We start from the raw sequence: 55862 nt of genomic DNA on the forward strand, positions 1-55862 counted from the left end.
GTGTGCGAGAGTCAGCTCCACCACGACCTAAACGTGGTGAAGCGTCCCGGTCGGACCTACGAGTACCGCTACCTACGGTGCAAACTTCGCTGCTCTCCGCAGATCCCGGCTGCCGAGCTGGAAGAGATGGCCGAGGATGCGTTTCTTTACGAACTAGGCGATCTCGAAGTCCGAGAGCGAGTTTGGGTGCCCGGCGACAGCAACCAAGAGGCGCTGGCCGAGGCTTTGCGAGCGGTAGACGAGCTGTCAGCCGCAGCCGGTAGGGCGACGTCGGCCACGATGCGCCGACGCCTCCAGCGTCAGCTAGACGCTCTCGACGCTCGGATAGCTGAGCTGGAAGCCCAGCCGGCCCGCGAGGCGCACTGGGAGTGGGTGCCTACGGGAGGCACCTACGGGGACGCCTGGAGGGCTGCCAAGGGTGACACAGAGGCCCGCCGAGCCCTACTCCAACGGTCGGGTATCACGTTCGCTGCCCGGAACATCGGTGGCCGGGGGAGTAAGGCCCGAGAGTTCCATATTCGCGTGCCAGAGGCGATTCGGACGGCGCCGGGGGAGCCGGCGAAAACCTGACGGATCGGCTTCCACGTCGTCCAACGGTAGCCATCATCTCGGCCTCGAACTTGTCGTAGGCGATGACCTTGGAGGCCCAGACGAAACGAGGCCCGGTGGGATTCCACCCACCAGGCCCCGCCTCTTGATGTTCAGCTAGCCGTAGCTAGACGCCCTGCGGCGAGAGCACCTGGACTGAGGCTCGGCCCCGGCCCGCGTAGCCGCCGTAGTCGACCACGATGTACCAGTGCCCGTAGTCGGGCACCTGCAACACAGCCGGCGACCGCTCGTAGTGCCCGCCCCAGCAGCGGTGCGATGCTCCGCGCTGGTAGTAGCCGAGGTTCGTGCGGTCCAACAGCCGAACGTTGGCCGCGTTACCCTCCAGCGTGACCCGGACAATCGAACCACGGTCCAGATACCCGAGATCGAACTTCAAATACTCCATTTCCATACCTCCGCGGAAGGGGGTTTGGAAACACGAGCCCGCCCTTTAAGGCCCTCCTAGGAGCCTCGCAGTTGTCGAAGGTGTACCGTCCTACAAGCATTCCCCAATGCAGAGTAGGGCGGTAAACCCTCGGCTGGCGGACTCTGTCCTCGTCGAGGGCTTCCGTCCTTCCAGGCGGCAACACTACCCCTGGGGTACGACAAGGCGACGGAACACAACAACTTGTGTTTTCGGCGTGTCGCGGGTCGATCGAGATCTCCGTGGTGTATTGCAGCGCGCTGTGTAGACCGCTTTCGTGCGATAGCGCACGCTACAGAATCCCTAGATCCCCGAGACCTTGGTTGATCTCTCTGATCCACTCCAGCGCTTTGAACGCCGGGTCCTGCGGCTCGCGGTAGCCGATCGTGATGTCCCAGCCTTTAGAGCCGTCTTGGTCCCAGCCGTAGCCGATCTTCTTGACCCGCTCCGCGAACACGATGAACGGGATCGGGAACTCCAAGACCGTTGTGCCGACCAGGTTTCCGAGCCAGAAGTGGCCGTAGCCGGGTTCTCCAACCAGGTACGGCGCGGCGTCGGACACCTTGATGGTGTGCGAGATCCGCGGGCGCGTAGCCCAGATCTGGGCGCGGACAGCCATGATCGCGGACAGCGTGAACGCTTTCGATACGCCGTCGACCCACTTCTCGAAGAGGTGGAAGTCGCCCAGCGAGGTCGGAGTGGTCTCCAGCCCCGGAAGCGGAAGCGTCCCGCCGTCTGCGGCAGCCCGCAGCGTGGGGATCTCCATGAACGCCAAAAACACGTCCTTGTAGAGGATCTGCGCGATGGCGTCCATCACGCCGCCCAGCGGCGGCAGGTCTATGGCAGTACCTATCCCACCTGTCGGCGCCAGCGCCGTGTTAATCAGCGACGTCAGGAAGTCCCCGGCCATGTTCACACCTGCCGAGATGCCCTCGTTGACGCCGGGCATCGACCCTCCGCCGGTCACGAAGGAGGTGTCCTCGGCCTCGGTGTAGGTGAACTCCGACGACTCGATCCCGGTGTAGAGACCGTCCTCGAAGATCACGTGCGGGTAGCCGGGGCTGGTGCCGAGGTACTCGGGGCGGTAGTACTGCTCGGGAGACGTTGGGTCCCCGGTGAATACGTCGATCCCCTCGGTTACCCCGTCGTCGGCTATCTGCACCGCCGCCCGGATGAACCCGGTCAGCAGCGAGCCGCCGAAGGTGGTGTTCGTGCCCCAGTTGCCGTTGTCGACGATGTCCCAGACCAGGCAGCCCTCCCGCAGCGGGATGGCTTGCGCGATGGTCTCGGTGATCGAGTTGTCCAGCTCCCCAGCGAGATCTGAGAACGGATGCGGGTCGCCTTGCGACGGCAGGTAGCGCCGACACACGACGGTGAGCTGTGCGTCCTCCAGGACCTTCTTGGCCACGTCGAACCACGACTTGAACCTGGAGAAGACGATCACCAGGTTCGAGTTGTCGGCCAGCAGCGGGAACGGTTTGACGATGTTCCGCCACGTCGCCGGGTTGAACGACAGCGGCATCCACTCGTTGATGTCGAGCGGGTTGTCCGGCAGCGTCCAGAGAGACGTCTCCAATCGGAGGATGTTGACGAACAGCGTCAAGAGGAGACACCACTTGGCCGGGCCGAAGATGACCCAGAGCTTGGGGAATTGGAGTTCCGGCCGGAGGAACGGGTTGGCCCAGCACAAGATGTGCTTCGCCTGCTCGAAGTCGTGTTTGAACGTGACTTCGAGGTAGCGGTCGCCGCCTTTGGCCTTGACGATCTTGTAGTTGACCATGAAGCCGGACCATCGAGAGCCCTGCTTGTCGATCGTGATGTGGACGTTCCGCTTGGCCCGGCCCTGGAATTTCATCACCCACCGAGCCATGTAGTGGCTCAGCGAAAGCCTCAGAGTGGCTGTGCCGGTGTCGTTCTCGATCCACTCGTAGTCGATCGAGCGCCAGCCGGCGACCTCGCCGCGGCGGTTGTAGTCGCCGTCGTAGAGCTGAACCAGCGGAGGGGCGATGCGGAGCTGCTCCAGCTTGTCGTCGCGCTCCAAGACGTCGCGCCAGAGGCGCTCGTGCTCGTCGAGCCGGGACGTGTCGTACGGCGGGTTGAGCTTGGGAGGCTTCCAATCCAGCGGCAGCGGGGAGTTACCCGAGGGAGCCCCGTCGTCGGGTTCCGCCGCTATCACCGAGTCGTAGAGGGCTTGTGACTCTTCGAGAGTCGCGAGGCCGGGCTCAGCCAAAGTTGTTGTCATAAGTGTCTTTCGGGCATGAGAAAGCCCCCCGGCTCTGATGGCCGAGGGGCTGTGCGGTCTTTGGTGGCGGGCCTAGACGGTGAGCGGCGAGTTCTCTTGCTGCCACCTGGCGTACAGGCGGTGGTATTCGGGGTCGTCTTGCGGCGTGGGCGGCGGCGGGGTCCAGGTTCCCGCTAGCCGTTGGCGAAGAATGGTCTCGATCTGCGCCGGGGTCGCCGCCGATGAGCGGCGACACCTCGGCCTGCGCCGCCTGGTGGGCGGCATACCGCTGCCTCTCGGCATCAGTCCTCCTCTAGTGAGGCTTCAAAGTTGAGTCGCGCTAGTAGCTGGCTGAGAAGCGCTCTGGCAAAACGCACTTCGCTAATCAGCGGGTGGATCGTCAACTGTCGTGCGGAGCCGAGCACAGTCGTCGGCTGGCCGGCCATCTCCTTCTCCAGCCGGTCGATCAAGTCGGCGGTCTTCGCGGCGTCGAACAGGATGCGCCGCTTATGCGGCTCGGCATCTAGGTCGAACTCGGCCACGACCGACTGCCACAGCTTGCGGCCTTGGTAGCCGAGGCCGTGCGGCATCTTGGGGGCCATCTGCATCTCCTTTGCCCCCTTGTTTTCGGGGTGAAATGAGCCCTGAGCAGGGCATCTCGTAAAAATCCAGGTTCCGAACCGCGCGCAGCAGGGCAGACGCATTACGGACCGGTCGAACACGCCCCCGGAGGGGTGCTCCCCCTGGGGGCTCAGCGGACCTGCCCAGCAGCAGGGCTGCACCTGTGTGCCTGACCCACCCGGCATGCGTGCCCGCGCCCGTGCGGCGCAGTGTGCGCCGCACCCAGCAGCTCAGGGGACGAGCGCCTAGCCGCGCTGTGCCCGTGCGGCAGCGGGCCGCACAGCGCCACACACGGCGGGCGTGTAGACAGATGCACGCCGAAGCGTGTGCTTAGTCGGCGAAGGGGTCGAACGTGACCCCGGTGTCGGCCGGCGGTGCGGTTGTTGTCGGAGTAGCGCGGTTCAGACCCAGCGGGTTGTCCCAGTCGTACTCGCTTTGCGGCTCGTCCTCCTGAGCCGAGGTGCCGATAGGCGCCGAGGCGAAGGGATCGGTTGTGCGATGCGAAGCAGAGCAGTCCCCTAGAGCCGAGCTGCCGCTCGGCAGCGAGGCGACAGGAGCATCGCTGGATGCGATGCGATGCGAAGTACACGAGATGCGATCCGAAAAGTGAGCATCGAAGTGTGGAGTCGAGTCGATAGACGAGACGTTGTGTGGATCAGAGGACGAGACAGATTCTCCGAAGACATCTGGCTCGGACTCCCTTTGTGGGTCGCCCTCCCCGATGCTGTGCATCTGGTGCACAGCTTCTCTTTCACTCCTAGAGGGAGTGCACTTCTCGTGCACTCCTCCCTTCACTTCTATGTTGTGCACTGGGTGCACAGGTAGGTGTGCACTGGGTGCACAGGGTGCTGTGTACTGAGTGCACAGGGTCTCCATCTCATCGGCTGTCCACGGTGCGTTTGTCATCCGCAGATGCCAGCGTTCCCACGCTGGTTTGGTGGGCACCTTCCCGTCCTTCGGTGGGCCGTAGTGAACCTCCCGCATCAGCCAGCCGCGCTCTTGCAGCTCGGCTATCGCGTTCGTTGCGGTCCTGCGGTTGATACCGAGTGCCTCAGCTACAGAAACCGTCGACTGGTGCCGTCCCTCGGCGTGCGACCAAACTTCCAAGGCCGTTGCTTTGGCCATCGCGGACAGCTTGTCGTCTCGGACGAGTCCCATCGGTATCGCTGCGTTCAACTGTTCTCTCACATTCCCGTGGTGCTTGACCAAATTGCGGCTGGGCATCAGCCGCAGCAGCTCTGTCCGATCGGGCAGTTTTCAAGAGGCTCGCCGCTACGTGGACACTGCCCCTCGACGCGCTTCGCAGCGTCGGACGCTATCTGGCAGTGGCATTCCCGGCACTCTCTGCGAGTTTCCAGCTCGGCTCGTAGAGTCGCTAGTTCGTGTCGTAGGCCGGCGTTGGACTCGCGGAGTCGGTCTGCTTCGGCACGGGCTCCGCGCCTCTGGTGGCGGTACTTTGCGGCCTCTTTGCGAAGCTCTGCGATGTGCGCGATGAGAGCGGGGTCGAGTCTGGTGATATCCAGCATGTTGTTTCCTATCGTGTTGTGGGCGACCTCTAGCCGCCCGGCTTTCCTGTTGTCGTGCTTAGGTTTTCAGTTGCCGCGCTTAATGGCCCGCCACTGCTCTCTGGTGAAGCCGACAGACAAGGCGGCGTTGTACAGCCGCTTCCGGTGGTCGAAGTACTCCGTTAGCGCGTCATTCAGCGCGACGGCAGCGGCCCAGATGTCCGTATCGCCGGTGGCCCTGCATACACGCATGGCCTCCTTCATCTGCTCTTCGATGAAATCGCATAGGTGGCCGCACGCCTGCCGGTCATCCTGGCCGCGGACCGTGCGGTTGCAGCCCTCGCGGATGCACATCCGCTTGCGGCCTCGTCGGCTAGGTCGTCGTGGTGCTTCGTCGTTCAAGTCTCAATCTCTCCTTTCAGCAGCAGAAACCCCGACCCTGTTGGGGGTCGGGGTCCTGCCTTCAGCGGGCTATTCAGTTGTCCCCGTGGGGGTTACATCAGGCGTGGTCGAACAGGCGAACCACGCCGGCCGGGTTGGTGACACCGAAGTCGACTCGGGCCACACCCCTGACGGCAGTGCCGTCCGACTGGAACGCGGCGTCCTTGGATGCGATGACCGTCGTTCCCTGCCTGCGCACGGTGAACAGCTGAGTCGCGTCGACGATCCACGCTGCGGTCAGAGCGTCAACGCTCCGCGAGACGTAGACGGGGACACCGCCGATGGTGAATCCGGCGTAGCCTGCGCGCCGGCTCTCATCGGACAGCGGCTGGTCCTGGACGAGATACGAGTTCGCCCCGGTTTGCGTCTTGATCTGACGCCAAGCCAATTCCACGGTCGGGTTGATGACGACCGCGGTCGGGTTGGCCCCGTTGTCCTTCGCGAGCTTGATCCCTTGCAGCACATGGTCAAACGTCGCGGATGCAACGGCGATGTCCACGTAGCTGTAGACGGTGACGCCCATCGGGAGCTGCGGTCCCTTGGTGATCGCGCTCAGCGAGAAGAACGCGTCATCGACCTTCTTGCTGATCGACCGACCGATTGAGTTGCCGATCAGGTTCGCGATCGCCGGCTGAGTGTCCGCGACGGACTCGTTAGAGACCACCGTGTAGGCCTTCACGGCCTTCGGAGTCACAACCAACTCGTCGGTCTCCGGGTCGTCCTCGGTGATGATGTCCAGCTCGCTGTACCACCCCGAAGCCACATCCCCGGTCAGCAGCGGAATGCGAATGCTTTCCGTGGTGATGGGGAGCGGGGTGGCCACAGCGGGGTTGAACGCGATCGAGTTCGACTCGATCACGATGTCGACCAGCTTGCCGTAAGACTCCGGAGTGAACGCCTGTTGGAGAGCGGCGTTAGTTACTGACATGTGTGTTTCTCCTCGAAACGGAAATGACCCCAACCCTTTTGGCTGGAGCCGGGATTTCGAAGACGGGCCACAGACCCGTTTCTATCGAGCCGCCACAGACGGCTGAGGCGCTCCGAGAGTTCGGAGCGCTGCGAGCCTCGGGAGCCGCCACAGACGGCGTCCCTTAAGCCCGAAGATCACGTAGGGCTACCGGCCCTGCAGGAGATTCGCGAACGTCGGTTGCCTCGGCGCCGGGCCTCCGTGGCCCTGCGACCTGTCCACGGCGGGCTGTGCGGGGTTCCGCGCTAGCCCGGGCCGCGACTCGATCAGCGCGGCGACCGCTTCGGCCACAGCTGCCTCGTCAACATCCCCAGCCTCGGTCAGAAGATCGGCCAGGCTGTGTTCTCCGAGCGACAGCAGGTCTCCCGGCTGAGCAAGGTCGGATGCCAGTCTCTCGACCTCTCGAAGCTGCATCGCTTCGATCCGAGCCTGAGCCGCTGAGAGAGCTTCTCGCGCTTCGTTCCGCTCGACGCGGTACCGGGCCTCCCGAGGGCCTTTTGGTTCGTCCTGAGCCGTCTCAGCCTCGGGAACAACGTCACTCTGTACGACCGCCCCCGTCTCTTGAATCGGAAGCTGAACATCGTCGGTGGTCTCCTGTGTCGCTGCGGTCATGCTGCGTTGCCTCTCTTGCGGTTCCGGCTCTCGTAAAGCGCTCGGCGTAGTTCCATCGGGTCGGTGTCTTCGGGCAGGCCAAGCCTTTTGGCGTTGGCCGCACGTTTGCCGGGGTCCAACGGCCACGGCGTGCCGCCGTTGGCGATGCAGGCGGCTTCCCAGTGCTGGCCGGATTCCTCCCACCAGACCTCGAACGGCTTACTCACTTGGAGGCCTCTGACCAGGTCGCCATGCGGACCGGCCACTCCACGCCGGCCGACGCGATCAACGCGTCAACGTCGTCTTTCGGCTCGGGAGGTTGCAGCGCTGCGGCTACCTCGGGCGATACGGCGATGGTGTCGACGTGTCTGACGATGACGTCATGGCCGCCGAAGCCCCCTCGTAGCAGTTCTAGAAACTCGTCCATCTGTTCTCTTCTCTCGAAATGGAAGAGCCCCGGTCGTGGTGACCAGGGCTCGGGTGTGCGGGATGGCTATGTCGCCATCCCTAGCGCCGCCTCGATGGCGGCGAGCTTGTGGCGTGCCTCGCGGCACTTCAGCGAGTAGCGCGATTGGGCTTCGCTTCGGCAGTCCAGGCACCGACCGTTACGACGGCGGTGCTCCGAGTGCCGGGTGCATCGGTGTGCAGGCATGTTTGTGTTCACTCTTCCGAGCGCCGCTGACGCTCGTTTGTCGGTGCGCCGGCCACAGACCGGCGAGTCGGATCAAGTGATCCTTTGAAGTCAAAAGAGAGAGCCCCCGGCCTGCTGTCCGAGGACAGGCCAGGGGCTACCCGGTGGAACTGGGGAAGTCTGGGAGCGGACGGGAGAGAGGACCGTCCGCCTCCGTAGGGTCCGAACGGACCCGTGGCGGCGCTCTGCCGAAGTCGCGTAGGCGAGCAGCACGCCAAGCCTTGGAGGGCTTTACCCTCCCATGTGTATATGCGCGTTCGTTTTCGGTGCCCGAACGCTGAAACCCCCTATTTGTGACGAGAGTCACTATCTGGGGTTCCGATCTCTCTATCCCCTCCCATATGTATATGGGCGTTCGTTTTCGACCACCGAACGCTGATACCCCCTATTTGTGACGCATCTCACATAATGTCTCTGTGCGTCCCTCGTACGCGAAAAGCCCGGAGCCACAACAGCTCCGGGCTTTTCGTAGCGAGCCGCTAGCGGGCTCTCTTTGCCTTAGCCCACGCAGCCCGTATGACTTTGGTGATGTCGTAGTCGTTCGACAGCAGCCGCCACTGCGGACCCGCGTAGAACAAGACCCGGATCGGGTAGTCGGGGTTGTACGCGCCCGGTGGTTGTTCCCACTCGTCCAGCAGTTGCAGGCCGAACTCGCGGACGTAAGCCTGAGCACGCTGCCATGAGTCGTCGCTGTCCATAGACAGCGGGCCGCGCTCCACCCACAGGTGCGTGCCGCCGACGTCGCCCACGACGTGGATCTGGTCTATCGGGTTGTCTTCCAGCACCGCGGCCATCCGCATCCCGGCTTGGTCATACTCCACTGTTGTTGCCTCTCAGTCGTTCTCGTCGGTAGGCATCCCCGGCCCGCGAGGGCCGACGACGTAGTTGGAGCACGGAGCGAGCCAACCGCCCCATGTGCCCGTCGACGGGCAGTAGTACACCTTCGACGGGTCGCAGAGGCGGACGTCGTTGTATCCACACGGGTCGGCTTGGGCCGGAGCAGCGGCGATAAGCGCGGCCCCGATCGCCAGTCCGGCGACGATGAGCGGGCGCATCACGCGGCGTCCCAGATCGTCAGCTCGGCCCCGCCGAACACCATCACGCCAGCATCACGGAGTGTCCGAGACGCAACGGGGACCATGCCGCTTGTGAAGTCATCCACGCGGTTGTGGCGCGGGTTGCCCTTGCGTGCTCCGCTGCTGACGTAGGTGAAGGTGACACGGGCACCTGTGGCCCGGTCGGTCACCCACCCGGCGAAGAGCCAGTGCGGCTCGCAGATCGCCAGCTCTAGTCCGATGCCACGGAGGGTTCCGGGCTTTGCGTCTCCGCGTGGCGGATAGCCGGCAGCGTCCAGCGCTTCCCAAGCCGCCGTCTGGGCGAACTGCATAATTTCCTCGGTGTGTTCGATCGTCGTCATGGTTGCCTCTCTCTGTTGGGTAGTTCGTGACCCGCGAGGAGTAAAACAGCAGCCTGAACACAACACACGGTAACCGGAAAATATTTGCTCGGCTATCGGCGGCGAAGGCCGAAGCGCGTCGGTTGACTCTGTCTGTTCAGTAAGAATTGTGGTCACTGCCGCCGCAGCCTGGCATACTCGCTAAATTGCCAGGCGTATAACGCTTGCCCGTCGCTCGGGGTGAGCGCAATTAGCAGGAAGTCCCATGAAAGACGCGCTAACACTGCGATTCAGCGGAGCGGACGCTTACACCGCGCTGGTCCGGTGACCATGTTTACCCGCTCCACGCGGGCGAACTCGTCGTCGAAGAGCGAGCCCACAGATAGCGCGGCGTCGACGCAGAAACGGCCTCCCTCGTGGTCGCTGCGCAATTGGCCGGTGCGCTGGAAAGTCGTCGCGATTGTCGCGCTGCCATTGGTGCTGGCAATGGTTTTCGGGGGATTTCGCATTGCGGGCGCGTTGAGCGACGCGCATCGACTGCGGTTGGCGGCCGACCGCGCCGAGATGGTTCCGGCCATTACCAAATACATGTCGGCGCTCGACGTCGCATTGCTGGCGACCTCAACCGGAGGCGACGCCGATGGGGCGAAGAAGAACTACAACGCCCGCAAGAGTGAGCTCGAATCCCGGTTGCACGGAACCGACGTGGCCCCCGATGTGGCCGCCGGCGTCGAGGCCATGCTGGACGGCGGGCAGTCGCTGCTGGACAACGTCGCGTCGAACACCCTCGGCCTGCGCCCCCGGGTGACGACCTACGCGCCCATCCTGTTGACCGCGGAGAACGCGATCGACGGGTCGGTGCGGGTCGACAACGAGCAGATCCGGGCCCAGGCGCAGGGACTCAGCCGGGCGATCGGCGCCCGCGGCCAGATGATGATGCAGCAGGTGCTGATCGCTCGTGGCGCTGATCTGCCCGAGCCCGAGCTGCGGACGTCGATGATCACCCTGGCCGGTACCGAGCCGTCGACCCTGTTCGGGATGGCCGAGGTGCTGGGTGTCGGCTCCCCGGAGGCCAAGACGCTGCAGCAGCAGATGGTGATCCGGATGGGCCTGATGTCCGATCCGGCGCAAAAGCTGGTGAACAACCCCGCGTTGCTGCGCTCGGTGCAGACCACCGACGGGATCGCCGCCCAGATCATCAAGGACATCACCGAAAAGGTCACTAAGGCCGTCGAGGGCCAGGCCCACGACCGCCGGAACGCCGCAATCCGGGACACCGTGTTGGTGGTGTCCGCGATCGCCGCGGCGCTCATCCTCGTGTTGCTGGTCGCGCGCTCCCTGATCCGGCCGTTGCGGGTGCTGCGCGACGGGGCGTTGAAGGTGGCGCACGAAGACCTCGAGCGCGAGATCGCCAGGGTGCGGGCCGGTGACGAGTCGCCGCCCGAGCCGCTGCCGGTGCACACCACCGAGGAAATCGGCCAGGTCGCGCACGCGGTCGACGAATTACACACGCAGGCATTGCTTTTGGCGGGTGACGAGGCCCGGCTGCGGCATCTGGTCAACGACATGTTCAAGACCATGTCGCGGCGCAACCGGTCGCTGGTCGACCAGCAGCTCTCGCTGATCGACCGGCTCGAGCGCAACGAAGAAGATCCCGAGCGGCTCGACAGCCTGTTTCGTCTCGATCACCTGGCCGCTCGGATGCGTCGCAACGGCGCGAACCTGCTGGTGTTGGCGGGCGCGCAGAGCGCGCGCGGGGATCAGCGCACGCCCGTGCCGCTGTCGTCGGTCATCCACGCGGCCGTGTCGGAGGTCGAGGACTATCGCCGGGTCGAGACGTCGATGGTGCCCGATTGCACGATCTCCGGAGCGGCCTCCGGCGACATCGTCCACCTGCTTGCCGAGCTGATCGACAACGCGCTGCGCTACTCGCCCCCCGCGTCGCCGGTGCGGGTCTCAGCCGGATTCCGCAGCGACGGGGCGGTGCTGCTGCAGATCACCGACGTCGGGCTGGGTATGACCGACGGTGACCGCCGGATCGCCAACATGCGCCTGCGCGCCGGCGGAGAGGTCAGCCCCGACAGCGCCCGCCACATGGGCCTTTTCGTGGTCGGCCGGCTCGCCGACCGGCACAGCGTCCGGGTTCGGCTGCGCGGTTCGTCGCTGGAAGAGGCGCGGTCGGGCACGACGGCCGAGGTCTATCTCCCGTCGACGGTGCTGACCAGCGCCGACACGGGCCCGGCGGCGCCGCGTGAGCCAGAACCCACAGCCGTGGTGGCGCCCGAGCCGGCGGACGTACCGGACTACGTGGCCGACCTCGCGCCCGAGGAAGACACCGCCGACCGCAACGGCTCCGAGTCGTCGATCAGCCTGCTGCCCCGGCGCCGGCCCGGCAGCAGCGGCATCACCGGCGTGCCCGCCGCGCCGGAAGAGGTCGTCGAGGCCGCTCCGGAACAGCCTGTCGCACAGCCGGTTTCGAACACCTCGTCGTTCTTCGGCTCACGGGTGCGATACAGCCGGGAGAGCAAAAAGCGACCCGAACCCGAGTCGCCCGCGCCCGTGGCGGAGCAGGAACTACCCGACGTCGACGACGTCTGGGCCGCCGAGGTGCCGGCACCGGCCGAGTCGCCCGACGACGATCTGATCTACAAGCAGATGCTCTCCGAATGGCTGGTCGACCCGCGCGAGCTGGCACACAGCCCGGACTTGGACTGGCAGTCGGTGTGGGACCACGGCTGGACGGCGGCCGCCGAAGCCGAGGACGCGCCGGTGCAAACCCACACCGAACACGGCCTGCCGGTGCGCGACCCCGGCGCGCGGCTGATCCCCGGCGGCGGCGAGCCGAACGGAAATGCCCACCACCGTGCCGACGACAACGGCACCACCAACGGCGGCAAGCACACCCCCGCCCATCAGCTGCGCGACCCGGAGGCCGTCCGCGCCTCGATGACCAGCCATTTCGGCGGCGTCCGCGCCGGACGCTCGCATGCCCGTGACGACGACCAAGGATCCGATCGCGAATGACCTCTGCCCATGGAGACAATTCCCTCGACTGGCTGGTGTCGAACTTTGCCCGCGAAGTCCCCGGCGTCTCACACGCGATCCTGGTGTCGGTCGACGGGCTGCTGATCGCGGCCAGCGAGCGGCTGCCGAAGGAACGGGCCGACCAGCTCGCGGCGGTGTCGTCGGGTCTGGCCAGCCTCGCCAGCGGCGCCGCGCAGCTATTCGAGGGCGGCCAGGTGTTGCAGTCGGTAGTGGAGATGCAGAACGGCTACCTGCTGCTGATGCAAGTCGGCGACGGGTCGCATCTGGCGACGCTGGCGGCGACGTCGTGTGACATCGGCCAGATCGGCTACGAGATGGCGGTGCTCGTCGAACGAGTGGGCAACGTCGTGCAATCGACCCGTCGTGCCGGATTGCACTCCTGAGCTGACATGGACAACCGCGAGCCCTCTCCAAGTGAGCCGCCGCCTGAGGCGAGCCTGGTCCGGCCGTACACGCTGACGGCGGGCCGGACGAAGGCCAACATCGACATCCCACTGGAAGCGCCGGTGCAGGCCTTGCGGTCGGCGATGTTCCACCGGTGGCCGCTCAACGACGTACGGGGCAGAATTGTGCAACTGTGCGTCAAGAGCCCGTCGGTTGCCGAAATCTCGGCTCGTCTGGATTTGCCGCTGGGCGTCACGCGCGTGTTGGTCGGCGATTTGGTGACTTCGGGCTACCTTCGAGTTAATCGGACGTTGACCGAACGCTCGACCCGTGACGAACGCCGCGAACTGATAGGAAGGACGCTCCGTGGCCTACGAGCGCTCTGATGCGGGGGCCGCCGCCCCCCCGCATAAGTCGCGCGATACCGCGTCCACAAAGATCGTCATTGCCGGTGGATTCGGCGCTGGCAAGACGACATTTGTCGGCGCGGTGTCGGAGATCATGCCACTGCGTACCGAGGCGATGGTCACCGACGCCTCCGCCGGCGTCGACATGATCGAAGCCACCCCGAACAAGCAGACCACCACGGTCGCAATGGACTTCGGCAGGATCACCCTCGGCGAGGATCTGGTGCTCTATCTATTCGGGACGCCGGGGCAGCGCCGATTCTGGTTCATGTGGGACGACCTGGTGCGCGGTGCGATCGGCGCGGTGATCCTGGTGGATTGCCGGCGGTTGCAAGACTGCTTCGCCGCCGTCGACTTCTTCGAGCATCGCAACCTGCCGTTCCTGATCGCGGTCAACGAATTCGACGGCACACCAAGGTATCCTGCGGCTGAGGTGCGCAAAGCGCTGACGTTGCCGGCGCACGTCCCGGTGATCAACGTCGATGCCCGCGACCGCCGGTCGGCGACCGATGCGTTGATCGCGGTCAGCGAATACGCGCTGGCGAGTTTGTCGCCGACCGCGTAATGGATTGGACTGATTGCGAATTCGTCCGCCGCGATTTCAGTTCTCAGGGACCGGGCCGCGACGACGATCTCAGTCGGCTGCACACCGAGCGGGTGGTGTTCACCGAATGCGATTTCAGCGGGGTGAACCTCGCCGAGTCCGAGCATCTAGGATCGGCGTTCCGAAATTGCACGTTCAATCTGACTACGTTGTGGCACAGCACCTTTCGTCAGTGCAGCATGCTGGGCTCGGTGTTCGTGCGGTGTCGATTCCGGCCGTTGACCCTCGACGAGGTGGACTTCACCTTGACGGTGCTCGGCGGAAACGACTTGCGCGGCATCGACTTCAGCGGCTGCCGGCTGCGCGAGGCGAATCTGGTGGAGGCTGACCTGCGCAAGACCGTGTTGCGCGGCGCGGACCTGTCCGGGGCCCGCACCACCGGAACCCGCTTGGACGAGGCCGATCTGCGCGGGGCGATCGTCGACCCGTCGTTGTGGACGACCGCGTCGCTGACGCGGGCGCGTATCGGCGTCGAGCAGGCACTGGCCTACGCCGCGGCCCACGGGTTGCGCCTGGACGGCGCTAGCGCTTGAGCCGGATGCTCCACCGCACGTAGCCGGCGTAGAACACCGACAGCACGGCCAGCATCGCCATGTCCAACAGGTAGATGTGCTTGGAGTGCTGCCAGATCGGGTCGTTGGTCGGAATCTGCTTGACCTTGACCAGGTTTGGGAAGTCGATCGACGACGCCCCGGCGGCGTAACCCCACCGCGCCGGCGTCACCCACGACAGCTGATTGAGACCCGCTCGCCCGGTCACCGGGATCATTCCGCCGGCCAGCACCAACTGCAAGATGATCGATCCCGCCAGCAGCTGCATGATCTGTTCATTCGACTGGGCGATCGCCGAAAGGACCAGTCCGAGAGTGGCCGAGGCAATACAGGTTGCGGCAACCGTGACGAATAGCGAGAACGTGGCGTTGCCGAAGAAGGGCGGATGCGCGGTGGGCGCGCCCTTGCCGATTCGGACGATGACGACGGCGATCGCCGCCTGAACGGTCGCGAAAACATAGAAGACGGCGAGTTTGGCCAGCAGGTAGGCGGCGGTGGACAAGCCGACCGCCTGTTCTCGCTTGAAGATCGGACGCTCGCCGATCAGGTCGCGAATGGTCAGCGACGTCCCCATCAGGACGGCTCCGAAGTTGAGCAGCACCATGATGTACTGCGGCTGGGTGGGCGCCAGACCTAACGGGTCGGCGGGCCCGAGTCCCGGATGGGGTCCCTTCACAGTCAGCGCCACCACACCGGTGAGGAACGGCAGTATCGCCAAGAACACCGAATAGCCGCGGTCGGAGATGACCAGCCGGACCTGGCGACGCGCGATGGTGGAGAGTTGGCGCAGCAGGTCGGTGTGCACGGCCTCGCCGAGATCGGCCGGGGATCCCACGGCGGGCGCCTCGGATTCTCGCCTGCCGCCCCGTTCCAGGAAGCGACGGTTCGCCTCGTCCGGGTCGGCGCCCACGTTGGCGAAGATGTCGGCCCAGTTGGTGGTGCCCAATACCTCGCCGACCTGGCTGGGCGGCCCGTTGAAGGCGGTCTTGCCGCCGGGGGCCATCAGCAGGATCTGGTCGCAGACGTCGAGGTAGGACACCGAGTGCGTGACCACCAGCACCACGCGGCCCGCGTCGGCGAGCTGGCGCAGCATCAACATCACCTGACGGTCCAGCGCTGGGTCCAGACCCGACGTGGGCTCGTCGAGGAGCAGCAGCGACGGCTGGGTGAGCAGTTCGAGCGCCACCGACGCGCGTTTGCGTTGGCCGCCGGAGAGCTTGTCGACCCGGGTGTCGGCGTGCTTGGTCAGGTCCAGTTCCTCGAGCACCTGCGCGACGACCTGGGCGCGTTCCTCTTTGCTGGTGTCCGGCGGCAGCCGCAGCTCGGCGGCGTAGCCCAACGCCTGGTTCACGGTGAGCTGGCGGTGGACCACGTCGTCCTGCGGCACCATCCCGATCCGGCTGCGCATCGTGGCGTACTCGGCGTGGATGTTGTGGCCCTCGAACGTCACCGTTCCGGAGCTGGGCTTGGTGTAGCCGGCAATCAGGCGAGACAGCGTGGTCTTACCCGCGCCGGACCCGCCGATGATCGCGGTCAGCGTGCCTGGGCGGGCCGTCAGCGAAATGCCGTCCAGCAGTTCCTTGCCGTCGATGCGGAAGTGGACACCGTTGACTTCGAGTCCACCGGTGCGGGTTGCGGCTTCGGTACGACGGACCAAGTTGCCGTCGGTGTAGACGAGGTCGATGTTGCCGATCGTCACCACGTCACCCTCGCTGAGCACCGCCGAGCCGACGCGCACGCCGTTGACGAAAGTGCCGTTGATGCTGTTGGCGTCGCGGATCTCGGCACCGAGCGGCGAGTCGACCAGGAACGCGTGATGCCGCGACGCCAGCACGTCCTGGATCACGATGTCGTTGTCGTTGGCGCGGCCGATCGTCAACGACCCGGCAGGCTTATTCGGCGTCGACGAGCCGGGCAGGATCGCCTGGATCATCTTGGTGGCGAGGTTGCCGACTTCGGGCGGCTTGCTCATCACCGGCGGCGCCATGCGGGTGTCCTGCTGGACGATCTGCGGCCCGGCAGGAACGGGTTGCCGGGGTGGGGGCGGCGGCTGCGACGGGCCCGAGGGGTAGGCCGGCGGCCGCGGCGGCGGGTACGTCGGTTGCGGATACGGCCGCGGTCCCTGGCCGGGACCCGGTGGAGGCCCCAACGGCCTTGCTCCCGACGGTGGGCGAGGCGGTTGTTGCGCCGGGCGCGCGGGAGCGCCGGCACGGGCGATCGGCATCGACGTCGTCTGAGGGGGCCGGCCGGCGAGACCGTCGTCGCGTGCGATCCCGAAACTCAGCTGCGGCCCGTCGGGGTTGCCGATGCTGATCGTCTGCCCGTCGTACAGGTCGATCACCGGCACCCGCCGTCCGTTGGCGTACGTGCCGTTCAGCGAGCCGTTGTCGATGGCCCGCCAGCGCCCCTGCTCAAAGCGCAGCAGCAGATGCGCCCGGGAGATCAGCGGATGGGTGATGCGCATGTCCGCGCGCAGATCGCGCCCAACCACGATGTCGTGGCCTGCGGCGAAAGTACGTTGGGATCCGTCGTAGCGGACTGTCAGCGCGGGCGGTGCGGCGTGACTCATCGGCCCAACATTAGCGGGATGGCTCACTGCACCGACTGTATCGGTTGCCGTTCAATCGCTCCCGATCGACACGTTGTCCAGCCGATCAGTGCGCCAGCGCGTCGGGGGCGCCCGTCACCACGCAACGGGTTCGGGTGTAGATCGTCGGCATGCACCGGTTGCAGTGCGTGCAGGCGGAACGCACGCCGGCGCCGTCGCGGGCGATCCGGTTGATCAGGTCCGGTTCGGCCAGCAGCGCGCGGCCCATGGCGACGAACTGAAAGCCTTCCGCCATGGCCAGATCCATCGTCTCGCGGTTGGTGATGCCGCCCAGCAGGATCAGCGGGATCGTCAGCTCGGCGCGGAACTGCTTGGCCTCGCGCAGCAGGTATGCCTCGCGGTAGGGGTATTCGCGCAGGAATTTCGTGCCGGTCATCCGCATGCCCCAGCGCAGCGGCGGCTTGAAAGCGTCGGCGAATTCCTTGAGCGGGGCGTCACCGCGGAACAGGTACATCGGGTTGACCAGCGAGCTGCCTGCGGTCAGTTCGATCGCATCCAACGCCCCGTCGTCCTGCAACCACTTGGCAGTGGTGATGGCCTCGTCGACCGAGATGCCACCGCGCACGCCGTCGGACATGTTGAGCTTCGCGGTCACCGCGATCTGATCGCCGACGGCGCGCTTGACCGCGAGCACCATCCCGCGCGCGACCTTGGCCCGGTTCTCCAGCGATCCGCCGAACTCGTCGTTGCGGCGGTTGATCAGCGGGCTGAGAAACGAACTCGCCAGATAGTTGTGGCCCAAATGCACTTCAACGGCGTCGAATCCGGCCTCCACGGCCAGCTTGGCCGCATTCGCGTGGTCGGCGATCACCGTGTCGATGTCGTCGCGGCTGGCCTTCTTGGCGAACCGCATACCGATCGGGTTGAAGAACCGCACGGGCGCCAAGGCGGCGGCCTTGTTGGACCGGGCGTTGGCGACTGGGCCGGCGTGTCCGATCTGTGCGCTGACCGCCGCGCCTTCGGCATGGATCGCCTCGGTCAGCTTGTGGAAGCCGGGGATGGCTTCGGGGCGCATCCAGATGCCGTTGCCTTCGGTGCGGCCGCCCTGGGAGACCGCGCAGTAGGCCACTGTGGTCATGCCGACCCCGCCGGCGGCCGGCAGTCGGTGGTATTCGATGAGGTCGTCGCTGACCAGCGCGCCGGGTGTGCGGGCCTCGAAGGTCGCGGATTTGATGATGCGGTTGCGCAGCGTGATGGGTCCGAGCTTTGCCGGTGCCAGCACGTCCGGGGCTTCGGACATGGGCAGGACACTACCCGGCAGCGTCGGCGCGCATGCCAGACTGGAGCACGTGGCGGCAATCACGTTGGACGGCAAAATCACCCGTGACGAAATCTTCGTCGACCTCAAGCAGCGGGTCGCGGCGCTGACCGCGGCGGGGAAGACGCCCGGCCTCGGCACCGTCCTGGTGGGCGACGACCCGGGGTCGCAGGCCTACGTCCGCGGCAAGCACGCCGACTGCGCCAAGGTGGGCATCACCTCGCTGCGCCGCGACCTACCGGCCGACATCACCCAGGCCAAGCTCAACGAGACCATCGACGAACTCAACGCCAACCCGGAGTGCACCGGCTACATCGTCCAGTTGCCGCTACCCAAGCACCTGGACGAGAACGCGGCGTTGGAGCGCATCGATCCGGCCAAGGACGCCGACGGACTGCATCCGACGAACCTCGGTCGGCTGGTGCTGATGGACCCCGCTCCATTGCCGTGTACCCCGCGCGGCATCGTGCACCTGCTGCGGCGCTTCGACGTCGAGATCGCCGGCGCGCACGTGGTGGTGATCGGGCGCGGGGTGACGGTCGGTCGACCGCTCGGCCTGTTGCTGACCCGGCGGTCAGAGAACGCGACGGTAACGTTGTGCCACACCGGAACTCGTGACCTCGCGGCGCTGACGAAGCAGGCCGACATCATCGTCGCCGGAGTCGGTGTGCCGCACATGCTGACAGCCGACATGGTGCGCCCCGGTGCCGCCGTGATCGACGTCGGCGTGAGCCGGGTCGACGACAAGCTCACCGGCGACGTGCATCCCGACGTCTGGGAGGTCGCGGGCCACGTATCGCCGAACCCCGGTGGCGTAGGCCCGTTGACGCGCGCGTTCCTGTTGACCAACGTCGTCGAGTTGGCCGAAGGCCGCTGAACATGCGGTGGCTGCGGCCGCAATGGCCGATCGTCGGGGTGGTGCTGATCTTCGTCGTGGCATTCACCTTGGCGGCGGCCAACTTCTGGCGCCGCGGCTCGCTGCTGATCGGGATCGGGGTCGGCGTGGCCGCGGTGCTGCGGCTGGCGTTGACGGACGACCGTGCAGGCCTATTGGTGGTGCGCAGCAAGGCAATCGACTTCACCATGATGGCTTCGGTCGCGGCGGCGATGGTCTACATCGCGTGGACGATCGACCCGCTGGGCACGCGTTAGACGCCCGGAACGCCGATTACGCCGTTGCCGCCCATCAGGTTTGCCATCTGCTCGGGGCAATAGGTCCGGATCGCGATGGTGGTGAAAAGCCGGGCCGCCTGCGGCGACATGCCCCGGTGCGCGACGCCCGACGCGGCGGCGGCGAAGTTGCCGCCCGGTGCAGCGAGCATCGGGCAGATGGACTGACCGACGGCCATCGCGTTGCCGGGTTCGCCGTATTCGACGCCGGCGTGGCTCAGTGCGTCGATGAAGTTGTCGTCGTTGGGATCTGCTCGGACCGGTGTGGAGAGCAAGGTGGCTACGGTGATCAGACATGCGACGCCGATTAGCGCGCGCACCGTCAACGGCTGATTCCTGAGCAACAAGATCCCCATAGCCAGGAACTTTCGCTCACGGCCGTCACGTCCAGAACACGGCGCGGTAAAGTTTCGCACACGTTTGGGGCGACACGCGGTGATGCGCGTGGTGTCGCGGCGTGTCTTGGGTTCGCGTGCACGACAATTCGAGCATGACGGGTGAGATCTCACGTCAGACGTTTCTGCGTGGCGCCGTAGGGGCGTTCGCTGCGGGTGCCTTTGCCGATCCGGTACGCGCCCTGGCGGCACCTGTGGCTTCCGGCTGGGATGGGCTGGCTATCGGGGGACAGGTCATTCAGCCTGAATCCCCGCAATTCGGTTCGGCCAAAGCGGTTTTCAACACCAACTTCAACGGGTTGGCGCCGGCGGCGGTGGTCGTTCCGACGTCGGTGGCCGACGTGCAGAAGGCGATGGCGTTTGCCGCCACCAACAATGTGAAGGTCGCTCCCCGCGGCGGCGGGCATTCGTATGTGGGTGCTTCGACCGCGAACGGCGCGATGGTGCTCGATCTGCGTCAACTGCCTGGCGGCATCGACTATGACCCCGCTAGTGGTTTGATCACAGTTCCGCCCGCGACGAGTCTGTATGCGATGCACCAGGTGCTGGCGGCGGCGGGCCGGGGGATTCCGACGGGAACGTGCCCGTCGGTCGGCGCCGCGGGCCATGCGTTGGGTGGTGGATTGGGTGCGCATTCCCGGCACGCCGGCCTGATGTCGGACGCGCTGCGATCCGGCACGGTGGTGTTGCCGGGCGGTCAAGCGGTCACCGCATCGGCTGATTCTCAGCCCGACCTGTTTTGGGGACTGCGCGGCGGCGGGGGCGGAAACTTCGGCGTAACAACATCGTTGACGTTTGCGACGTTCCCGGCCACCGAGGTCGACGTGGTCAATCTCAACTTTCCGCCGCAGTCCTTCGCGCAGGTGTTGCTGGGCTGGCAGAACTGGTTGCGGACCGCCGACCGCAGCTGGTGGGCGCTGGCGGATGCCACCGTCGACCCGATGGGCACGCATTGCCGCATTCTCGCGACGAGCCCGGTCGGATCGGGGGCCGGTGTGGCGTCGGCGATTACGTCGGCCGTCGGGCTTCAGCCGAGCGGCACGGAGAATCACACGTTCAACTACCTGGACCTGACGAATTACCTCGCGGCCAACAATCTCAATCCGGCACCGCTCGGATATGCTGGTGGCTCAGACGTTTTCGCGACTTTGACGCCGGCCGCCGCGCAGGGGATCGCCGCGGCGGTCGACGCGTTTCCGCGCGGAGCGGGCCGGATGCTGGCGATCATGCACGCGTTGGATGGCGCGTTGGCCGACGTGCCGGTCGGTGCGTCGGCATTTCCGTGGCGGCGGCAGTCGTCGTTGGTGCAGTGGTACGTCGAGACCGCCGGCGACCCGTCCGCGGCCCTCGGCTGGCTCGCTACCGCGCATCGGGCCGTGCAGCCGTATTCGGTTGGCGGGTATGTGAATTACCTCGAGGCGGGGCAGCCGGCGTCGCGGTACTTCGGCCCGAATCTGTCGCGGCTGAATGCGGTTCGGCAGAAGTACGACCCGGGTCGGGTGATGTTCTCCGGCATGCCAGTCTGACGTCCATGTCCGCGAAACAGAAGCCAGGGTCGTCATTCGTCCAATTTCGCAGCCACTGCTTCTGTTTCGCGATGCGCCTGCGGGGGATTAGGACAGCGTCGCCCGCACGCACACCGTGATGTAGGGCAGCGCAAGGCCGCCGGCGTTGGCCAACGCGGGATGGGTGGTCAGCAACTCGCGCACTTGGTCGAGCGTCTTGGTACGCACCTGGGTCGGCGAGGTGATGCAGTAGCTGCGCGACGCGACCAGATCGATCAGTGCTTGCGGCGTAAGGTAATTCGTCCACTCCACCTGATGGCGATCCACGTCGGTGAACGGCTCGGGCAGTGTCACGTGGTCGCGCATCGGGTCGCCGTCGCGGCCGATGATGCTGCCCAATTCCCTTACCCAGCCGGATCGCTCGTCGCGGGTGTTCCACACCAAACCCAGTCGGCCGCCCGGCCGCAGCACCCGGGCCAGCTCGGGAATCGCTCGCGCCGGATTGAACCAATGCCACGCCTGCGCGACGAGCACCGCGTCAACACTGTTGTCCGCCAACGGAATTTCCTCCGCAGTACCGAGCAGCGCGGGGGTGTCGGGCAGGGATGTGCGCAGCACTTCCAGCATCTCGGCGATCGGGTCGACGGCGACCACGTCCAGCCCGCGCTCCACCAGTCGGCTGGTCAGCTTGCCGGTCCCGGCGCCGAGGTCGAGCACGTCGCGGGCGCCGGGCGGCAGCAGCCAGTCGATCGCCTCAGGCGGATACGACGGGCGCCCACGCTCGTACGCGGCCGCTTCAGAGCCAAATGACAGTGAGCGGGCCTGGGGAGACTGAGTCACCGCGAACACGCACCCTTCGCCGCGGCCAAATCCAGGGTCTGCCTGACCAATGCCCCGACCGCGTCGGTCTCCACCAGGAATCCGTCGTGTCCGTAGATCGAATCGACCACCTGAAGCCCGTCGCATCCCGGTAGCAGCGCGGCCAGTTCCTCCTGCAGCCGCAGCGGATAGAGCCGGTCGGAGGTGATGCCACCGACCACTGTCGGCACCGGACAGCCGCGCAGGGCCGCCTCGACACCGCCGCGGCCCCGACCGACGTCGTGACTGGACAGCGATTCGGTCAGCACCACGTAGCTGCCGGCGTCGAAGCGCGATACCAGCTTGTCGCCTTGGTGCTCCAGATAGCTCTGCACCGCGTAGCGGCCACCCAACGACGGATCCTCGTCACCCTGAGCCTCATTGGCGAACCGCGTGTCCAGCTCCACCTCGCCGCGGTAGGTCAGGTGGGCGAAGCGGCGGGCGATCTCTAACCCGGCGTCTGGGCTGCGACCGGTGTCGTAGTAGTCGCCACCCTGCCAGTTCGGGTCGGCCTTGATCGCCGCGATCTGCGTGCACTGCGTCCCGATCTGGTCGGCGGTGGCTCGCGCCCCCACCGCCAGCAACAGGCCGGCGCCTACCGCGTCGGGATGCGAAACCATCCATTCCAGCGCTCGTGCGCCGCCCATCGACCCGCCGAGCACAGCAGCGACTTCGGTGATGCCCAGCGCCGCCAGCGCGGCCACGTCAGCCTCGACCTGATCGCGGATCGAGACCAGGGGAAACCTTGAGCCCCAAGGCTTTCCATCCGAAGCCAGTGAACTCGGCCCGGTCGAGCCGCGGCAGCCGCCCAGCACGTTCGTGGCGACCGCGCACCATCGGTCGGTGTCGATCGGCGCGCCCGGGCCCGCGATTCCGTCCCACCAACCCGGCGTGGGGTGCCCGCGTCCTGCCGGCCCGGTGATGTGCGAGTCGCCGGTCAGTGCGTGCAGGACCACGACGACGTTGTCGCGGGTTGGTGACAGCTCGCCCCAACGCTGCACCGCGATGCTGACGTCGTCGAGCACCACGCCGTTTTCCAAGGTCAGCGAGCCCACATCGACGATGCCGACCTCGCCTTCGGCGGGCAGCGTCTGTGTCGGCATGTCAGAGATTGTCACCTTGCGCCTCCTCGTCAAAGGGCCGGCTCAGAACGCCGCCGCGGCATGCGGATCGCGGTCGCCGGCAGCTGAGACACCGCCAAATGGGCGAGCGGCGGCGAAGCCGAGTTCGAGGTCGGCCAGGATGTCGTCGATACCTTCGATACCCACCGCCAGCCGCACCAATCCGGGGCTGACCCCGGCGGACAGCTGCTCGGCGGCGCTGAGCTGAGCGTGGGTCGTCGACGCCGGGTGAATCACCAGCGACCGCACGTCACCGATGTTGGCGACGTGGCTGTGCAACTTCAGCGCGTTGACAAACGCCTTGCCGGCCTCGACCCCGCCGTTTAGCTCGAAGGACAACACGGCGCCAGTTCCCTTGGGCGCCAGCTGCTTTGCCCGCTCGTGCCACGGCGAGCCCGGCAGTCCCGCGTAGTTGACCGACAGCACCTGGTCATGGCCGTCCAGGTATTCGGCGACCCGCTGCGCGTTGGCGACGTGCCGCTCGATGCGCAGGCTCAGCGTTTCCAGGCCTTGGGCAACCAGGAACGCGTTGAACGGCGAGGCCGCCGAACCCAGGTCACGCAGCAGTTGTACCCGCGCCTTGAGCGCGAACGCCGGCGGCCCGAGCTCGGCGTACACCACCCCGTGGTAGCTGGGGTCGGGGACGGTGAATCCGGGAAAGCGGCCCTGCGTCCAGTCGAATGTGCCGCCGTCGACGATCACTCCAGCGATCGCTGCGCCGTGGCCACCGAGATATTTGGTGGCCGAATGCACCACGATGTCGGCGCCGTGGGCGATCGGCTGGATCAGGTACGGGGTGGCGACGGTGTTGTCGACGATCAGCGGTACACCGCTCTCGTGCGCCACTGCGGAGACGCCCGGGACGTCCAGGATGTCGATCTTCGGATTGGAGATCGTCTCGGCGAAGAACGCCTTGGTGTTGGGTCGCACCGCGGCCCGCCACGAGTCCAGGTCGTCGGGGTCTTCCACGAAGCTGACCTCGACGCCCAGCTTGGGCAGCGAGTAGTGGAACAGGTTGTACGTGCCGCCGTAGAGCCGTGGACTGGACACGATATGGTCGCCGGCGGCCGCCAGGTTGAGGATCGCGAACGTCTCGGCCGCCTGGCCGGAGGACAGGAACAGAGCGGCCACGCCGCCCTCCAGCGCGGCGATGCGCTGTTCGACGACGTCGGTGGTCGGGTTGCCGATGCGGGTGTAGATGTTGCCCGGTACTTCCAGCCCGAACAGCGCCGCGGCGTGCGAGGTGTCCTCGAAGACGTAGGACGTGGTCTGGTAGATCGGCAGCGCGCGGGCGCCGGTGGCCGGGCAGGGTTGCTGGCCGACGTGGATCTGTTTGGTCTCGAACAACCAGTGCTCGGTGGGATCGGGGGTGTTATCGGAGCTCATGGTTGGTTGCTTTCGTCAGAAGTGTGGTCGTTTTGCTGCGGCGGCCGGGGACGTCATGTCAACCACGACGTCGACCAGCGGTCCGGTTCAGCAGCTACGACGCATGATGGCCCAGCCCACGTAGGTGCGCATCAGGTTTCCCTGTCTACTCCGGGGGGCCCATCACGGCGGACCCGCGCTTGCCGCGTAGCCGGTGATGGCTACGAAACCTGGTCCTCACCCGGAGCACCCCACCGCGGTTGGAGGGTTGCCGGCCAGCAAGCCGGGGCTTGACGCTGGCGCTCATGACCAAAGTGGAGCTTAGCTCATCAAGGCGAATGCGTGCCAGCGGCCGGATCGAGGTCGACAGCAGCGGAAACACCCTTGATAACGTGGCAGCAAGATTGACCGCGAACCCCTCAGGATCTAACCGATACCGGGAGAAACCACTGTGAGCGCCGACCAGCCGACCATCATCTACACGCTGACAGACGAGGCGCCCCTGCTGGCGACCTATGCGTTTCTCCCGATCGTGCGGGCATTCGCCGAACCGGCCGGCATCAAGATCCAGACCAGTGACATCTCGGTGGCGGCGCGGATCCTGGCCGAATTCTCCGACTACCTGACCGACGAGCAGAAGGTGCCCGACAACCTGGGTGAGCTAGGCCGGCTGACCAAGGACCCCGACACCAACATCATCAAGTTGCCCAACATCAGCGCGTCGGTGCCGCAGCTGGCGGCCGCGGTCAAGGAGCTGCAGGGCAAAGGATTCAAGATTCCTGACTACCCGCAGAGCCCGAAAACCGACGAGGACAAGGAAATCCGCGACCGCTACGCCAAGTGTCTCGGTAGCGCCGTGAATCCCGTTCTGCGACAGGGTAACTCGGACCGCCGCGCGCCCAAGGCGGTCAAGGAGTATGCCCGCAAGCACCCTCACAGCATGGGGGAGTGGTCACAGGCATCGCGCACGCATGTGGCGACCATGAAGACCGGCGACTTCTACCACGGCGAGAAGTCGATGACGCTCGACCGCGACCGCGACGTCAAGATGGAACTGAAGACCAAGAGCGGCAAGACAATCGTGCTCAAGCCGAAGGTATCGCTGCACAACGGCGACGTCATCGACAGCATGTACATGAGCAAGAAGGCGCTCATCGATTTCTACGAGGCGGAGATCGAGGATGCCTACAAAACCGGCGTGATGTTCTCACTGCACGTCAAGGCCACCATGATGAAGGTCAGCCACCCCATTGTGTTCGGGCACGCCGTCAAGACCTTCTACAAGGAGGCTTTCGACAAGCACCAGGAGTTGTTCGACGAGCTGGGTGTCAACGTCAACAACGGACTGGTCGACCTGTACGACAAGATCCAGACGCTGCCGGCCTCGCTGCATGACGAGATCATCCGCGATCTGCACGCCTGCCACGAGCACCGGCCCGAACTGGCGATGGTCGATTCGGCCAAGGGCATCAGCAACTTCCATTCACCGAGCGACGTGATCGTCGACGCGTCGATGCCGGCGATGATCCGTGCCGGCGGCAAGATGTATGGCGCCGACGGACGCCAGAAGGACACCAAGGCGGTCAACCCGGAGTCCACGTTCTCCCGCATCTACCAGGAGATCATCAACTTCTGTAAGACGCACGGCCAATTCGACCCGACCACGATGGGCACCGTGCCCAACGTCGGACTGATGGCGCAGCAGGCCGAGGAATACGGTTCGCACGACAAGACTTTCGAGATCCCTGAGGACGGTGTCGCCGACATCGTCGACCTCGAGTCCGGCGAAGTGCTGCTCAGCCAGAACGTCGAAGAGGGCGACATCTGGCGGATGCCGATCGTCACCGACGCGGCGATCCAGGACTGGATCAAGCTGGCCGTCACCCGGGGCCGCAACTCCGGCATGACCGTGCTGTTCTGGCTGGACACCGAACGGCCCCACGAGGCCGAGCTACGCAAGAAGGTCAAGGCAGCCCTGAAAGAGCTGGACACCGAGGGTGTGGACATCAACATCATGCCCCAGGTATGGGCGATGCGGTACACGCTGGAGCGGGTGATGCGCGGTCAGGACACCATCGCCGCGACCGGAAACATCTTGCGCGACTACCTGACTGACCTCTTCCCGATCCTGGAGCTGGGGACCAGCGCCAAGATGCTGTCGATCGTGCCGCTGATGGCCGGTGGCGGAATGTACGAGACCGGGGCCGGCGGCTCGGCGCCTAAGCATGTGCACCAGCTGGTCGAGGAGAATCACCTGCGGTGGGACTCACTCGGCGAATTCCTGGCGCTGGGAGCATGTTTCGAGGACATCGGGATCAAGACCGGCAACGAGCGGGCGAAGATTCTCGGCAAGACACTCGACGACGCGATCGGCACGCTGCTGGACAACAACAAGAGCCCGTCGCGCAAGACCGGCGAGCTCGACAACCGCGGCAGCCAGTACTACCTGGCGCTGTACTGGGCGCAGGAACTCGCCAAGCAGGACGACGACGAGGAACTGCGCGAGCACTTCGCCGCGCTTGCCGAGGAGCTGGGCAAGGACGAGGAAGCGATCGTCTCCGAACTCGCTGAGGCGCAAGGCGAATCGGTCGACATCGGCGGCTATTACCGGCTCGACGACGACAAGACCATCGCGGTGATGCGGCCGAGCAAGACGTTCAACGCCGTCCTGGCGTCCGCGCGCAAAGACTGAGCCGCCGGGAGGGATTGGGCCTCAGTCCACCAGGCCGCGCAGCGTCTCGATCAGCTTCACCCGCTCGTTAGCGGTCGCCGCGACCGGCACCACGTTCAAGGTGGTCACACCCGCCTCGCGGAAGGCCGCGATTCGTTCCTTGACGAATCCCGGCGTTCCGATCAGCGAGACGTCGCGGACCAGCTCGTCGGGCACCGCCTTGGCGGCGGCTTCCTTGTCGCCGGCGAGGTAGAGCTCCTGGATGCGGTCGGCCTGCGGCCCGTAGCCGTACCGGGTGGCCAGCGTGTGGTAGAAGTTCTTGCCCTTGGCGCCCATGCCGCCGATGTAGAGCGCGAGATGCGGCTTGACGATTTCCCTCAGCGGCTCGACGTTTTCGCCGATCGCCAGCGTCGGTCCGGCGTACACATCGAGGTCGCCCAACGCCGGGTCGCGCTTGGACCGGCCCTCGGTCAACGCCTTGCCCCAGACGTCGTGCGCCTTCTCCGGAAGGAAGAAGATCGGCTGCCACCCCTCGGCGAGTTCGGCGGCCAGCTCGACGTTCTTGGGTCCCAGCGCGGCGATCAGAATCGGAATGCGTTCGCGGACAGGCTTATTGATCAGCTTCAAGGGCTTGCCCAAGCCGGTGCCGCGATCGGCCGGCAACGGGATCTCGTAGTGCTCGCCCTGGTACTGCAGCTTCTCGCGCCGCCAGACCGCGCGGCAGATCTCGATGACCTCACGGGTACGCGCGATCGGTGCGTCGTAGCGAACGCCGTGAAAGCCCTCGATTACCTGCGGTCCCGAAGCGCCGAGGCCCAGGGTGAATCGACCATCGGAGACATAGTCCAGCCCGGCTGCGGTCATCGCGGTCAGCGTGGGCGTGCGGGTGTAGAGCTGCAGGATGCCCGAGGCCAGCTCGACCCGGTCGGTGCTGGCCGCCAGGTAGCCGAGCCCGCTCACCGCGTCGTACGAATACGCCTCGGGAACAAAGACGATGTCCAATCCGGCGCGCTCCAGGTCGGCCACCTCGGCGGCGACCTCCTTGAAGCCGCCCGCGTAGTTGATCCCTAATCCGATGCGCATGCCTGGCTGCTCCCTCTGCTTTAGGCCCGGGCGAACTGGTCGGCCAGTTCGACGGCTTCCTGCTGGATTCTCGGAAATTGTGCGCCCATCGCTTCGGACAACGCCGTCGCTCCGGAAAGCGGTCGCACCATCACCTTAAAGTCGTCGATCAGACCGTCCGCATTGACGTGGATGAAGTCGCAGCCGTTGACCGTGACGCCGGGGGCGCCAACGATCCCGGTCTCGAACTCCAGCGCGTGCAGACCGGTCTCGGCGTCGTGGATTTCGCGCACGTAGCGGAAGTTTTCGAAGACCCGCAGCACCCCGCGAAGGATCGCCGCCGTGATCGGCTTGCCGGCGTAAGGCTTGAAGGCCACCGGGCTGGTGAACACGACGTCTTCGGCGAGCAGGGCCTGGATGGCGGCTTCGTCGCGATTTTCGACCGCCGTGCGGAACGGGTGCATCGGATACCTCGAATGGTCAATTTGTTGAATAGGTGGTGCCTGACACTAGCGAATAATCAACTTTTTTACTAGTAGCGGATACGATGACCACATGTCGTTGCGTGACGCCGTGCTGGCGGCTCTGCTCGAGGGGGAGTCGTCCGGCTATGACCTGGCCAAAGACTTCGACGCCTCGGTGGCGAACTTCTGGATGGCCACACCGCAGCAGCTGTACCGGGAGCTCGAGCGGTTGGCCGAACAGGGCCTGATTCGGGCGCGCATCGTCGAGCAGGAGCGCCGGCCCAACAAGCGGATGTTCTCGCTCACCGAGGCGGGATACGAGGAGATCCGCCGGTTCACCGCCCGGCCGCCGAAGCCGTCGGCGATCCGCGACGATCTGCTGATCAAAGTGTCGGCCTTCGACGTCGGCGACGCCGCCGCGGTTCGCGACCTGATCACCGAACGCCGCGACCGGGCCGAGGCGAAGGTGCAACGCTACGAACGTCTGCGCACCCGAATTCTCGGCGGTCGCAGTGAAGAGGAATTCCTGGCCACGGCCACGCGGGTCGGGCCGTATCTGACGTTGATGCGCGGGATTTCCTACGAAGAAGAGAACGTTCGGTGGGCCGAACGCGCACTGGCAATCGTCGAGCAGCGCGCACGCGCCGGTTCGGCGACCTAGCTTGCGGGCGGGTTGTCGACCGCGCGCGGTCGCTGGATGTGCTCGGACAGGAAGTCGTTGATGACGTCGGTGACTCGCGCCGGCGCCTCGAACATCGGGATGTGGCCGACGCCGTCGAGTTCGGTGATGCGGGTGTCGGGTGGCAACTGGGCCTGGAAGTAACGGTGCGAGCGGGGCGCGGGGAACACCCGGTCCTTCTCGCAGAGCACCAGATGTGCGGGCACCGCGGTCTGGGCCAACTCGATGAGGCCGGGGTTCCATAGCGACTTGACCAGCAGCTGGAAGTAGGCGGGACAGTGCGCCACGTCGTCGACAATCGCCGCGAGCTGCTCGTCGGTGACACCGTCGGGGGTGCCGCTGATCGGCAGCGTGGACAGCTGGCGGGTGAAGGGTAGGCGCAGCGCCTTGGGCCCCAGGAACCGGGCGAACACCCAGAACGGCATGCCCGCCACGAACTTCGCGATCACCTCGAACTTGGCCGGCGTCCAGCGCGTCCACCCGCCGGCGGGCGCGATGCCGGTGACCGTGCGGGCCCGTCCGCGGCGTTCCAGTTCGAAGGCCACCCAACCGCCGAGCGAGTTGCCGACGATATGGGCGGTGTCCCAGCCCAATTGGTCGAGCTGTCGTTCGACGTGATCGGCCAGCACCGCCGAACTCAGAAACCAGGTGCCGGACTTGGGGCCGCCGTTGTGGCCCGCCATCGTCGGGGCGAAGACCTCGTAGGAGCCGGTATCGGCCAATTGCTGCGCGACGTCGTTCCAGACCAGCTGCGAGATCAGGAACGGATGCAGCAGCACGACCGGTTCGCCTGAGCCGAGATGGATGGGTGCGTGGGTAGGCACCGAAGGCGACGGGGAGTGAGCGGAGCTCACGAGCGAGGAGCCGAGCTAGAAGTCACAGTGCGACAGTAAAGGCGATACCCGCGGTACTGCAAGAAGCCCCGGTGCGGGCGTGAAAAGATTGAGCCATCATGAATGACGCGCCTAGGTCCAGCCGGGTTTTCTCCGGTGTGCAGCCCACCTCCGATTCGCTCCACCTAGGAAATGCGTTGGGCGCCGTCACCCAGTGGGCGCAGCTGCAAGACGATCACGACGCGTTCTTCTGCGTCGTCGACCTGCACGCCATCACGATTCCGCAGGACCCCGAGACGCTGCGGCGTCGAACCCTGGTGACCGCCGCCCAGTATCTCGCGCTCGGCGTCGACCCGGCCCGCAGCACGATCTTCGTGCAGAGCCATGTGCCGGCCCACACGCAGTTGGCCTGGGTGCTCGGCTGCTTCACCGGTTTCGGCCAGGCTTCCCGGATGACGCAGTTCAAGGACAAGTCGACGCGTCAGGGCAGTGACGCGACCACCGTCGGCCTCTTCACCTACCCGGTGCTGCAGGCCGCCGACGTGCTGGCCTACGACGCCGAGTTGGTCCCGGTCGGCGAAGACCAGCGTCAGCACCTCGAGTTGGCCCGCGACGTCGCGCAGCGGTTCAACAGCCGCTACCCGGACACGTTCGTCGTTCCGGAGGTCCTGATTCCCAAGGCCACCGCGAAGATCTACGACCTGCAGGACCCGTCGTCGAAGATGAGCAAGTCCGCCGCCACCGATGCGGGGCTGATCAGCCTGCTCGACGCTCCGGCCGTGTCCGCCAAGAAGATTCGCTCCGCGGTGACCGACAGCGAGCGCGAGATCCGCTACGACCCGGTGGCCAAGGCCGGCATCTCGAACCTGCTGAGCATTCAGGCCGCGGTCACCGGCGCCGACATCGCGAAGCTGGTCGACGGCTACGCCGGACGCGGGTACGGCGACCTGAAGAAGGACACCGCGGAAGCCGTCGTGGAGTTCGTCACCCCGATCAAGACGAGGGTCGACGAATTACTCAGCGACCCAACAGAACTGGAGGCGGTGTTGGCTGCCGGCGCGGCGCGGGCCGAGGACGTGGCTAGCAAGACCGTAGACCGGGTATACGACCGGCTGGGCTTTTTACCGCGACGTCCGTAGCGAGAGGTCATGAGCGAACCGGCCAAAGCAGGCATCCTCGATCGACTGCGGGCGCGGTACGGATGGTTCGACCACGCGATGCGGGCCAATGACTGGTTCGACGAATGCCAGGGCAATTTCTTCGCGGCCGGGCTGACGTACTACACGATCTTCGCGTTGTTTCCCTTGCTGATGGTCGGTTTCAGCGTCGCCGGATTTCTGCTGTCCCGACGGCCCGACATGCTGAGGGCGATCGACAACAAGGTCAGGCATGCGGTGCCGGGCGCCCTGGGGCAGCAGATGCTCGACCTGATGAACTCGGCGATCGCCGCGCGCGCGTCGGTCGGAGTGATCGGCTTGGTGGTCGCATTGTGGGTCGGCCTGAACTGGATGAGTAATCTTCGGGTGGCGTTGACCCAACTGTGGCGGCAGAACGACGGGTCGCAGGGATACATCCGCACCAAGTTCTCCGATCTGGGCGCCATGGTGTCGTCGTTCGTGGCGATTTTCGCGACGCTCGCGCTCAGCGCGCTGGCCGGTGCGGGGCCGATGGCGCGAATGTTGCACGCGCTGGGTGTGCGCGACCTGCCGGTGCTGGACGCGATCCTTCGCAGCGCCTCGTTACTGGTGTCATTCCTGTTGTCGTGGTTGGTGTTCGGCTGGATGATCGGGCGACTGCCGCGGTATCCGGTCGACGTCCGTAGCTCCGTGCGGGCGGCGTTGCTCGCGGCAATCGGCTTCGAGCTGTTCAAGTTGGTCGCGTCGATCTACTTGAAGTCCGTGCTGCACAGCCCGGCCGGCGCCACGTTCGGGCCGGTGTTGGGTTTCATGGTGTTCGCGTACATCACGGCACGGCTATTGCTTTTCGCGACGGCGTGGGCGGCGACGTCGAACCCGAGCCCGGACGATGCGCCCGACTAGCTCACCACTTTCAGGCCCGCGATGCAGCCGACGACACCGGCGATCAGCAGCACCTTGGCCGGCGAGGCCGTCTCCTCGCCGGTCAGCATCGCGTACGCGACGGTGAGCACCGCGCCGACGCCGACCCAGACGGCGTAGCTGGTCCCGGTCGGCAGCGTGCGCATGGCGAACGCCAACCCGCCCATCGAAAACAGCAGTGCCACAGCGAAAATCAGCGACGGGATCAGCCGGGAGAATCCGTCGGATCGGTCCATCGCGGTCGCCCACACGGCCTCGAGCACACCGGATGCCACCAAGATCAGCCACGCCATCGCACGCCCCTCTACCAGCTGCCGTTTGCCAAGACCGCGCTGACTCGATAATCCGCCTCCAGCACAACGAGATTGGCATTGTCACCCACGCGCACGCCGCCGGCCCCCCCGATACCGAGAGCCCGTGCCGAAGTCGTCGATGTCATGCGTACGGCCGCGATCAGCGCGGCGTCGCGGTCTGCGCCGAGGCCTGCCGCCGTCGCGAAGAGTCGGTCCATGGTCGCGGTGCTTCCGGCGATCGTCGAGGTGCCGCTCACCCGGGCGATACCGTCGACGACGTCGACCGCCATTGGGCCCAGCCGATATTTGCCGTCCTCGGCGCCCGCCGCGGCGATGGCATCGGTGACCAGCGCGACGCGGTCGGCCCCGGCTGACTGGACCGTCGCGTGCACCACGGCGGGATGGACGTGGACGCCGTCGGCGATCAACTCGACGGTCACCCGGGGATCCTCCAGCAGCGCCAGAGCCGGACCCGGCTCGCGGTGGTGCAGCGGCCGCATCGCGTTGAACAGATGCGTGCCGACCGTGGCGCCCAGGTCGATCGCGCGTCGGGTCTGCTCGTAGGTGGCATCGGTATGACCGAGCGCCACAACCACTCCGGCGTCGAGGAGTTGGGTGATCGCATCGCCGCTGCCCTTACGCTCGGGTGCGAGGGTGACCATCCGGATCGCCCCGTCGCCGGCGCTCAGCAGCGCGTCGATCTCGGCGGACGTCGGGTCTCGCATCGCGGTGAGGTCGTGCGCCCCGCAGTGTGCTGCGCTAAGCCACGGCCCCTCCAGATGAATGCCGGCGATAGCCCCGTCACGGGTCGCCTCGGCGAGCGTGCGGACCCCCGCCAACAGATCGGCCGGGGCCGCGGTCACCAGGCTGGCCAGAGTGGTGGTCGTCCCGTGCGCGCGGTGAAAGGCGGCCGCTCGCAACACCTCTGAGACATCGCCGGCGAGGTAGGAGGCGCCGCCGCCGCCGTGCACATGGATGTCCACGAAACCGGGCACGACCGTCGCGTCGGGCAGATCGACGTCGGGCGAGTGCGGCGCCGGGCCCGCGCCGCAGCCCACGATCGTGGCGCCGGACGTGCGCACCCAGCCGGGCCGGCAGACGCCCTGTTCGAGTACGACGGTCCCGGCCGCGATCAGCGGCATGCGGGTATATCCGTTGCCGCGCTGGGGGTTTCGTCGGGCCAGCGGCCGTTGTTCTCCCAGAAGTGGCGGATCTCCTCCAGTTGTCGCCCCTTGGTTTCGGGGGCGAAGCGGTAGATGAGGACGAACCCGGCGACGGCGAGCAGCCCCAGAATAGTGAACATCCCCGCGCCACCGAGGTTGTTCAGCATGGTCAAAAACGTCGACTCGATCAGCGCGTTGGCCGTCAGATTGGCGGTGAGCATGGCGCTGGAGCCCAGGGAGCGCAAGTGGGCCGGGAAGCTCTCACCGGCGTAGACCCAGACCAAGGCGCCGAAGCCGAAGGTGAATCCCATGGTGAAGGTGATCAGCCCGACATAGCCGAGGCCGGACACCGCAGTGGATTTGGCCGCGAACACGCCGATCATGATGGCGTCACCGACGATCATCGCGGCGATGCCGGACAGCAGGATAGGCCGCCGTCCGATCCGGTCGACCAGCAGCAGCGAGGCCAACACCGCGGCCAGCGAAGCCAGCTGGATCAGCGCGGGCAGCACCAGCAACGAGAAGTTGCCTTGAAATCCCATGGCTTCGAACAGGAGCGGGCTGTAGTAGATGATTCCGTTGATGCCGCTCAGCTCGGCGAAGAAGCCGAGCCCGACCACGAACGCGGTGGCGCGCAAGTAGGGCATCCGCAGCATCTCGAGGATTGATCCACCGCGTTCTTCGCGCATCGCATCGGCGATCTCGGCAAGTTCCTGTTCGACGTCGCGGTTCGGCTCTACCCGAAGCAGTGCCGTGCGCGCGTCGTCCGTGCGATTTTTGAACAGATACCACCGCGCGGTGTCGGGCATGTTGGCCAGCAGCGGCAGGACCAGCAGCGCCGGCACGGCCGCGAGCCCGAGCATCCAGCGCCAGCTGCCCGAATCCGCCAGCACGAAGGCGGAGAGGTAGCCCCCGATGATCCCGAGGATGGTCGCCACCTGATACGTGACCAGCATCGAACCCCGCAATCGCGCGGGTGCCGATTCCGCGATGAACACCGGGGTCACGACCGCCGACAGCCCGATCGTCATCCCGAGCGCCATCCGCGCGGTCATCAGCCACGGCATGGACACGGCGGCGGCGCCCAGCAGCGAAAACACCGCATATCCGCCTGCCACCAGCATCATTGACCGCTTGCGCCCGATCGCGTTGGCCAGAAATCCGCCGCTGAGCGCACCGCAGATCTCACCGATGACCACCATCGTCGTCAGAAGTTCCTGCTTGCGGACGGTGAGGCTGAAATCGTTGGTGATGAACATCAGCGCGCCGGCGATGTTGGACAGGTCGTAGCCGCAGATGATGCCCAGGGCCGCCGCGGCGACCGCGATCAGCAATCGCCGCCGGGTTCGCAGTGACTCGCCGATGCGGCTCACAATCTCCCCTCCGGGTAGCCGCCCGGTCCACGGTCGCTGCTTAGTGCTGCGGCCGTCGGTTCATCGAACGCGCCACCATAATCAAGCCGAACACGACGACCGTACCGATCACCGCGACACCGACCCTAACCGGCAACGCGTCGACGCTGGGTATCAGCGCGGCCGCGTCTGCGGCGGGGCCGCCGCCATTCTCGCCTCCCGCGGCGGTCTTCGGCGCGGCCAGTGACGGGTCGGGTTCGATCAGCGTTCCCACTCGGGTGCCCGGCGCGGTCGCGAACCCGTAATCCAGCAGATGGGCGGCCTGCTGCCACGGCGCGATCGGCTGCCGGGTGCCGTGAAGCAACACCGCCATCAGTCGCCGTCCGTCGCGATTGGCGGCGCCGACGAAGGTCTGGCCGGCGTCGTCGGTGTAGCCGGTCTTGCCGCCCAGCGCTCCCGGGTAGTGATACAGCAGCTGGTTGTCGTTCTCCAGCTCGTAGCCCGGGCTGTCGCCGTGCCCGGGGAAGTCGAACTTCTCGGTGTGCACGATGTCGGCGAAAGTCGGGTTCTCCCAGGCATATCGGTAGAACAGCCCGATGTCGTAGGCCGACGTGCTCATCCCAGGGCCGTCCAGCCCCGACGGGGTCGCGGCGCGGGTGTCTTTGCCGCCGAGTTTGGCGGCCAGCGCGTTGATCTTGTCGACCGCCACCGGCATGCCGCCCAACTGCATCGACAGCGAGTGCGCGGCGTCGTTGCCGGAATGCATCAGCAGGCCGTGCAGCAGTTGGTTGACGGTGTAGGTGCCACCGGGCGCGACGCCGACCTTGGTGCCTTCGGCCGAGGCGTCCTCGGGGGTGCCGTCGACGGCCTTGTTGAGGTTGAGTTCGCGCAGCGACGCCATCGCGACCAGGACCTTGATCACGCTGGCCGGGCGATGACGGCCGTGCGGGTCGCGCGCGGCGATGACGGCCCCGCTGTCCAGGTCGGCCACCACCCACGCCTCGGCCGAGATGTCGCCGGGCACCGGTGGCGTGCCGGCGGCGGTGACCACGCCGCAGCCGCCCAGCGAGTTGCCGCCGATCGGCGACGGCGGCACCGGGAGTGGCAACGGTGGCTCGCCGGCCTGCGGGACTTCCGAGGAGTCGACGGCGGCCGGGGTCGCGACCTTGTATGGGCAGATGTCGGGTGCCGGGGGCTCGGCGAGCGCCGCGGGCATGCCGAGCAGCGCGGGGGTACTCAGCAAGAAACCAGCTGCTGCCAGGCATGACGCAGTTCTGAAGATCGCCACCGTGTGCAGAGTAGGCGATCGGCGGGCCGATTCCGGGGAGCCGCGCTGTGACTGGTGTTACGGATGTTGCAGATCGAGGTAACAGATCCCGGCTCCCGCGATGCGGCCCAGCCACAGCCGTCCCGGGGTTTCCACCACCCCGGTGGCCAGACCGAAGTCGGGATGCTGGGTGTGTAGCTGGGCCACGACGTGCCCGTCGTCGGGGTCGAAACCGACGACCCACACCGTCGGCTTCGGATCGGGCAGCCACCGGTAGGGCAACAGGCGCCACATCACGCTGCGGATGATCGGTGCGCGCGGGCCCAGCCATTCGTTGAGTGCGTTGCGATCCGAGACCAGCGCCACCCAGATGCGACCGTCCAGACCGGTGGAGATGTTGTCGGGGTAGCCGGGCAGCTCGCTGACCAACGGGGTGATGGTGCCGGCCCGGTCGCCGGTCAGCCAGTACTTCGAAACTCGGCAGCCGGCGCTCTCGGCGAACACCACCGCCGACTCGTCGGCGGTCAACGTCACGCCGTTGGCGAAATACAAGCCGCCGGCCAACTCGCTGACCGTCCCGTCGGTGCCACGCCGGAACAGCGCGCCGCTCGGGCGTCCCTCGATGACCGAGCCCTTGTAGTACTCGTAGTAGAAGCGGCTCGTCGACTCGGTGAAAAAGATTGTGCCGTCCGATGATTCGACCACGTTGGAACAGAACGACAGCGGGCGTCCGTCGATGTCGGCGACCAGGGTCTCCATCGAGTCGCTGGACGGGTCGTAGCGCAGCAGTCCGCGGTGACTGTCGCAGATCAGCAGCCGGCCGTCGCGGGCCACGGCCAGGCCGAGCGGTCGCCCGCCGGTGTCGGCGACCACCTGCACCGAGCTTCCGTCGGGGCTGATCCGGACGATGCGCCCGTCCTCGACGCCGGTGAAGATGTTCCCGTCGGTATCGGCGACCACGTCCTCGGCGGCGGTGCCCGGCACGTCGATAATGTGCAGCGCCGCAGTGACATCCGGCTCGGGCAGCGGCCGCGAAGCCGGTGGTTGCCAGCGGACCGGGGCGATAGGGGGTTTAGTCATTGGGCGCCGCTCCTCCTCATCGCCGCGCTCTGCATCGTCGCCGGCGCGCTCATAGCGCGCCTTTCAGCACGGGGCGCAGGATGGATTCGATGGTGTCGAACTCGGGTTGCCCGCTGATCAGCGGCGGCGCGATGACGACGACGGGGTCGCCGCGGTCATCGGTCCGGCAGTAGAGCCCGGCGTCGAATAGCGACGACGCGATGTGCGGCAACAGTTTTGCGGCCTGCTCGCGGGGGAAGGTTTCGCGGGTAGCCCGGTTCTTGACCAACTCGATCGCGTAGAAGTAACCCTCGCCGCGGACGTCGCCGACGATCGGCAGGTCGTACAGCCGCTCCAACGTTGCTCGCAGCGCCGGCGCCTGACGCTTGACGTTGGCGTTGATGCCCTCGCGCTCGAAGATGTCGAGGTTGGCCAGCGCGACCGCCGCCGACACCGGATGGCCGCCGAACGTGTAGCCGTGCGGGAACACCGTCGCGCCGTCGTCGAACGGTTCGAACAGCCGGTCGCTGGCGACCATCGCGCCGATCGGCGAGTACCCCGACGTCAGGCCTTTGGCGCAGGTGATGACGTCGGGCTGGTAGCCAAAGTCGGTGCAGGCGAACATCGATCCGATCCGGCCCCAGGCGCAGATCACCTCGTCGGACACCAGCAACACGTCGTAGTGGTCGCAGATCTCGCGTACCCGCTCGAAGTAGCCCGGTGGCGGCGGGATGGAGCCGCCGGCATTCTGCACCGGTTCGAGGAACACCGCGGCGACGGTATCGGGCCCTTCGAATTCGATCGCCTCGGCGATCCGGTCGGCCGCCCATTGCCCGAATGCCTTTGGGTCGGAACACAATAACTCGGGCGCGCGGTAGATGTTTGTGTTCGGCACGCGGACTCCGCCGGGCGTCAGCGGCTCGAAGGGCGTCTTGTAGGCCGGCAGGCCGGTGATCGCGAGCGCTCCGTGCTGGGTGCCGTGGTAGGCGACGGCACGCGAAATCACCTTGTACTTGCCGGGTTTGCCGGTCAGCTTGTAGAACTGCTTGGCCAGTTTCCACGCCGCCTCGACGGCCTCGCCCCCGCCGGTAGTGAAGAACACGCGATTCAGGTCGCCCGGGGCGTAGCCGGCGATCCGGTCGGCCAATTCGATCGCGGGCGCAGTCGCGTACCCCCACAGCGGAAAGTAGGCCAGCGTGCCGGCCTGGCGGGCGGCCGCCTCGGCCAGCTCGGCGCGGCCGTGCCCGACCTGCACAACGAACAGTCCGGACAGGCCGTCGAGGTAACTCTTGCCGGCGTCGTCGAAGATCGTCACGCCCTCGCCGCGGGCGATGATCGGCGGCCTGATGTCCGGGCCGTGCTTGGCGAAATGCAGCCAAAGGTGATCAGTCATGTGACACGTTGCCGCGCAAAGCGTTTCAACTCGGCTGACAGCGCGTCGGCCTCCAGCAGCACGGGAGCCAGACCCGGGTCTTTCATCCGGGCGGTGAAGGCCAGTTCGATGGTGACATCGTGGTCGGGGCGGTACTCGATCGTGATGCCGTCACCAGCGCGTACCTGACCCGACGACAGCACCCGGAAATACGCGCCGGGCGCTCCCGCTTCGGTGAATGTCTTGATCCAATGCGGCCGGTCCAGGAACGACGCGAACGTCCGGCACGGAGTGCGGGGGGCGGAGACTTCCAGCAGCAACGTGCCGGTCCCGATGCGCCATCGCTCGCCGATCCTGGTCTGGGTCAGGTCGACACCGACCGTGGTGAGGTTCTCGCCGAACATGCCGTTGTCGAGGACGACGCCGAGTCGTGATTCCCAGGCATCAAGATCTTCGCGGGCGTAGGCATACACCGCCTGGTCGGGTCCGCCGTGCAGCTTGGGATTGCCGATGGTGTCACCGATCAGGCCACTGGCATCGTGCTGCGCGTGCCCGGGTGGGCGGACCAGGACGGCGTCCTCGACGGGTTGCTTGTCGATGCCGGTCAGCGGCGACCGCGCACGCGGATCGGGATTGACGCGGGGCCGTGCGACATTGACCGACAAGACGTGCACCCGCTCACAATAGCGGCGACACCCACCGGCGATTGAGCGTTACGCTCGTGAAATGACCTCCGCCCAGGTCAACGAATTCGAAGCGCTGCGGCCCCATCTCATGTCGGTCGCGTACCGCCTGACCGGTACCGTCGCCGACGCCGAAGACATCGTGCAGGATGCCTGGCTGCGCTGGCAGGGCCACGACGGCGAAATCGCCGATCTGCGAGCGTGGTTGACGACGGTCGTCAGCCGGCTCGGGCTCGATCGCCTGCGCTCGGCCGCGCACCGGCGGGAAAGCTATGTGGGCCAGTGGCTGCCGGAGCCGGTGGTGACCGGGTTCGACGGCGACGATCCGCTGTCGGTGGTGGTCGCCAACGAGGATGCCCGGTTCGCGGCGATGGTGGTGCTGGAACGTCTGTCGCCCGATCAGCGTGTCGCGTTCGTCCTGCACGACGGGTTTGCGGTGCCGTTCGACGAGGTCGCGGAGGTGCTGGGGACAACCGCCGCGGCCGCGCGGCAACTCGCGTCGCGGGCTCGCCGGGCGGTGAGCGCCGAGCCGCCGCCGAAACCCGATCCCGCGCACAACGAGGTGGTCGGCAAGCTGATGGCCGCCATCACCGCCGGGGACATGGCCGCCACCGTCGCGCTGTTGCATCCGGGCGTGACGTTCACCGGCGATTCGAACCGCGTCGCGCCGACCGCGGCCCGCGTCATTCACGGACCCGACAAGGTCGCGCGGTTCCTGTTCGGGCTCGCGCGCCGATACGGGCCCGCGTTCATGACCACGAGCCAGCTGGCGCTGATCAACGGTGAACTCGGGGCCTACACCGCGGGTTCGCCGGGTGACGACGAGTATCAGGAGATCATGCCGCGGATCACCGCGATCACCGTGCGCGACGGAAAGGTAAGCGCGCTATGGGATATCGCGAACCCGGACAAGTTCACCGGTTCGCCGCTGGCGAGTCCGCCCACGGAACGCGACACGAATCGCCCGAGCTGAAGCCCTGCTCGGTGATGCCCAGCGCGGAATTCATCCGGGCGCGCATGTTCTCGATTCCGATCTGGTAGGTCAGCTCGATCACGCCGTCGTCGCCGAAGCGGGCACGCAGATCGGCGACCTGTTCGTCGGTGACGGAGTGCGGATCCGTCGTCATCGCGTCGGCGTAGGCGACCGCAGCCCGCTCGTCGGCGGTGAAACGCGGTGATGTGGCGTAGTTGTCGATGTCGGTGAGGCGCTCGATGTCGAGCCCGTCCAGGCGCTGCAGCATCGACCCGAAGTCGACGCACCACGAGCAGCCGACCGTGCGCGCGGTCCAGAACACCGCCAACTCGCGAACATTGGCCGGCAACCGCCGCGATGCCGACTGCAGCATGCCCTCGTGCACGGCGTTGGCGACCAGCAGCCGTGGATGATGCGCGACGACCGCGAACGGCTCAGGGACTTCGCCGAATCGCCGCTTGGCGTAGCGGTACATCGCGCGGACCAGCCAGTTGGTTCGTTTCGGGGGCAGTGGTTCGATGCGGGTTTTCTGTGTCATACCAATCAGACGAGGCAGCCCGCGAAGGTGTGACAGGCGCTCAGCGGGTGAACATCAGCGCGCGCTTGACCTCTTGGATCGCCTTGGTCACCTCGATGCCCCGCGGGCAGGCGTCGGTGCAGTTGAACGTGGTGCGGCAGCGCCAGACGCCGTCGACCTCGTTGAGGATGTCGAGCCGCTCGGCGGCGCCCTCGTCGCGGCTGTCGAAGATGAACCGATGCGCGTTGACGATCGCGGCCGGGCCGAAGTAGCTGCCCTCGTTCCAGAACACCGGGCAGCTGGTGGTGCACGCCGCGCACAGGATGCACTTGGTGGTGTCGTCGTAGCGGGCGCGATCGGTCTGGCTCTGAATTCGTTCCCGCGTCGGGGGATTGCCGGACGTGATCAGGTAGGGCTTGACCGCGCGGTAGGCGTCGAAGAACGGCTCCATATCGACGATCAAGTCCTTCTCCACCGGCAGGCCGCGGATCGGCTCGATCGTGATCGTGATGCCATTCTTGGACTTGCCCGTCTTGGCCTTGCTGGGCAGTAGGTCGCGCATCAGCATCTTGCAGGCCAGCCGGTTGACGCCGTTGATCCGCATCGCGTCGGATCCGCAGACGCCGTGCGCGCAGGAGCGCCGGAAGGTCAGCGTGCCGTCGAGGTAGCTCTTGACGTAGATCAGCAGATTGAGCACCCGGTCGGTCGGTAGGCACGGCACCCGGAAACTCTGCCAGCCACCGGAATCGGCGTACTGGTCTGGGTTTTCGGGATTGAAGCGGGCGATTTTCAGCGTCACCATCACCGAACCCTCAGGGATAGCGGGCAACGGCGGGTCGCCGACGGGCGCCGTCTGGGCGTCGGAACTCATCAGTACTTCCGCTCCTTGGGTTCGTAACGGGTCTGCACGACGGGTTTGAAATCCAGCCGGATGTCGCTGAGCAGATCGGGGCGGTGCTTGTCAGGCCCAATCTCCTTGTAGGCCATGGTGTGCCGCATATAGTTGACGTCATCGCGATTCGGGTAGTCCTCGCGAGCATGGCCGCCGCGAGATTCCTTGCGGTTCAACGCTCCGACGACGGTGACTTCGGCGAGCTCCAAGAGGAAGCCGAGCTCGATGGCTTCCAGTAGGTCGCTGTTGAAGCGCTTCCCCTTGTCGTGCACCGAGATTCGGGAATACCGCTCCTTGAGCGCGTGGATGTCGGTGAGCGCCTGCTTCAGGGTCTCCTCGGTGCGGAACACCGCGGCGTTGTTGTCCATCGTCTGCTGCAGCGCACCGCGGATGTCGGCGACCCGCTCGTTGCCGTGCTCGGACAGGATGTCGCCGACCCAGCCGGTCACCATCGTGGCCGGGTTCGGCGGCATCTCGACGAAATCGTGGCCCTTGGCATAGGCGGCCGCGGCGATGCCGGCCCGACGGCCAAAGACGTTGATGTCCAACAGCGAATTGGTGCCGAGCCGGTTGGCGCCATGCACCGAGACGCAGGCGCATTCGCCGGCGGCGTACAGGCCCGGCACGGTGTTGCTGTTGTCCCGCAACACCTGACCGGTGATCGTGGTCGGGATGCCGCCCATCACGTAGTGACACGTCGGGTAGACCGGCACGAGTTCCTTGACGGGGTCGACTCCGAGGTAGGTGCGGGCGAATTCGGTGATGTCGGGCAGTTTGGCGTTGAGCACCTCTTCGCCGAGATGGCGGACGTCGATGTAGACGTAGTCCTTGTGCGGACCGGCGCCGCGGCCCTCGAGTACTTCGCGGACCATCGAACGGGCGACGATGTCGCGGGGCGCCAGGTCGACGATCGTCGGTGCGTAGCGCTCCATGAAGCGTTCGCCGTCGCCGTTGAGCAGCCGGCCACCCTCGCCGCGCACGGCCTCGGAGATCAAGATGCCCAGCCCGGCCAGGCCGGTCGGGTGGAACTGGTGAAATTCCATGTCTTCCAAGGGAAGCCCCTTGCGGAACACGATCCCGATGCCGTCCCCGGTCAGCGTGTGCGCGTTCGACGTGGTCTTGTACATTCGGCCCGATCCGCCGGTGGCGAGCACGACGGCCTTGGCGTGGAAGACGTGAATGTCACCGGTGGCCAGTTCGTATGCCACGACGCCAGTGGCCACCGGGCCGTTCGGGGTCTCGGTGAGCACCAGGTCGAGGGCGTAGAACTCGTTGAAGAACTCGACGTCGTGTTTGACACAGTTCTGATACAGCGTCTGCAGGATCATGTGGCCGGTACGGTCTGCGGCATAACAGGATCGGCGCACCGGCGCCTTGCCGTGGTCGCGGGTGTGCCCGCCGAAGCGACGCTGGTCGATGCGGCCTTCGGGGGTGCGGTTGAACGGCATCCCCATCTTCTCCAGGTCGAGCACCGCGTCGATGGCTTCCTTGCACATCACCTCGACCGCGTCCTGGTCGGCGAGGTAGTCACCGCCCTTGACGGTGTCGAAAGTGTGCCATTCCCAGTTGTCGTCTTCGACGTTTGCCAGCGCCGCGCACATGCCGCCCTGTGCCGCGCCGGTGTGGCTGCGGGTCGGGTAGAGCTTCGTCAAAACCGCTGTGCGGACCCGGGGTCCGGCTTCGACGGCCGCCCTCATCCCGGCTCCGCCGGCGCCGACGATCACCACGTCGTATCGGTGTTCGCTAATCATGGCGCCGCGCCTCCTCATCGCTTCGCTCTGCATCGTCGCCGGCGCGAATCATGGCGCCGCTCCTCCTCATCGCTTCGCTCTGCATCGTCGCCGGCGCGAATCACGGTCAGCCTCCGATGTTGGGGTCGAACGTCAGCAGCACATAGGTCCCGAGCACCAGCGTGAACACCATCGACAACACCAGCAGGCTGTTCAGCCAGAAGCGGGTGGAGTCCTTGCGGCTGTAATCGTCGATGATGGTGCGCAGGCCGTTGCCGCCGTGCAGCTGGGCCAGCCAGAGCAGCAACAGGTCCCAGGTCTGCCAGAACGGCGAATGCCACCGCTGCGCAACGTAGTTGAAGTCGATGCGGTAGACGCCGTCCTCCCACATCAGCATCACGAAGAGATGTCCGAGCGCGAGGAACACCAGCACGATGCCGGAGAACCGCATGAACAGCCAGGCGTATTTCTCGAAGTTCGGCATGCCGCTGCGTCGGCGCGGGGATCGCGGGTTGTCCAGGCCGGCCGGGCGGTCGTGGCTGCGCTGCCGGACCGGCGCGACCTGGCGCTCTTGAATCTGCGGCCGCGGCTGCAGGGAAGGTGAGCTCATCGGAAGTGCTCTGTCATGTGGATGGCGACGACCACCGCGGCGGGCACCACGACCAGCACCCACACGATGCCGATCGCCCACAGCATCTGGCGTTGATAGCGCGGGCCCTGCCCCCAGAAGTCGATCAGGATGACGCGGATGCCGTTGAGCGCGTGATAGAGCACCGCAGCGACCAGCCCGAGTTCCATCAGGCCGACGAGCGGTGTCTTGTACGTCGAGACGACCTCGTTGTAGGCCTGCGGGCTGATCCGGACCAGTGCGGTGTCGAGCACGTGGATGAACAGGAAGAAGAAGACGGTGGCACCTGTGATGCGGTGCAGGACCCAGGACCACATGCCCGGATCGCCGCGATAAAGGGTTCGGCGCAGACGGCGCATTCGCGAGGTGTGCTCCGGCGAAGCCGGATTCGCGGACGTCGTCGTCATCAGCGCTCCTCCCAAAGTGGCGACCCGCGGCGTCCGGCGTCGTCGGCCTTGCGATCGCCACGCCCTGTCGCAGTGGGCTACTCAATTTAGCCCGATTAGCGCGGCCGATCAGCCCATTCTCACCGCCGAACGATCCGCGTTGTGTCCGCCGACGCTTTTGCCCGCGCAGAATCTAGGCTGGTTGTGTGAATTAGCCGACAACGAGCGGGGTTTTCGGATGCATGGCAATTACGTGTGGTGTCGAGACCGTGGCTGACGCGATCGACTGGAAGTTGCTGCGCGACAAGGCGACTCACGCGGCGCTGGGAGCATACGCGCCCTACTCGAAGTTTCCGGTGGGCGCTTCGGCACTGGTCGACGACGGCCGGGTGATCATCGGCTGCAATGTGGAGAATGTCTCATATGGCCTAGGTCTCTGCGCGGAGTGCGCGGTGGTGTGCGCGCTGCATTCGAGCGGCGGCGGCCGACTAGTCGCGCTGGCCTGTGTCGACGGCGGGGGAGCGCCGCTGATGCCCTGCGGCCGGTGCCGTCAGGTGTTGCTGGAACACGGCGGGCCGGACTTGCTCATCGACCACCCGGACGGGCCGCGGCGGCTCGGCGATCTGTTGCCGGACGCGTTCGGTCCGCAGGATCTGGCGAATTACCGGGGCCGCGCGTGACATTCGACGCGCCGACGGTGATCAGGACCAAACGCGACGGGGGGCGGCTGTCCGACGACGCGATCGACTGGGTGATCGACGCCTACACCCGCGGGCAGGTTGCCGACGAGCAGATGTCGGCGCTGCTGATGGCGGTGTTCCTGCGCGGTATGGATTACGGCGAGACCGCGCGCTGGACCGCGGCCATGGTGGCCTCCGGCGATCGGTTCGATTTCACCGACCTACGGCGCGACGGCAAACCGGTGCGCACCGTCGACAAACATTCCACCGGCGGGGTGGGCGACAAGATCACCTTGCCGCTGGTGGCGGTGATCGCCGCGTGCGGGGGCGTCGTACCGCAGGCCTCCGGCCGCGGACTCGGGCACACCGGCGGGACCCTGGACAAGCTGGAATCGATCGCCGGCTTCACCGGCTCGTTGACCAATGCGCAAGTGCGGCAACAACTTTGCGACGTCGGCGCGGTGATCTTCGCGGCCGGTCGGCTGGCCCCCGCCGACGCGAAACTCTATGCACTGCGCGACATCACGGCCACCGTCGAATCGCTGCCGCTGATCGCCAGTTCGGTGATGAGCAAGAAGATCGCCGAAGGAGCCGGTGCCTTGGTGCTCGACGTGAAGGTCGGCTCCGGAGCGCTGATGTGCTCGGAAGCCCGATGCCGAGAGCTGGCCGAAACCATGGTCGCGTTGGGCGCCGAACATGGGTTGCCGACGCGTGCGGTGCTGACCGACATGAATCGGCCGCTGGGCGCGGCGGTCGGCAACGCGCTCGAGGTCGCCGAGGCGCTGGAGGTGTTGGCGGGCGGTGGACCATCCGACGTGGTGGCACTGACCGTGGCTCTCGCGCGCGAGATGCTCGAGCTCGCCGGCATCGACGGGCCAGATCCAGAACAGACCTTGCGGGACGGGTCGGCGATGGACCGCTTCCGGGCATTGGTGGCCGCCCAGGGCGGAGACTTGTCCGTGGAATTGCCGGTCGGCAAGTACTCCGAAACGGTGACCGCCGCACGCCACGGCACAATGGGTGACATCGACGCAATGGCAGTGGGGCTGGCGGTGTGGCGGCTCGGCGCGGGCAGATCCCGGCCGGGCGACGCGGTTCAGGCCGGCGCCGGGATCCAGATCCATCGCCGTTCCGGCACTCCGGTGACGGCCGGCGAGCCGCTGTTCACCCTGTACACCGATACGCCCGAACGGTTTCCGAGCGCGCTCGCCGAGCTGGAGGCGGGCTTCACGGTCGGTGACACGGCCCCGACCGGACGGCCCCTGATCATCGATCGGATCACCTCATGACGACACCGCTGAACCTGGACACCATCAAGAAGGCGCCCAAGGCGTTGCTGCACGACCATCTCGACGGTGGCCTGCGCCCGTCTACCGTGCTCGACATCGCGCGCCAGACCGGCTACGACGACCTGCCGGCCACCGACGTCGATGCGCTTGCACAATGGTTTCGCACCGCCTCGCACAGCGGATCGCTGGAGCGCTACCTGGAACCGTTCTCGCACACCGTCGCGGTGATGCAGACGCCTGAGTCGTTGCACCGCGTCGCCTTCGAATGCGTGGAGGACCTCTCGGAGGACTCGGTGGTCTATGCCGAGGTGCGGTTCGCCCCCGAACTGCACATCAACAAGGGGTTGTCGTTCGACGACGTGGTCGACGCGGTGCTCGCCGGGTTTGCCGACGGCGAGAAGGCGGCGTCGGCCGCCGGGCGTCCGATCGTGGTGCGCTGCCTGGTGACCGCGATGCGGCACGCCGCGCTGTCGCGTGAGATCGCCGAGTTGGCGATCCGGTTCCGGGACAAGGGCGTCGTCGGTTTCGACATCGCCGGCGCGGAAGCCGGTTACCCGCCGACCCGGCATTTGGATGCATTCGAGTATATGCGAAACCACAATGCCCGCTTCACTATTCACGCAGGAGAGGCGTTCGGGCTGCCGTCCATCCAGGAGGCGATCGCATTCTGCGGCGCCGACCGGCTGGGACATGGGGTGCGTATCGTCGACGACATCGACGTCGCCGACGACGGTGAGGTGCGGCTGGGTCGGCTCGCGTCGATCCTGCGGGACAAGCGAATTCCGCTCGAGATGTGCCCGAGCTCCAATGTGCAGACCGGAGCGGTTGCCAGCATCGCCGAGCATCCGTTCGACCTGTTGGCTCGCACGCGATTCCGGGTCACCGTCAACACCGACAACCGGCTGATGAGCGATACCACGATGACACGCGAGATGACCCATCTCGTCGAAACATTCGGCTACGGGTGGAGCGATCTGCTGCGGTTCACCGTCAACGCGATGAAGTCGGCGTTCATACCGTTCGACGAGCGGTTGGCACTCATCGACGAGGTGATCAAACCTCGTTACGCCGTGCTGGTGGGCTAGCTGCTCACTCGCGCCGCAGGCGTGACTCTCGCATCATTAGTCGTCGCAGGCTTGCGGCGCTATTCGCGCCTTAGCCGCGACTCGACGAAGCGCACGAGCTCTTCCCACTCCCGGACCGCCGCGGCGAAGGGAGCGGTGGGTTTGCTCGTCGAGTCGGGTTCCAGGACATAGGCGACCAGTTTGCCCAGCGGCTCGTCGATGTCGAGCGCCTTGTCGATCGTGCTGTCTTCGGAGTAATCCCCGAGATCGCGCAGGAACTCCACGGCCAGCTCGAGTTGCTCGTGGTCGACCGCGTCGGGACCGGCCGCGAAGTCGTCGGCCAGCCCGCTCAGCACGTACACGTTGTCGTCGGTGATGTCGACGTGCAGCGAGCCGTCGGTGGCCGCCGTGCGGATGTCGTCATAGGTGCTCAGGTCCGACAGGTCATGGTCGTGTTCGTCGGCCAGGTAGCGGGCCAGCGCGCGTTCCGAGCTGAACACGCTGATTCTTCCGTTGCGGCCCAAGAAGATTGGGCGTTCGTCGAAGTAGCAGCGCAACGTGTAGACGGTGCTGGTACCGGTCATGATCGTGATCGGGTCGATGCCGACCTTCGCCCAGAAGTCCTCGTCGGCGCCGAGCACCACCTCGTCACCGGCCGCCCGGTGCGCCTCGGTGTGGTCCTCGACCGCAGTCTCGGGCTCCACTTCTTCGTCGACGGTCTCCGCCTCGGTCTCGAGCTCTTCTTCTTCGACGGGCTCGGCCAACTCGGCCGCGGCGGCCTCCGCGACTTTGGCGTCCACGTCGGGGATGCTGACGATGTTGTCGACGGCGCCGAGCACGTCGTCCCAGCCCCGCCCGACGACGTCGGCGATCGCGTGCCAGCGCTTGAGCCCGGCCTTGCCGGTGAAGTGATCGATGCCGCCACTCAGCGAGCCCAGCGTCGGGTTGCCGTTGAAGAACTTCATCACCGCCGGCAGCTCACAGACCGAGCCGATCGAGGAGACGATCGTCAACGCGTTGGCCAGCGTTGCCACCGACTCCTCGGTCGGCTTCTCCGAAACCACATCTTCGACCGCGACCAGGTCGAAATGCTTGTCCTCGGCGGGCTCCAGCTTGTGGGCGTTGGCCTCGGTCAGCGCCTGCCACGACGGATGATCGACGAGATCGTTGTCCTTATTGGTGCGCACGAACGCAACCAGGTCCGCAGGAGTCTCGAAGGTGTAGAGGTCTTCGTCCTTACCCAGGAACGCCTCCCACTCGTCACCGGCGTCGCGCCAGCGGGGCGCCCACACGGTGTAGCGGTCGCCGTCGGTCAGGCTCAAGCGGATAGGCACGAGGTCAGCAGCCATGCGGCACACAATAGCGACGGGCGCCCACCGGACCGGGGTCAGGCACCCCAGATGCCGGTGATCGCGGGGGCTCTGGTCGCGTAGCCGAGCTTGGGCAGCCCGTACATCTGCTCGAGGGTGGACAGCACGTTGTAGTGGCTGATCGTCTGGTCGTAGGTGCCGGGCCGGACGCCGGCGCCGTAGATCACCGTCGGGATCTGGTTGCGCGACGTGTTGTCGTCCTCGTCCCAGGTCAGTATCAGCAGGCTGTTGTTGGCCCGCGCCCACGAGGCGTACTGCGAGAGGTTTTGGTACAGCCACTGGTCGCCCTGCGCGATCGACCCGTCGTGCATGTCGTTGTCGAGGTTCGGGATGACCATCGAGACGGTCGGCAGGCTGGCGTAATTCGCCGGCGCCGGAAACGCGGAGAACGGCAGCGACCGGTTCGCGGGGATGTTGGTGAAGCTGGCCCATGGCACGTGCTTGCGGGCATATTTGCCCGCCCGGCAATCCTCGGAGCCCGGCGCGGGCAGGCTTTCGGCGAAGCCCACGAACGTGTAGCCGGCCCCGAGTAGCTGCGAGCCGAGGTTGGGTTGGTTGCCGGCGTTGACCGGGCAGACGTTGTCTTTGACCAGGGTGTCGCCGGCGAACAACGCGTAGTAATTGGGTTCGCTGGGATGCACCTCGGCGAAGGACTGCGACATCATCGCGCCGCCGGCGGCCAGCTGGTTGATGAACGGGGCCGCCTTGTTGCCGATGATGTTGGACTGCGAGCGGTTCTCCTCGACCACGATCACGACGTGGGCGGGGGTCGGGACCGCCGCGGCGGTCATGTCGACCGGCTCGTCACCCGTGTGAGGCGGGGTCGGCCACCACATCGCCGCGGTCGCGACCGTCAGCACGCCGAACAGGCTGAGCGCTCGATCTCGCCTGCCCGTGCGGGCCGGTCGGCGTTGCATGGCGGCAGTATATGAGCAGTTCGGAGGCCCAGTCGGGACGCGCGGGGCCGTGTCGTTCTCGGCTTTCCTGAGAAATTTTTACAACTTTGCCGTATTGCGTGGCGGGCCCCCTTACGATTCAGCCACGCAGGGTCGGGGGTGCCGTCCGCGGGCATGGAGGTTTGCGATGACGGTTGCGATGACGGCTGCGCGGACTCGCTCGATGGGTGTCGTGATGGCGGCGGCCGCGTGCGCCACCGCGATGAGCATGACACCGGCCTTCCAGTCCGGGGTGCGGGCGTTGATGGCCGAGGTCGGTCTGGTCGCCAACGAGGGCTGGATCATGGGCGGCACCGGCAACCCGTTACCCGACTCGAACTACCTGAGCAGCGTCGAGCAGCTTTACCTGCCGTCGGGCTACAGCTACCAGGCGCTGGAGACTCCAGAACAGTTCTGCCCGATCATCTGCTCGCCGACACAGGACAACCTGAACTTCGGGGATTCGGTGACCAAAGGCGTCGATGCGCTTAACGGCGCTCCGAAGCTGGCGCTGGACGCGGGCACCAACGAAGTCTCGGTGCTCGGCTACTCGCAGAGCGCGACCGTCGCCACGGTCTGGATGAACGAACTCATCAACAGTCACGATCCCAACTTGGACAACCTGCACGTCACGCTGCTCGCTGACCCGAACAACCCGGTCAGTGGCATCCTGGACCGCTTCCAATTCCCGGATGGCGTCGGCCAGTTCAGCCTGGATCCTGAGCCGCAACACGTTCCGTTCCTCGGCATTCCGATGGGCCTGGACCCGACACCGACCACCGGCATCGACACCGACATCTACATCGGCGAGTACGACGGCTGGGCCAACTTCCCGTCCGACCCGCTCAATCTGTTCGCGGTGGGCAACGCGCTGCTCGGCATCGAGACCGTCCACCCCTACTACCCCGACCCCGATCCCGGCGTGAACCTCGACGTCGACCACATCATCGACCTCGGCAAGATCGGTGACACGAACTTCTACGCGATCCCCGCGCCGCTGCCGTCGCTGGCGTTCATGTACGACGGCGGCCCGGCCGGGCGCTTCTTCTACGACAGCTTCAACCCGTTCGCGAGCCTGGTGAACAACTGGGGCTACGGCAATCCCGGCGACCCGGACGCGGGCGTCGGGATCCCCGGCGCCGATCCGATCGGGGTGGCCGGACCCTGGCAGGTCGACGCCTACGGCCAGCTGGCGCTGTCCGACGGTGCCGGCTTCTTCGACAAAATGGATCCGCTGCAGATGCTAGCCGGCGTGGAATATGCTGCGGCGCATACGGTTATCGACCCAATCAACGACCTGCTGGCCGATGCCGGGCAGTCCCCACTGCCCGCGTCGTTCGTCGATGCCCTGCTCTCCCCATACGACCTGACTAACCAGCTGGACGTGTCGCTGCTGACGTCGTGGGCTGATCTGACGGCTAGCATGCCGTCGGTGGCCCCGGACGTGATCTTCGACGGCTCGCCGCTGATCTCCGGGCAGCCGCTGGTCGACCTGGTCGGCTACGGGTTCGACGTCTTCAACTTCTTCGGCGCCTAGGAGCGCGCAGACGGTAGGGTCACGTCGCGTGGACGTGCGTGTGGTGAACCACCCGTTGGCCGCGGTGCGGCTGGCCGCCCTGCGCGACGAGAGCACCGACAACGCCGGATTTCGCGTGGCCCTGGGTGAGCTGTCCCTGATGCTGGTCTACGAGGCGACCCGCGACGTGCCACGCCAAACCGTCACCGTGCGTACGCCGTTGGCCGAAACCGCCGGGGCGCAGCTCGTCACGCCGCCGCTGTTGGTGGCGGTGCTGCGGGCCGGGCTCGGCATGGTCGAGTCGGCCCAGGTGCTGTTGCCGGAAGCGTCGGTGGGGTTCGTCGGCGTCGCCCGTGACGAGGAAACCGCGTTGCCCACACAGTATTTGGAGTCGCTGCCCGACGATCTGGCCGGCCGGCCGGTGATCGTGCTCGACCCGATGCTGGCCACCGGCGGCTCGATGAAGCACGCCGTCGGCCTGTTACAGCAGCGCGGCGCCGACAATGTGACCGTGGTGTGTGTGGTCGCGGCCCCGGAAGGCATTGCGGCACTGGAGAAAGCAGCGCCGCAGGCACGCCTGTTCACCGCGGCGGTCGACGACGGCCTCGACGACAACGCCTACATCGTGCCCGGCCTCGGCGACGCCGGCGACCGTCAGTTCGGCCCGCGCTGAGCTACCAGTCTTTGACGGTGGTCGTGAGCTCATCGCGCAGCGCGTCGGCACGACCACGGTCGCCGGACCGGACCTCGACGTAGAACTTGACCTTCGGTTCGGTGCCTGACGGTCGCACCACCACCCGGGCCGTCGTATCGCCGTCGCTGCCGGTGAAGATCAACGCGTCCGTTCTCGGCAGCAGATCCGTTGTGGTGACCTCGAATCCGGCGAGCCGGTCGGGCGGCGTAGCCCGCAGACGGCGCAGCAGCGCGGCGGCCTGGTCTGCGTCGGAGACAGGACGCGACACCGCGGCGCCGCTGTGCACCCCGAAGCGCTGGGCCAGGTCGTCGAGCGCATCCAGTACCGATCGCCGCGATTGCCTGAGCGTTGCGACCAGATCGCACACCAACACCGCGGCGCTGATGCCGTCCTTGTCGCGCACCGCCGCCGGGTCGACGCAATGTCCGATGGCTTCCTCGTAGGCGTACACCAGCGTGCTGCCGGGTAGATCGGCGTCGGCGCGGGCCAGCCACTTGAAACCGGTCAACGTCTCGACATGTCGGGCGCCCCAGTACGCGGCGATCGCCGCGAGCATCCGCGACGACACCACCGTGGAGGCCACCACGGCGTTCGCCGTGCTGGCCTGCGAAAGGATGTAATCGCCTAGCAGCCAACCGGTTTCGTCGCCGGACAGCATCCGCCAGCCGGTTGTGGTGGGGACGCCGACCGCACATCGGTCGGCGTCGGGGTCGAGCGCGATAGCGACGTCGGCGTCGACGTCGGCGGCCAGCGCCAGCAGCGCGTCGGTGGCGCCGGGTTCCTCGGGGTTGGGGAAGCTGACGGTGGGAAAGTCGGGGTCGGGCGTGAACTGACTCGCGACGGTGTGCACGTCGGTGAGGCCGGCGCGCCGCAGCGTCTCGACGGCCACGCCGCCGCCCACCCCATGCAGAGCGGTCAACGCCACCCGAATCGGGCCCGAGCTCGAGCGCCGGACGCCGGCGGCCCGGTCGATGTATTGCTCGACGAGCGTGGAGTCGGCGGGCTCGACGGAAGTCCGGGCGATCTCGTCGGCGAATGGTGCCGCGGCGATGGCATTTTCGATCTCACGGTCGGTGGGGGAGACGATCTGGATGCCGCCGTCCAGGTACACCTTGTAACCGTTGTCGGCGGGTGGGTTGTGCGACGCGGTGATCTGAACTCCAGCCGCCGCGCCGGTCAGCCGGACGGCGAATGCGAGCACCGGAGTGGGCGCCGGATGGGGTAGCAGCGTCACCGAAAAGCCCTCGGCGGCAAGCACTTCAGCCGCAGCGGTGGCGAAGGAGGCAGACCCGTGTCGAGCATCGCGGCCGACGATCACGGTCGATCCGGCAAGTCCGCGGGCATCGAGCACCCGCGCCAGCGCCCAGGTGGCACGTAACACCACCGCGAGATTCATCGCGTCCGGCCCGCCGCGCAATGGGCCCCGAAGTCCGGCGGTGCCGAATGACAGCGGGTGGGAAAACCGCTCCGCCAGTTCGTCTTTGCCGCATCGGGCGAGTTCGGCGGCCGTCACGGGGTCGGGGTCGTGCGCTATCCAGTCCTCCGGATTCACGTGGTCCCGCTACAGCCGGGCGACCACGTCGGCCAGCAGCGAACCCATCCGGGCCGCCGAGTCGGCGCCGGCCTCGAGCACCTCGATGTGGCTGAGCGGCTCGCCGGTGATTCCCGCCGCCATGTTGGTGACCAGCGAGACTCCGAGCACCTCGGCGCCGGCGGCCCGAGCGGCGATCGTCTCGTGCACGGTGGACATCCCGACCAGGTCGGCACCCAACGTGCGCAGCATCCGGATCTCGGCGGGGGTCTCGAAGTGTGGGCCCGGCAGCCCGGCGTAGACGCCTTCGGCAAGCCCCGGCTCGACCTGGCGGGCCAGCGCCCGCAGACGTGGCGCGTACGCGTCGACCATGTCGACGAACTGGGCCCCGACCAACGGAGACCGCGCGGTCAGGTTGAGGTGGTCGCTGATCAGCACCGGCTGGCCCACGGCTAAGTCCTCTCGCACCGCGCCGGCGGCGTTGGTCAGCACGACCACGCGGGCGCCCGCCGCGCACGCGGTGCGCACCGGGTGGACCACGTGCTGCAGGTCATGGCCTTCGTAGGGATGCACGCGACCGGCCAACACCAGGACGCGGTGACTGCCGATGCCCACCGACAGCACCTGGCCGGCGTGCCCGGCCGCCGACGGCGGGATGAATTCCGGTATCGCGGCCATCGACAGCATCGCGGTCGGCGGGCCGAGGGCGGCCACGGCCGGCGCCCAGCCGGAACCCAGCACGATCGCTACGTCGTGTTCGCCGATGCCGACCTTGTCGGCGATGAACTGCGCTGCGGTTTCTGCGAGCACAGTGGGCAGCCTAATCGGCACCCCGCCTGCTGAGTTGGTCCAGCGCGCGCAGGAAGACGTCGCGCTCGATCGCGGAAAGCTGGCCCAGCCACTGCTCCTCGCCGCGCTGGATGTCCGCCTGCACCGCGTCCTTGATCGAGCGGCCGGAATCGGTGATGGCCAGCAGGCGTGCTCGACGATCGTCGGGGTCGGGCATCCGCTCGATGTAGCCGTGGCCCTGCAGCTCGTCAAGCGTCGGGATGATGCGCGTCTTGTCGGCGCCGATCGCCTCGGCGAGCGCGGCCTGGGTACGGATCGGCGAGCGGTCCAAGGCGCTCAGCACGATATAGCCCCACATCGACACGCCGTGCGCCGCCAGCACCGGCATCTCGGCGGCCAGCGTCTGGCGACCCAGCTCCGCCAGCATCTCCGCGAGGTCCCGTCGCGCGGCCTTTCGCACCATCCGGCGATGATAAGGCTGGACATACAATAAGCGAGCGCATACGATAAGCGGATGCCTATAAATACTGATCTTCGACCCTTGCATCGAATCGCTGTCTTGTCCTCGGTCGACGTCGTCTCGGCCGTCACCACCGCCGATCTGTCCAGGCCGACGCCCTGTGCCGGCTGGAACCTCGCCGACCTGCTCACCCACATGACCGTCCAGCACCGTGGATTTGCCGCCGCCGCACGCGGTCACGGCGCCGACGAGGCGGTATGGCAGACCGGCACCGTCGACCAGGAAGTGGCGGTCGATCCCGGTGGCACCTACGCGGCGGCCGCCGCTGACGTCATCGACGCGTTCGCGGGCGACGGCGTGCTCGAATCGTCGTTCGTGCTGCCCGAACTCGGGGCCGATGCGTCCTTCCCGGGCGAGATGGCGATCGGCTTCCACTACATCGACTACGTGGTGCACGGCTGGGATGTGGCCCGCACGCTGGGCCGGTCCTACGAGCTTCCCGCCGACGTGCTGGCGGCCGCGGTGCCGTTGGCGTTCTTTGTGCCCGACGGCGACTTCCGTGCCATCGAGAACGCGCCGTTCGGCCCGGCCATCCCGTCGGTGGATTCGACCAGCGACTTCGATCGCATCCTGGCCCATCTCGGCCGGTCACCACAGTGGACCGCGGCAGCGGTCGCATGACGACGACGTGGCGCACCCGGGTGCGAACCGCCGGGTGGGATGACGCGAGATTCGTC

56 protein-coding genes, 2 pseudogenes and 1 riboswitch (1 of these 59 only partly in view) are annotated in these 55862 nt (G+C 66.5%); of the genes and pseudogenes, 20 read left to right on the forward strand and 38 right to left on the reverse strand.

Features of this window, described 5'->3' with window-relative positions; all coding sequences use genetic code 11:
• A protein-coding gene (locus tag A5658_RS25885) for a recombinase family protein (protein WP_067342140.1) crosses the window boundary here: on the forward strand, positions 1 to 570 show its end. It extends 927 nt beyond the left edge of the window; only the last 570 of its 1497 coding nucleotides appear in the window; its start codon lies off the left edge, out of view; it ends in the stop codon at positions 568 to 570.
• A gap of 145 nt (positions 571 to 715) precedes the next feature.
• On the opposite strand, the gene A5658_RS25890 is transcribed toward A5658_RS25885, so the two are convergent.
• The 12 genes from A5658_RS25890 to A5658_RS25940 all read right to left on the reverse strand — a co-directional run bounded on the left by A5658_RS25890 (position 716) and on the right by A5658_RS25940 (position 9466).
• Positions 716 to 994, reverse strand: a complete 279-nt coding sequence (locus A5658_RS25890; protein WP_197503226.1) for a DUF1883 domain-containing protein — start codon at positions 992 to 994, stop codon at positions 716 to 718.
• Positions 995 to 1304: 310 nt separating this feature from the next.
• The gene (locus tag A5658_RS25895) at positions 1305 to 3254 is read right to left on the reverse strand and encodes a phage tail protein (protein ID WP_231997448.1); all 1950 of its coding nucleotides are present in this window, start codon (positions 3252 to 3254) and stop codon (positions 1305 to 1307) included.
• A gap of 281 nt (positions 3255 to 3535) precedes the next feature.
• Positions 3536 to 3835, reverse strand: a complete 300-nt coding sequence (locus A5658_RS25900; protein ID WP_231997449.1) for a hypothetical protein — start codon at positions 3833 to 3835, stop codon at positions 3536 to 3538.
• Positions 3836 to 4184: 349 nt separating this feature from the next.
• On the reverse strand, positions 4185 to 5078 hold the full coding sequence (locus A5658_RS29455) for a helix-turn-helix domain-containing protein (protein ID WP_156751652.1): 894 nt from the start codon (positions 5076 to 5078) through the stop codon (positions 4185 to 4187).
• A 368-nt stretch (positions 5079 to 5446) separates the two neighbouring features.
• Complete coding sequence (locus A5658_RS25905; protein WP_156751653.1) at positions 5447 to 5761, reverse strand: hypothetical protein; 315 nt, start codon at positions 5759 to 5761, stop codon at positions 5447 to 5449.
• 97 nt (positions 5762 to 5858) lie between these two features.
• Positions 5859 to 6728, reverse strand: coding sequence for a phage major capsid protein (locus tag A5658_RS25910; protein WP_067342145.1), 870 nt, complete (start codon positions 6726 to 6728; stop codon positions 5859 to 5861).
• Between the two features lie 186 nt (positions 6729 to 6914).
• Complete coding sequence (locus tag A5658_RS29030) at positions 6915 to 7181, reverse strand: hypothetical protein (RefSeq protein WP_231997450.1); 267 nt, start codon at positions 7179 to 7181, stop codon at positions 6915 to 6917.
• Positions 7182 to 7375: 194 nt separating this feature from the next.
• Positions 7376 to 7585, reverse strand: coding sequence for a hypothetical protein (locus tag A5658_RS25920; RefSeq protein WP_067342149.1), 210 nt, complete (start codon positions 7583 to 7585; stop codon positions 7376 to 7378).
• Entirely contained in the window at positions 7582 to 7785 is a 204-nt protein-coding gene (locus A5658_RS25925) for a hypothetical protein (protein WP_067342151.1), read from the reverse strand. Before A5658_RS25925 ends, A5658_RS25920 begins: the two co-directional genes overlap by 4 nt.
• Before the next feature lie 743 nt (positions 7786 to 8528).
• A complete protein-coding gene (locus A5658_RS25930) occupies positions 8529 to 8870 on the reverse strand; it encodes a hypothetical protein (protein WP_067342153.1) in 342 nt (113 codons plus the stop codon).
• A gap of 12 nt (positions 8871 to 8882) precedes the next feature.
• Positions 8883 to 9107, reverse strand: a complete 225-nt coding sequence (locus A5658_RS25935) for a hypothetical protein (RefSeq protein WP_156751654.1) — start codon at positions 9105 to 9107, stop codon at positions 8883 to 8885.
• Positions 9104 to 9466 carry a hypothetical protein gene (locus A5658_RS25940; RefSeq protein WP_067342155.1) on the reverse strand — a complete coding sequence of 121 codons (363 nt, stop codon included), beginning with the start codon at positions 9464 to 9466 and terminating at the stop codon, positions 9104 to 9106. The genes A5658_RS25935 and A5658_RS25940 overlap by 4 nt, the downstream gene beginning before the upstream one ends.
• 303 nt (positions 9467 to 9769) lie before the next feature.
• On the opposite strand from A5658_RS25940, the gene A5658_RS25945 reads away from it, so the two are divergent.
• The 5 genes from A5658_RS25945 to A5658_RS25965 are packed head-to-tail and all read left to right on the forward strand — an operon-like array spanning position 9770 to position 14418.
• A complete protein-coding gene (locus A5658_RS25945; RefSeq protein WP_067342156.1) occupies positions 9770 to 12469 on the forward strand; it encodes an ATP-binding protein in 2700 nt (899 codons plus the stop codon).
• Positions 12466 to 12873, forward strand: coding sequence for a serine protease inhibitor (locus tag A5658_RS25950; protein WP_067342159.1), 408 nt, complete (start codon positions 12466 to 12468; stop codon positions 12871 to 12873). Before A5658_RS25945 ends, A5658_RS25950 begins: the two co-directional genes overlap by 4 nt.
• Before the next feature lie 6 nt (positions 12874 to 12879).
• Entirely contained in the window at positions 12880 to 13260 is a 381-nt protein-coding gene (locus A5658_RS25955; RefSeq protein WP_067342161.1) for a DUF742 domain-containing protein, read from the forward strand.
• Positions 13241 to 13846, forward strand: coding sequence for an ATP/GTP-binding protein (locus tag A5658_RS25960; protein ID WP_067342163.1), 606 nt, complete (start codon positions 13241 to 13243; stop codon positions 13844 to 13846). Before A5658_RS25955 ends, A5658_RS25960 begins: the two co-directional genes overlap by 20 nt.
• Entirely contained in the window at positions 13846 to 14418 is a 573-nt protein-coding gene (locus A5658_RS25965; protein ID WP_067342169.1) for a pentapeptide repeat-containing protein, read from the forward strand. The genes A5658_RS25960 and A5658_RS25965 overlap by 1 nt, the downstream gene beginning before the upstream one ends.
• Here A5658_RS25965 and A5658_RS25970 read toward each other — a convergent pair.
• Positions 14408 to 17005, reverse strand: coding sequence for an ATP-binding cassette domain-containing protein (locus tag A5658_RS25970; RefSeq protein WP_067342171.1), 2598 nt, complete (start codon positions 17003 to 17005; stop codon positions 14408 to 14410). The two genes, A5658_RS25965 and A5658_RS25970, sit on opposite strands and share 11 nt — an antisense overlap.
• Positions 17006 to 17090: 85 nt before the next feature.
• Positions 17091 to 18284 (reverse strand): NADH:flavin oxidoreductase, encoded by a 1194-nt coding sequence (locus A5658_RS25975; protein WP_067342173.1) that lies wholly within the window; start codon positions 18282 to 18284, stop codon positions 17091 to 17093.
• A gap of 49 nt (positions 18285 to 18333) precedes the next feature.
• Between A5658_RS25975 and A5658_RS25980 the strand changes: the two genes are divergently transcribed.
• Both A5658_RS25980 and A5658_RS25985 read left to right on the forward strand, forming a co-directional pair.
• Positions 18334 to 19179, forward strand: a complete 846-nt coding sequence (locus tag A5658_RS25980) for a bifunctional methylenetetrahydrofolate dehydrogenase/methenyltetrahydrofolate cyclohydrolase (RefSeq protein WP_067342285.1) — start codon at positions 18334 to 18336, stop codon at positions 19177 to 19179.
• A gap of 2 nt (positions 19180 to 19181) precedes the next feature.
• Positions 19182 to 19454 carry a DUF3017 domain-containing protein gene (locus A5658_RS25985; RefSeq protein ID WP_067342175.1) on the forward strand — a complete coding sequence of 91 codons (273 nt, stop codon included), beginning with the start codon at positions 19182 to 19184 and terminating at the stop codon, positions 19452 to 19454.
• A gap of 2 nt (positions 19455 to 19456) precedes the next feature.
• Here the strand turns inward: A5658_RS25985 and A5658_RS25990 are convergent.
• Positions 19457 to 19828: pseudogene (locus tag A5658_RS25990) on the reverse strand (DUF732 domain-containing protein); the annotation flags it as partial.
• 134 nt (positions 19829 to 19962) lie between these two features.
• Between A5658_RS25990 and A5658_RS25995 the strand changes: the two are divergent.
• Positions 19963 to 21393, forward strand: a complete 1431-nt coding sequence (locus tag A5658_RS25995; protein WP_067342287.1) for an FAD-binding oxidoreductase — start codon at positions 19963 to 19965, stop codon at positions 21391 to 21393.
• A gap of 87 nt (positions 21394 to 21480) precedes the next feature.
• Here A5658_RS25995 and A5658_RS26000 read toward each other — a convergent pair whose 3' ends face one another.
• Genes A5658_RS26000 through A5658_RS26010 form a run of 3 tightly spaced genes read right to left on the reverse strand, consistent with a single transcriptional unit; the run spans position 21481 to position 24737 of the window.
• Positions 21481 to 22212 carry a class I SAM-dependent methyltransferase gene (locus tag A5658_RS26000; protein WP_067342290.1) on the reverse strand — a complete coding sequence of 244 codons (732 nt, stop codon included), beginning with the start codon at positions 22210 to 22212 and terminating at the stop codon, positions 21481 to 21483.
• The gene (locus A5658_RS26005; RefSeq protein WP_067342176.1) at positions 22209 to 23348 is read right to left on the reverse strand and encodes a homoserine O-acetyltransferase; all 1140 of its coding nucleotides are present in this window, start codon (positions 23346 to 23348) and stop codon (positions 22209 to 22211) included. The genes A5658_RS26000 and A5658_RS26005 overlap by 4 nt, the downstream gene beginning before the upstream one ends.
• A 27-nt stretch (positions 23349 to 23375) precedes the next feature.
• Entirely contained in the window at positions 23376 to 24737 is a 1362-nt protein-coding gene (locus A5658_RS26010; protein WP_067342177.1) for a bifunctional o-acetylhomoserine/o-acetylserine sulfhydrylase, read from the reverse strand.
• A 170-nt stretch (positions 24738 to 24907) separates the two neighbouring features.
• Positions 24908 to 25027: riboswitch (SAM riboswitch) on the reverse strand.
• 140 nt (positions 25028 to 25167) lie between these two features.
• On the opposite strand from A5658_RS26010, the gene A5658_RS26015 reads away from it, so the two are divergent.
• Positions 25168 to 27408 carry an NADP-dependent isocitrate dehydrogenase gene (locus A5658_RS26015; protein ID WP_067342179.1) on the forward strand — a complete coding sequence of 747 codons (2241 nt, stop codon included), beginning with the start codon at positions 25168 to 25170 and terminating at the stop codon, positions 27406 to 27408.
• A gap of 21 nt (positions 27409 to 27429) precedes the next feature.
• Here the strand turns inward: A5658_RS26015 and A5658_RS26020 are convergent, their stop codons facing one another.
• Both A5658_RS26020 and A5658_RS26025 read right to left on the reverse strand, forming a co-directional pair.
• The gene (locus tag A5658_RS26020) at positions 27430 to 28470 is read right to left on the reverse strand and encodes an LLM class F420-dependent oxidoreductase (RefSeq protein WP_067342180.1); all 1041 of its coding nucleotides are present in this window, start codon (positions 28468 to 28470) and stop codon (positions 27430 to 27432) included.
• 20 nt (positions 28471 to 28490) lie between these two features.
• On the reverse strand, positions 28491 to 28913 hold the full coding sequence (locus A5658_RS26025; RefSeq protein WP_067342182.1) for a nuclear transport factor 2 family protein: 423 nt from the start codon (positions 28911 to 28913) through the stop codon (positions 28491 to 28493).
• A 91-nt stretch (positions 28914 to 29004) separates the two neighbouring features.
• On the opposite strand from A5658_RS26025, the gene A5658_RS26030 reads away from it, so the two are divergent.
• Positions 29005 to 29574, forward strand: a complete 570-nt coding sequence (locus A5658_RS26030; protein ID WP_067342183.1) for a PadR family transcriptional regulator — start codon at positions 29005 to 29007, stop codon at positions 29572 to 29574.
• On the opposite strand, the gene A5658_RS26035 is transcribed toward A5658_RS26030, so the two are convergent.
• On the reverse strand, positions 29571 to 30371 hold the full coding sequence (locus A5658_RS26035; protein WP_067342292.1) for an alpha/beta fold hydrolase: 801 nt from the start codon (positions 30369 to 30371) through the stop codon (positions 29571 to 29573). The two genes, A5658_RS26030 and A5658_RS26035, sit on opposite strands and share 4 nt — an antisense overlap.
• A gap of 173 nt (positions 30372 to 30544) precedes the next feature.
• Between A5658_RS26035 and trpS the strand changes: the two genes are divergently transcribed.
• Both trpS and yhjD read left to right on the forward strand, forming a co-directional pair.
• On the forward strand, positions 30545 to 31564 hold the full coding sequence (trpS, locus tag A5658_RS26040) for a tryptophan--tRNA ligase (protein ID WP_067342185.1): 1020 nt from the start codon (positions 30545 to 30547) through the stop codon (positions 31562 to 31564).
• Positions 31565 to 31573: 9 nt separating this feature from the next.
• Positions 31574 to 32464: an inner membrane protein YhjD gene (gene yhjD / locus A5658_RS26045; protein WP_067342187.1), complete on the forward strand. Its 891-nt coding sequence runs from the start codon at positions 31574 to 31576 to the stop codon at positions 32462 to 32464.
• On the opposite strand, the gene A5658_RS26050 is transcribed toward yhjD, so the two are convergent.
• From A5658_RS26050 to A5658_RS26080, 7 genes are read right to left on the reverse strand one after another with little or no spacing between them, the layout of a single operon-like run.
• Positions 32461 to 32775 carry a multidrug efflux SMR transporter gene (locus A5658_RS26050; protein ID WP_067342189.1) on the reverse strand — a complete coding sequence of 105 codons (315 nt, stop codon included), beginning with the start codon at positions 32773 to 32775 and terminating at the stop codon, positions 32461 to 32463. The two genes, yhjD and A5658_RS26050, sit on opposite strands and share 4 nt — an antisense overlap.
• Before the next feature lie 11 nt (positions 32776 to 32786).
• On the reverse strand, positions 32787 to 33917 hold the full coding sequence (nagA, locus tag A5658_RS26055; RefSeq protein WP_067342190.1) for an N-acetylglucosamine-6-phosphate deacetylase: 1131 nt from the start codon (positions 33915 to 33917) through the stop codon (positions 32787 to 32789).
• Positions 33908 to 35314 (reverse strand): sugar porter family MFS transporter, encoded by a 1407-nt coding sequence (locus A5658_RS26060; protein WP_369830572.1) that lies wholly within the window; start codon positions 35312 to 35314, stop codon positions 33908 to 33910. The genes nagA and A5658_RS26060 overlap by 10 nt, the downstream gene beginning before the upstream one ends.
• Positions 35315 to 35351: 37 nt before the next feature.
• A complete protein-coding gene (locus tag A5658_RS26065; RefSeq protein WP_067342195.1) occupies positions 35352 to 36578 on the reverse strand; it encodes a D-alanyl-D-alanine carboxypeptidase family protein in 1227 nt (408 codons plus the stop codon).
• Positions 36579 to 36635: 57 nt separating this feature from the next.
• Positions 36636 to 37637, reverse strand: coding sequence for an SMP-30/gluconolactonase/LRE family protein (locus A5658_RS26070; protein WP_067342197.1), 1002 nt, complete (start codon positions 37635 to 37637; stop codon positions 36636 to 36638).
• A 49-nt stretch (positions 37638 to 37686) separates the two neighbouring features.
• The gene (locus tag A5658_RS26075; RefSeq protein ID WP_067342200.1) at positions 37687 to 39009 is read right to left on the reverse strand and encodes an aspartate aminotransferase family protein; all 1323 of its coding nucleotides are present in this window, start codon (positions 39007 to 39009) and stop codon (positions 37687 to 37689) included.
• Complete coding sequence (locus A5658_RS26080) at positions 39006 to 39662, reverse strand: MOSC domain-containing protein (RefSeq protein WP_067342201.1); 657 nt, start codon at positions 39660 to 39662, stop codon at positions 39006 to 39008. Before A5658_RS26080 ends, A5658_RS26075 begins: the two co-directional genes overlap by 4 nt.
• 52 nt (positions 39663 to 39714) lie before the next feature.
• On the opposite strand from A5658_RS26080, the gene A5658_RS26085 reads away from it, so the two are divergent.
• Positions 39715 to 40644 carry a sigma-70 family RNA polymerase sigma factor gene (locus A5658_RS26085; protein WP_067342203.1) on the forward strand — a complete coding sequence of 310 codons (930 nt, stop codon included), beginning with the start codon at positions 39715 to 39717 and terminating at the stop codon, positions 40642 to 40644.
• Here A5658_RS26085 and A5658_RS26090 read toward each other — a convergent pair.
• From A5658_RS26090 to sdhC, 5 genes and pseudogenes are all read right to left on the reverse strand, one after another.
• Positions 40586 to 41215, reverse strand: a pseudogene (locus tag A5658_RS26090) (carboxymuconolactone decarboxylase family protein); the annotation flags it as partial. The gene A5658_RS26085 and the pseudogene A5658_RS26090 sit on opposite strands and share 59 nt — an antisense overlap.
• A gap of 7 nt (positions 41216 to 41222) precedes the next feature.
• The gene (locus A5658_RS26095) at positions 41223 to 42032 is read right to left on the reverse strand and encodes a succinate dehydrogenase iron-sulfur subunit (RefSeq protein ID WP_067342206.1); all 810 of its coding nucleotides are present in this window, start codon (positions 42030 to 42032) and stop codon (positions 41223 to 41225) included.
• Positions 42032 to 43804: a succinate dehydrogenase flavoprotein subunit gene (gene sdhA, locus A5658_RS26100; protein WP_067342207.1), complete on the reverse strand. Its 1773-nt coding sequence runs from the start codon at positions 43802 to 43804 to the stop codon at positions 42032 to 42034. The genes A5658_RS26095 and sdhA overlap by 1 nt, the downstream gene beginning before the upstream one ends.
• Positions 43805 to 43910: 106 nt before the next feature.
• Positions 43911 to 44393 (reverse strand): succinate dehydrogenase hydrophobic membrane anchor subunit, encoded by a 483-nt coding sequence (locus A5658_RS26105; RefSeq protein WP_067342209.1) that lies wholly within the window; start codon positions 44391 to 44393, stop codon positions 43911 to 43913.
• On the reverse strand, positions 44390 to 44770 hold the full coding sequence (sdhC, locus tag A5658_RS26110; protein ID WP_156751662.1) for a succinate dehydrogenase, cytochrome b556 subunit: 381 nt from the start codon (positions 44768 to 44770) through the stop codon (positions 44390 to 44392). The genes A5658_RS26105 and sdhC overlap by 4 nt, the downstream gene beginning before the upstream one ends.
• Positions 44771 to 45066: 296 nt before the next feature.
• Between sdhC and A5658_RS26115 the strand changes: the two genes are divergently transcribed.
• From A5658_RS26115 to A5658_RS26125, 3 genes are read left to right on the forward strand one after another with little or no spacing between them, the layout of a single operon-like run.
• Positions 45067 to 45477 (forward strand): cytidine deaminase, encoded by a 411-nt coding sequence (locus A5658_RS26115; protein WP_231997451.1) that lies wholly within the window; start codon positions 45067 to 45069, stop codon positions 45475 to 45477.
• The gene (locus tag A5658_RS26120) at positions 45474 to 46766 is read left to right on the forward strand and encodes a thymidine phosphorylase (protein ID WP_067342212.1); all 1293 of its coding nucleotides are present in this window, start codon (positions 45474 to 45476) and stop codon (positions 46764 to 46766) included. The genes A5658_RS26115 and A5658_RS26120 overlap by 4 nt, the downstream gene beginning before the upstream one ends.
• A complete protein-coding gene (locus tag A5658_RS26125) occupies positions 46763 to 47851 on the forward strand; it encodes an adenosine deaminase (RefSeq protein WP_067342214.1) in 1089 nt (362 codons plus the stop codon). Before A5658_RS26120 ends, A5658_RS26125 begins: the two co-directional genes overlap by 4 nt.
• 59 nt (positions 47852 to 47910) lie before the next feature.
• On the opposite strand, the gene A5658_RS26130 is transcribed toward A5658_RS26125, so the two are convergent.
• On the reverse strand, positions 47911 to 49179 hold the full coding sequence (locus A5658_RS26130; RefSeq protein WP_067342216.1) for a primosomal protein: 1269 nt from the start codon (positions 49177 to 49179) through the stop codon (positions 47911 to 47913).
• Positions 49180 to 49217: 38 nt separating this feature from the next.
• Complete coding sequence (locus A5658_RS26135) at positions 49218 to 50036, reverse strand: alkaline phosphatase family protein (RefSeq protein ID WP_067342296.1); 819 nt, start codon at positions 50034 to 50036, stop codon at positions 49218 to 49220.
• A gap of 247 nt (positions 50037 to 50283) precedes the next feature.
• Between A5658_RS26135 and A5658_RS26140 the strand changes: the two genes are divergently transcribed.
• Positions 50284 to 51672 (forward strand): PE-PPE domain-containing protein, encoded by a 1389-nt coding sequence (locus A5658_RS26140; RefSeq protein ID WP_197503228.1) that lies wholly within the window; start codon positions 50284 to 50286, stop codon positions 51670 to 51672.
• 28 nt (positions 51673 to 51700) lie between these two features.
• Positions 51701 to 52324, forward strand: a complete 624-nt coding sequence (gene upp / locus A5658_RS26145) for a uracil phosphoribosyltransferase (protein ID WP_067342219.1) — start codon at positions 51701 to 51703, stop codon at positions 52322 to 52324.
• A gap of 1 nt (position 52325) precedes the next feature.
• On the opposite strand, the gene A5658_RS26150 is transcribed toward upp, so the two are convergent.
• From A5658_RS26150 to A5658_RS26160, 3 genes are read right to left on the reverse strand one after another with little or no spacing between them, the layout of a single operon-like run.
• Positions 52326 to 53897 (reverse strand): phospho-sugar mutase, encoded by a 1572-nt coding sequence (locus A5658_RS26150; protein ID WP_067342221.1) that lies wholly within the window; start codon positions 53895 to 53897, stop codon positions 52326 to 52328.
• A 9-nt stretch (positions 53898 to 53906) separates the two neighbouring features.
• Entirely contained in the window at positions 53907 to 54707 is an 801-nt protein-coding gene (locus A5658_RS26155) for a purine-nucleoside phosphorylase (RefSeq protein WP_197503229.1), read from the reverse strand.
• Complete coding sequence (locus A5658_RS26160; RefSeq protein ID WP_067342222.1) at positions 54697 to 55128, reverse strand: MarR family winged helix-turn-helix transcriptional regulator; 432 nt, start codon at positions 55126 to 55128, stop codon at positions 54697 to 54699. The genes A5658_RS26155 and A5658_RS26160 overlap by 11 nt, the downstream gene beginning before the upstream one ends.
• A 51-nt stretch (positions 55129 to 55179) precedes the next feature.
• Here A5658_RS26160 and A5658_RS26165 point away from each other — a divergent pair, with 51 nt between their 5' ends.
• Positions 55180 to 55806 (forward strand): TIGR03086 family metal-binding protein, encoded by a 627-nt coding sequence (locus A5658_RS26165; protein ID WP_067342224.1) that lies wholly within the window; start codon positions 55180 to 55182, stop codon positions 55804 to 55806.
• The last annotated feature ends 56 nt before the right edge of the window (positions 55807 to 55862 follow it).

Source organism: Mycobacterium sp. 1245111.1 (genome assembly GCF_001673405.1).
In the GTDB taxonomy this organism is placed as follows: Bacteria; Actinomycetota; Actinomycetes; order Mycobacteriales; family Mycobacteriaceae; genus Mycobacterium.

Bases quoted from the DNA above. Each gene is read 5' to 3' on its own strand.
- A5658_RS25890 (WP_197503226.1), bottom strand. From the start codon at position 994: ATGGAGTATTTGAAGTTCGATCTCGGGTATCTGGACCGTGGTTCGATT.
- A5658_RS25895 (WP_231997448.1), bottom strand. From the start codon at position 3,254: ATGACAACAACTTTGGCTGAGCCCGGCCTCGCGACTCTCGAAGAGTCA.
- A5658_RS25900 (WP_231997449.1), bottom strand. From the start codon at position 3,835: ATGGCCCCCAAGATGCCGCACGGCCTCGGCTACCAAGGCCGCAAGCTG.
- A5658_RS29455 (WP_156751652.1), bottom strand. From the start codon at position 5,078: ATGCCCAGCCGCAATTTGGTCAAGCACCACGGGAATGTGAGAGAACAG.
- A5658_RS25910 (WP_067342145.1), bottom strand. From the start codon at position 6,728: ATGTCAGTAACTAACGCCGCTCTCCAACAGGCGTTCACTCCGGAGTCT.
- A5658_RS29030 (WP_231997450.1), bottom strand. From the start codon at position 7,181: ATGCAGCTTCGAGAGGTCGAGAGACTGGCATCCGACCTTGCTCAGCCG.
- A5658_RS25925 (WP_067342151.1), bottom strand. From the start codon at position 7,785: ATGGACGAGTTTCTAGAACTGCTACGAGGGGGCTTCGGCGGCCATGAC.
- A5658_RS25940 (WP_067342155.1), bottom strand. From the start codon at position 9,466: ATGACGACGATCGAACACACCGAGGAAATTATGCAGTTCGCCCAGACG.
- A5658_RS25950 (WP_067342159.1), top strand. From the start codon at position 12,466: ATGACCTCTGCCCATGGAGACAATTCCCTCGACTGGCTGGTGTCGAAC.
- A5658_RS25955 (WP_067342161.1), top strand. From the start codon at position 12,880: ATGGACAACCGCGAGCCCTCTCCAAGTGAGCCGCCGCCTGAGGCGAGC.
- A5658_RS25965 (WP_067342169.1), top strand. From the start codon at position 13,846: ATGGATTGGACTGATTGCGAATTCGTCCGCCGCGATTTCAGTTCTCAG.
- A5658_RS25970 (WP_067342171.1), bottom strand. From the start codon at position 17,005: ATGAGTCACGCCGCACCGCCCGCGCTGACAGTCCGCTACGACGGATCC.
- A5658_RS25975 (WP_067342173.1), bottom strand. From the start codon at position 18,284: ATGTCCGAAGCCCCGGACGTGCTGGCACCGGCAAAGCTCGGACCCATC.
- A5658_RS25985 (WP_067342175.1), top strand. From the start codon at position 19,182: ATGCGGTGGCTGCGGCCGCAATGGCCGATCGTCGGGGTGGTGCTGATC.
- A5658_RS25995 (WP_067342287.1), top strand. From the start codon at position 19,963: ATGACGGGTGAGATCTCACGTCAGACGTTTCTGCGTGGCGCCGTAGGG.
- A5658_RS26010 (WP_067342177.1), bottom strand. From the start codon at position 24,737: ATGAGCTCCGATAACACCCCCGATCCCACCGAGCACTGGTTGTTCGAG.
- A5658_RS26020 (WP_067342180.1), bottom strand. From the start codon at position 28,470: ATGCGCATCGGATTAGGGATCAACTACGCGGGCGGCTTCAAGGAGGTC.
- A5658_RS26025 (WP_067342182.1), bottom strand. From the start codon at position 28,913: ATGCACCCGTTCCGCACGGCGGTCGAAAATCGCGACGAAGCCGCCATC.
- A5658_RS26030 (WP_067342183.1), top strand. From the start codon at position 29,005: ATGTCGTTGCGTGACGCCGTGCTGGCGGCTCTGCTCGAGGGGGAGTCG.
- trpS (WP_067342185.1), top strand. From the start codon at position 30,545: ATGAATGACGCGCCTAGGTCCAGCCGGGTTTTCTCCGGTGTGCAGCCC.
- yhjD (WP_067342187.1), top strand. From the start codon at position 31,574: ATGAGCGAACCGGCCAAAGCAGGCATCCTCGATCGACTGCGGGCGCGG.
- A5658_RS26050 (WP_067342189.1), bottom strand. From the start codon at position 32,775: ATGGCGTGGCTGATCTTGGTGGCATCCGGTGTGCTCGAGGCCGTGTGG.
- nagA (WP_067342190.1), bottom strand. From the start codon at position 33,917: ATGCCGCTGATCGCGGCCGGGACCGTCGTACTCGAACAGGGCGTCTGC.
- A5658_RS26070 (WP_067342197.1), bottom strand. From the start codon at position 37,637: ATGACTAAACCCCCTATCGCCCCGGTCCGCTGGCAACCACCGGCTTCG.
- A5658_RS26075 (WP_067342200.1), bottom strand. From the start codon at position 39,009: ATGACTGATCACCTTTGGCTGCATTTCGCCAAGCACGGCCCGGACATC.
- A5658_RS26085 (WP_067342203.1), top strand. From the start codon at position 39,715: ATGACCTCCGCCCAGGTCAACGAATTCGAAGCGCTGCGGCCCCATCTC.
- A5658_RS26095 (WP_067342206.1), bottom strand. From the start codon at position 42,032: ATGAGTTCCGACGCCCAGACGGCGCCCGTCGGCGACCCGCCGTTGCCC.
- sdhA (WP_067342207.1), bottom strand. From the start codon at position 43,804: ATGATTAGCGAACACCGATACGACGTGGTGATCGTCGGCGCCGGCGGA.
- A5658_RS26105 (WP_067342209.1), bottom strand. From the start codon at position 44,393: ATGAGCTCACCTTCCCTGCAGCCGCGGCCGCAGATTCAAGAGCGCCAG.
- sdhC (WP_156751662.1), bottom strand. From the start codon at position 44,770: ATGCGCCGTCTGCGCCGAACCCTTTATCGCGGCGATCCGGGCATGTGG.
- A5658_RS26125 (WP_067342214.1), top strand. From the start codon at position 46,763: ATGACGACACCGCTGAACCTGGACACCATCAAGAAGGCGCCCAAGGCG.
- A5658_RS26130 (WP_067342216.1), bottom strand. From the start codon at position 49,179: ATGGCTGCTGACCTCGTGCCTATCCGCTTGAGCCTGACCGACGGCGAC.
- A5658_RS26135 (WP_067342296.1), bottom strand. From the start codon at position 50,036: ATGTGGTGGCCGACCCCGCCTCACACGGGTGACGAGCCGGTCGACATG.
- A5658_RS26140 (WP_197503228.1), top strand. From the start codon at position 50,284: ATGACGGTTGCGATGACGGCTGCGCGGACTCGCTCGATGGGTGTCGTG.
- A5658_RS26160 (WP_067342222.1), bottom strand. From the start codon at position 55,128: ATGGTGCGAAAGGCCGCGCGACGGGACCTCGCGGAGATGCTGGCGGAG.
- A5658_RS26165 (WP_067342224.1), top strand. From the start codon at position 55,180: ATGCCTATAAATACTGATCTTCGACCCTTGCATCGAATCGCTGTCTTG.